We start from the raw sequence: 57,671 nt of genomic DNA on the forward strand, positions 1-57,671 counted from the left end.
AAAGTTTAAAGAGGGCATATCATCAATAGAATTGTCATCCTGAACGTCCCGATTAATCGGCACGGGTGGTTGAAACGGTGCGTGGATATTTAAGCAAGCCTTCGATAGGCCCAGGATGACAATTACTGTTGATTTTGATGGATCTTAACGCACTCAGTATTTTGAAACATTAAAGATAATCTGTAACATGACTAATTATTATAATTATCTTCCTTTAGTAAAAGACGATGAAAACTGGGGACTTTACGTGCTTAATGCCGGTTACATGCAAATTGGTGCCGAGTGTGGCTATCCCTTAAACGGGCATCCCGAAAATTATGATTTTAACTGGCAGAGTGGACGTGTTTTAAGCGAATATCAGCTGATTTACGTAACAGAAGGCGAGGGCATTTTTGAGTCGGAGAGCTTTGGTAGTTCTATGGTAAAACCTGGAACGGTGATTTTACTATTTCCCGGCGAAAGGCACAGATACAAGCCATCACGGCAAACCGGCTGGAATGAATATTGGATAGGTTTTAAAGGTTCGATCATGGATGATCTGGTAAAGCGAAATATCTTTAGTCCGGGGCAGCCATGTATTGAATTGGGGTTTAACGAACAGGCCTTCAGTCTTTTTAACTCCATCATCGAAAAAACACGTCAACAGCATATTAATTACCAACCCCAGATATCTGGTGCAACCATGCACCTGTTGGGTTGTATCCATTCTCTTCAAAAAGAACCCGTAGCACAATTAGAAGAAAAGCAGTTGCTTGTAGATAAGGCCAAACTATTGTTCCGGTCCAGATTGATGTCTGCATTTTCTCCAGAGCAGGCCGCTAAAGAACTGGCCATCGGTTATTCTTATTTCCGTAAACTCTTTAAATCTTATACAGGAGTTTCACCTGGTCAGTTCTATATCCAGCTGAAAATAGAAAAGGCAAAAGAAATGCTCAACGACCGTAATATCCCAATAAAGGAGATTGCTTATGGGCTGCATTTTGAATCTTATTTTTATTTTTCGAAGCTATTCAAAGATAAAACAGGTTCGAGCCCCACCGTTTTTAGGGCGCATGCCAGTGGTAATATCATATAGCTACAAATCATAAAATACAAAGGGAATATCAAATCGTATAAAAAGTATGTTTTTGATATGCCCTATTTTTGGTTAAACGTTTTAGTTAGTGTGTTCTGTGTGCTATCTAAAAAATCTAACCAATAATATGTTTAAAATCTATCCCTTAATGGCATTTCTTGTCTGTCTCATTTTCCTTGGGAAAATCCAAAATAAAATCCATGCTGCTGCAAATAAAATAAATAACTTTTTTAAACAGGGTTTACTCTCGGTCGGATCTTATAACGTTCCTCACAACGCATAGCAAACGGTTCATTTCAAGAATAGCTTAATCAAATTCATATATACCCAAACCAACAAAACATGGAAAATTATACTTCAAAGAGAAGCAATTACCTATGCTTTCGGGCTAAAACAGGTCTGCCGGTATTCAAGACTTCTGTCTTGATGGCAGCCTGTTTGCTCAGCGCTTTCTGTACACCAGTTTTAGCGTATCCTGCTGCCGAAATGCCCCACAAAGATGGCATTTCAATAAAAATACACCGTTTAGATGTATCAGGAAGGATCGTAGATGTTAAGGGGCAACCTATACCCGGTGCAACTGTAAGGGTAAAATCGGGAAAAGGAGCCACCATTACTGATGGAGATGGTAAATTTCGTTTAAATGGCGTTGCAGATACTGATATCCTGGTTATTACCTATCAAGGTTATACCACACGCGAAGTTCCGGCTTCCGGAAATTTAACGGCGATCCAGCTTGTAGAATCAGAAAACAGTTTGACGGAGGTCGTGGTTGTAGGATATGGAACCACACAGAAAAAAGACCTCACGGGTTCTGTATCTACGCTTTCATCAGCCCAGGTAAAAGATCTGCCGGTAAGCTCTATCGACCAAAAATTGGTTGGACAGATTGCCGGCGTACAGATCAGTGCGCCTACAGGGGCACCAGGCGGTGGTGTAAACATCAAGATCAGGGGAACAGGATCCATTACGGCAGGCAATAATCCTTTGTTTGTGGTAGACGGTTTTGCAATTTCCAATTCTGGCGGACAAGCCTATAACCCGCTAAACGTAATCAGTCCTGATGATATTGAATCAGTAACCGTATTAAAAGACGCCTCATCCACAGCTATATATGGCTCCAGAGGTTCCAATGGCGTTGTCGTAATTACGACCAAGAGAGGTAAAACCGGGCCGCCGGTAATCAGTGTGAACTCCTATATCGGCTCCCAGCAGGTTCCGCAAAAAGGCCGTCCGGATGTACTTAATGGTACCGAATACGCGCAGTTCAGAAAAGAGATGATCATTGACGATTTTGCCTCGCGTGGTTTAACGGCCACCGATAATGATATCCCGGTGCAGTTTAGAAATCCTTCACAATATGGAGAAGGAACCAACTGGTATGATGCGGTGCTTAGAACGGCTATGCAAAACAATGTAGATGCAAGCATCCGTGGGGGTTCAGAAAACACCCGTTATTCGGCTTCGATCGGGCGCCTGGAACAGGAAGGAACAATCCGTTACACCGATTATAAACGTTACTCTGTTAACTTCAATATCGAATCGGATGTGAGTAAAAAGATAAAATTGGGGCTCAGTATTGCACCAAGTGGAGGAGTACAAAACCGAAATGGTTTCGAATCCGGAATCCGTGATGTATTGACCAGAACCTTATGGCTGAGCCCAATTGTACCCATTACCAATGCAGCCGGAAACAGAACCGTATTTATTACCTCGCCAGGGGCAATCGGTGCCGGAAACCCATTGAATACATTGGAGTTTGCCGGAACAAAGGCAAAATATTTTAGAGGTCTGGCCACTGCTTTCGCCGAGTATAGGATTGTGGATGGTTTAAAGGCAAAGTATAGTTTCAATTATGATTATACCAATAACAGTTCATTTGCTTTTAGTCCATCTTTTGTAATCGGAGAAACTGGCAATCAGAACCCAAATCCATCCATTCCTTCATCCAGCACTGCTCAGAACACGACTTCGAACTGGTTGTCAGAAATTACGCTTTCTTATGATAAGACATTTGGTCAAGACCATAAAATTAGTGCAGTGGCGGGGTATACCGCACAGCAGGAAAGATATGAAGGTTACTCATTTGGTGCAACCAATTATCCAGATGACCTGATCCAGACGATCAATGCTTCTACCTTATTGAACGGTGCTGCTGCAGGTATTGAAAAATGGGGACTGATCTCTTACCTTGGAAGGGTAAATTATACTTTTAAAGATAAATACCTGTTCACCGCAACGGTGCGTTCAGATGGTTCATCCCGTTTTGGTTCCAATTTCCGTTATGGTACTTTTCCATCGGTTGCATTGGCCTGGCGTGCTTCTCAGGAAGGCTTTTTCAAAGATCTCCGTTGGTTAAGTGACCTTAAGGTAAGAGCAAGTTATGGCCGTACCGGTAATTTCAATATTCCAAATTACCAATATGCCGCAAATATCGGTTCTTCTAATTATTCGTTCGGTGGAGGTTTAGCCAGTGGCCGGGTATCCGGTTCTATCGCAAACGAAAACCTGACCTGGGAAACGGCCGACGAACTGGACTTAGGATTAGACCTGGCTGTATTTAACAGCAGATTAAATCTGACCTTCGATTTTTATAACCGCATTACCAGCGATTTATTATTAAATGCTGAGTTGCCTTCTGCTTCAGGTTTTTCTAACGCGACCATCAACCTGGGGAAAGTAAGGAACAGGGGATTTGAAATCGGGGTTACTTCGAAAAACCTGACAGGTGAATTTACCTGGAATACCAATGCCAATATCAGCATCAACCGCAATATTGTACTCGAGCTTAATCCCGGAAATAATAACGCACCCATTTATAGCGGAAGAAGTGGTGGAGGTTACTCAACGCACAAAACAGAAGTTGGCAAACCTATCGGACAGTTTTTTGGCTTCCAGTTTGATGGCATTTATCAAAATGCCGCAGAACTGGCCAGTCAGCCTAAACACGGCTCGTCTGTTGTAGGTTCGGTAAGGTATAAGGATATCGATGGAAATGGCATAATTGAGGAGGTTAAAGATTTTACCGTGTTGGGGAATTCTCAGCCCGATTTTACCTATGGACTAACCAATACTTTTGGATACAAAAACTTTGATCTTAATATTTTGATTGTTGGCAGCCAGGGTGGCCAGATCATGAAAACTGGAAATGAATTCCTCACCAATACCGATGGTGTATTTAATGTAGACCGTAAAGTGCTCGACAGGTGGAGATCTCCATCAAATCCAGGAAATGGATTCGCACCAACTACTGTGGGTGGCAGAACGCTTTATCGCGAGGTAAACTCACAGTGGATTGAGGATGCCAGTTTCTTGCGCATTCAGAACGTTTCTCTTGGTTATAACTTTAAACAAAAATTCATTACCGATTCGAAAGTGATTAAAGCATTGCGTTTGTATGCCAGTGTGCAAAACCTGGTTACTTTCACCAAATACAGTGGTGCAAACCCGGAAGCGGGTACCAACGATGGATTCTCTGCGCTTACTCCCGGACGCGATTTTACAGCTTATCCACTCCCAAGAATCATCACCGCCGGAATTAACATGACGTTTTAATCAAGAACAAAAAAACATGAAAAATCAATCATTATATATACCAATTGGCTTATTGGTTCTTGCTTCTTCCTTTTTCGGATGCAAGAAAGACTTTTTAAACCAGTCGCCAGAAGCCAACCTCACCAATAGTAATTTTTGGAAAACAGAATCTGACCTGAAACAGGGGGTTAACGGCGCTTACAGTAGCCTGCGTGGACTGGGGACATTTAGTTTCTGGCTTTTTGGAGAAATGCGCTCCGACAATACCACCTTTCAATACAATGCACCGCAGAGGGGCCAGGAGAACAGGGAACAGGTAGATGAATTTTTGGCCAATTCGGCAAATACACTGCTTCAGGATTTCTGGAGAGACAGTTATACTGCCATTTTCAGATCTAACGATGTACTGGACCATGTGGATGCCATACCCATGTCGGAGGCTGCGCGTGCACAGGCTACCGGTGAGGTTAAATTTTTAAGGGCCTTCCATTATTTTAATCTGGTTAGGCAGTTTGGTGGCGTGCCACTTCGCTTAGAGGCAATCAAATCTCCAGCCGATGCACCTTCAAAGGGCAGAGCAACAGTAGAAGCAGTATATGCCCAGATTATTGCCGATCTTAATGATGCGGCCAGCAAATTGCCGGAGGCCGCCAGCTATGCTGCAACCGAAAAGGGCAGGGTAACTAAAGGTTCTGCAAATGCACTTTTAGGAGAAGTATACATGACCCAGAAAAAATTTGGTGAAGCACTTACCGCACTTAGAAAAGTAACCGGTTATAGCCTGATGCCAACCTATGCGGGTATTTTTCAGGTAGCGAATAAAAATAATCAGGAATCTATTTTTGAAATTCAATATTATGCTACCGTTGGTACAAACCTTTCGAGCAACTTTATGTATCAGTTTGCGCCGTTTAATTCTGGTACGATCGTTACACAGGATCCGGGAACAAACCTCAGTTTCACCAGTGGTTGGAATACCCCAACCAGCGATCTGATTGCCTCATACGAAGCTGGCGATGTACGGAAAGATGTATCGCTTGCAGAAGGTTTTACAGGTACTTCAGGATTTGTTGCCGTACCATATATTAAAAAATACAATCAGGGTTTTGTGCAGCCCGGGCAAACCAATGTTAATTTCCCGGTTATCCGTTATGCAGATGTTATGCTGATGATTGCCGAATGTTTAAACGAACAAGGTTTTGTAGCCAATGGAGAAGCCTTTAATTTATTAAATGCCATCCGTACACGTGCGGGTATTCCCAATAAAACTTCGGGCAATGTTATACCAGCATTAAATGTAAACACACAGGCGGCTTTTCGTGAAGCAATTTACCAGGAACGCAAAGTTGAACTGGCCTTCGAGAACCACCGGTGGTTCGATCTGGTACGTACGGGTAAAGCGTTAGAGGTGATGAACCCACATGGTCAACGCGAAATCGCAAAGGCTCCTGCCCAATATCCATCAGGAGCATATGTACTTACCCAAAATAAAATTCTTTTGCCAATCCCGCAAAGGGAGGTGATTTTAGATAATTTATCACAAAATCCACAATAAATAAAATACGGTTAGTTAGTAAATGGTGAATTCCCGGGCTTCGGCCCGGGTTTTCTGTTAAAATTAATTTATCGTATCATTGACCGACCGTAAATTTGCCAAATCATGAAATCACTATACACAAAGCCCATCATGGGCATTCTTTTTTTTCTTACGCTAATTGCTGTCGCGCAATCTGGCCATGCCGCAAAATCTTATGGTTTAAGGTGCGAATACATGGAGCGGCCCATCGGTGTTGATAACCCTAATCCACGATTATCATGGATGATGTTTGATGAGCGGAAAGGTGCTGCACAACACGCGTACCGGATTACCATTGGAACAGATTCTCTGTCAGTAGGACTGAAAAATGGGATTTCCTGGGATTCTGGTAAATTGCCTGGCCCATCATCTCTGCTTACTTATAAAGGAAAGAAACTACAGCCCTTTACCAAATATTTTTGGCGGCTCGAAGTGTGGGATAAAGATGATAAGGCACTACCAGCAGTGATTTCTAGTTTTGAAACAGGATTGATGGGGATGGAAAACTGGAAAGGAACCTGGATCAGTGACCGGAATGATATCAATATTCTGCCGGCACCATATTTCCGTAAAGAATTTCAGAGTGCTAAACAGATCAGGTTTGCAAGGGCATATATTGCTGCGGCTGGCCTTTACGAACTATACCTAAATGGGGAGAAAGTTGGTAACCACCGTCTCGATCCGATGTATACCCGTTTCGATCGGCGGAACCTTTATGTCAGTTATGATGTAACCGAAAACTTAAAAGCGGGGCGAAATGCCGTTGGCGTGCTATTGGGCAACGGTTGGTACAACCACCAATCAATAGCGGTATGGAATTTTGATAAGGCACCGTGGAGGGCCCGCCCAACCTTTTGCCTCGATTTAAGAATTACCTATACCGATGGTTCGGTCGAAACCGTTAGTTCTGGCAGCGGTTGGAAAACGAGTTTCAGTCCAATTATTTCCAACAGTATTTACACTGGAGAACATTACGATGCCCGCCTGGAACAGAAAGGATGGAATACCATCGGTTTTGATGATTCCAAATGGCGCGGAATTACTTTGAGGGCTGCACCTTCAAAAAACATTGTTTCACAGGTGATGCACCCTATCCGCAATGTGGAAGAAATTGCTGCAAAAAGCATCCGTAAGTTTGACGACACCACTTATCTTTTTGATCTGGGAAGAAATATTGCCGGCGTGAGCAAAATCAAAGTTGCAGGTAAAAGAGGTACGGTGATCAGGTTAAAACATGCCGAGCGTCTGTATACAAACGGACATGCAGATTTATCCAATATTGATGTGTATCATCGGCCAAAAGATGCTTCAGATCCCTTTCAAACCGATATTTATATTTTAAAGGGTGAGGGAGAAGAAGAATTTATGCCGCTCTTTAATTACAAGGGTTTCCAATATGTTGAGGTGATCAGTAGTAACCCTATAAAACTTGATAAAAGCAGTGTTGTAGGCTATTTTATGCATAGCGATGTTCCTGCTGTCGGTGAAATTTCTTCATCAAACCCACTTATCAACAAACTTTGGTGGGCCACCAACAATTCTTACCTGTCTAACTTATATGGATTTCCAACGGATTGTCCGCAAAGAGAGAAAAACGGCTGGACGGGAGATGGGCATTTTGCCATTGAAACGGGGCTTTACAATTTCGATGGGATTACCGTTTATGAGAAATGGATGGGCGACCATCGCGATGAGCAGCAGCCTAACGGCGTATTGCCTGATATTATTCCTACAGGTGGTTGGGGTTATGGAACAGCGAACGGAACGGATTGGACCAGTACAATTGCCATTATCCCTTGGGAGATTTACCTTTTTTATGGCGATAGTAAACTGCTCTCTGATAATTATCAAAGCATCAAAAAATATGTTAACTATGTTGAAGGTACAAGTAAAGAAGGATTAACGAGTTTTGGCCGTGGCGACTGGGTGCCTGTTAAATCTACTTCAGATCTTGAATATACCTCTTCGATCTATTTTTATGTTGATGCCGATATTCTGGCAAAGGCTGCCAAACTTTTTGGAAATCAAGAGGATTATGTACACTATAACCTGCTTGCCCAAAAAATCAAAAAAGCCGTTAACGATAAATATTTTGATAATAAAAAAGGGATATATGGCAAAGGTGTACAAACAGAACTGAGCATGGCGTTACGCTGGGGCATCGTTTCTGAAGCTTCGAGACAACGAGTTGCGGATAACCTTGCGGCGCGTGTAAAGGCTGATGGTATGCATATCGATGTTGGGGTTTTGGGTGCCAAAACTGTTTTAGATGCCTTAAGTGATAACGGTCACAGTGATATTGCTTATAAACTTGCTGCACAGGATACCTACCCGGGCTGGGGCTGGTGGATCGTAAATGGTGCAACAACACTTCACGAAAACTGGGATATGGATGCAAAAAGAGATATTTCCGACAACCACATGATGTTTGGTGAAATAGGCGGCTGGTTTTTTAAAGGTTTAGGTGGGATAAGGGTTGATGAAGCTAAGCCCGGCTTTAGCAACATACTGTTAAAACCAAACTTCGTAACAGGACTTGATCATTTTGCTGCGAGTCATAACGGCCCATTCGGAAAGATCACTTCGAACTGGAAACGCCAAAAAGATGGTGTGCTTTATGAAGTAATTATTCCTGCAAACTCTACTGCAACAGTCTATTTCCCTGAATCAAAAGGAGCAAAGGTTTATCAGGGAAATAAAATCGTTGATCATAAAATTCAGTTGCCTGCAGGGAGTTATGCCTTTGAAATCAGATAATTAAAAGAGATTCGTCACAATATATCGCTCCAACGTGTCGTCATTGCGCGAAGGCTTTTTCAGGCCGGCGAAGCAATCTTTATAGCAGGATAACTTGTATATAAAATTGCTTTCGCGAGCATTCGGGATTCCTTCTCGCAATGACGAATCTCTTTACTTGAGTTTCTCATTGATAGCTTCCCCAGGCATCCGTTCAGTAGTCGAAGAATCTATTTATAGCAATCAATGCCACAAATGGGCATGAGTTTTCAAAAAGAACAAATAATTGGTAGGTGTAGTATGATACTTTTCGCTACAGCTTTTGGTGAAATTTGCTACCATCTTCCTGCGATTAAACATGATACTATAAACCGCTCTCCCTAATCCCGGTAGGAACTATATCTGGTTTCTACATCATGTAAAGCATTTATCTAATACGCTCAATCTTCGGGCTTAATTGTATTTTCTTAATAAATTCAATAACTTGCATTGCATGACCAATTATAACACCTATACTGACAGTGAATTGGTTCTTTTATTAAAAGAAGGAGACGACCTTGCTTTTAGGGAAATCTATCTCCGGTATGATAAGCTTTTATATCTATATGCCTTTAAAAAATTAAGGAACAGTGATGAGGCAAAAGATGTGGTTCAGGATGTTTTTGCCTGGGTACTTAATCACCGCAGTCAACTTGAATTAACGGTTGCCCTATCTGCATATCTCTACAAATCTGTTCTGCATAAAATCTTCGATATCTTTAAACATCAGGGGATTATAAAGAAATATGTTGAAAATAATGAGCACTTTGTTGATTTAAATCCCACAGAGGCCGACTATCTCATCCGTGAAAAGGATATTACAGCCTTGATCGATCGCGAAATTGCCGCTATGCCCCCTAAAATGAGGGAGATCTACATCCTAAAAAGAATGAATTTCCTGAGCACCAAAGAAATTGCAGTGCAACTATCTATCTCCGAACATACGGTATCTACACAGCTTAAACGTGCGCTTAAACACCTCCGCGTCAGACTGGGCTTAGTGGTATACATTTTATGGATTATGAAGATTTAATCTGTTTAAATTAAAATTATTAAACTGTATATCAGTTATTTGTGTTTTTTGTTTTGATTGATGTACCCAATCCATGTTTTTGAATCGCCTTTGTTTTTGTTGAGCAGCAGCAGCAAAAAAAGCGATGGAAAAAGATATCAAAGAAGTATTGGAAAAGATCAGTTCTGGCAGTTATAGTCAGGAGGAGGAAGACATTGCTAAACTGTGGCTTCACCAATTGCATCAGCATGACGAGGCAGGACTTTCAGAAGAAGAACTTGATGCGGTAAGTAAGCAGATGTGGTTATCGCTTGAGCCAAATAAAAAGCAACCTTGGCTGGGCGTACGAAAATCATGGATTTCTATTGCCGCTGCGGCATCGATCACGATTGTGGTAGGATTGGGTTTATATTTTTACAAATATCCATCTGCCAATACAAAAAAAGTACTTCAGGTCTTTTCACATGATCTTCCTGCCGGAAGCAATAAAGCTTACCTTACCCTGGGCAATGGCAAGAAAATTTTGCTTAGCGGTTCAGCTATTGGTACACTTGCCGTGGAAGCAGGCGTTAAAATTACTAAAACTGCCGATGGACAGGTGGTTTATACTGTTGCCGACCAAGGCAAACAGGAGGGAAGCGAATACAATCGTATCGAAACACCACGTGGAGGTCAATACGAATTACATCTACCTGATGGTACTAAAGTATGGCTCAACGCATCATCCTCATTAAAATACCCTTCCTCTTTTGCTGCATTAAAAGAGCGGAAAGTCGAATTAACGGGTGAGGGCTATTTCGAGGTTTCAAAAGATAAAACCCGTCCGTTTTTAGTCAGCAGCAGGGGGCAGGTAGTGGAGGTTTTAGGAACCCACTTTGATATCAGTGCTTATGAGGATGAAGCAACCGTAAAAACAACGCTGTTAGAAGGTTCAGTTCAATTGAATAAACAGGTTATGCTAAAACCTGGTGAACAATCGGTTCTGGCCGATGGGAAATTTAAGGTAAAAGATGTAAATGTTAATGATGCCATTGACTGGAAAAATGGTGAGTTTTCGTTTGTAAATGAACCTTTATCCGATATCATGAAAAAAATTGCCCGCTGGTATGATGTAGAAATCGTTTATACCCATGCGGTTGCAAAAATGCCGACATTTTCGGGCTCAGTTTCCCGGTCAGAAAATATCTCCAGTGTTTTAAGTATGCTGGAAGAAACCAGTACAGTACGCTTTTCGATAGAGGGAAAGCAAATCAAAGTAAATATCAAATAAATATACCATCCGGATCTAACCAATCTGGTAAATAACCAAATCGAAATCAACTAAAAACCAAACAACATGAAAAAGATTAAAGGCAAGGCAAGTTAATACCGCATTGGGTTTTTAAGAAAAAAACCATGAAAGTGTTTCAGCACTTCCATGGCAATATCTGAGTTAACCCCAAAAAACAAATTTGAGATCCGTTTACGTATTAACCCAATCTAACAAAAGTATGAAATTAAATGCTTTTAACCTAGGTGTGCTCTGCCGATGGCTGCCGCCTACACTCCTATTGATGATGAATTTCGTTGTCCAGCAAACCCAGGCAGTAGATAAGAAAAGATTAAAGAAGAGAGTTAATCTGATCATCGCCATGATTACCATCTGTTTAGTACAGGTGAGTGCGGCAGGTTTTGCCCAGAAAATCAGTTTTGTAAAACAAAATACCACACTCTCGCAGGTATTCCGCGAAATAAAAAAACAAACCGGTTTCAGGGTATTGTATTCCGACCAGAATGTAAACAGCGAACTGAAAATCAATGCTGATTTTAAAAATTCAGAACTCGATCAGGTAATGGAAACCTTATTAAAAGGGCAGGGTCTGACTTACAAAATCGAACGAAAAACCATACTGATTAAAATTAGCACAATTGCGCCCTGGATGCCAGGAAATCTGATTTTTAAAGATGTCGATATCAAAGGAAAGGTTACTGATAAAAATGGCGCACCGCTGCCCGGGGCTTCTGTAACCGTAAAAGGTACACGAAAAGTAGCCAGTGCAGATTTAAATGGCAATTTCGAGCTTAAGGGGCTTGATGAAGAAGCTGTTTTAACGGTATCTTTTATCGGTTATGGAACTAGAGAAGTTAAGGTAACCGCCGGGCAGGTGATGAATATCGTTTTGAATGAAGATATCAGTCAGCTGGATAATATAATTGTGGTAGGCTATGATAGCCGGAAAAAAAGCGAATTAACAAGTGCGGTTTCTGTCGTTTCTTCAGCGAAATTAAAAGATGTAACCGCCAATAATATCGGAACCATGCTTCAAGGCAAGGTAGCTGGTTTGCAGGTGGTAAATAGTTCTGGCGCACCAGGTGCCGAAGCCGAAATCCGGCTGCGTGGGGTATCATCGGTTAATGCCAACCAAAGTCCGCTTTTTGTGGTTGATGGTATTATTGGAGGCAATTACGACCCAAACGATGTAGAAAGTGTAACGGTATTAAAAGATGCCGGCGCCACGGCCTTATATGGTTCGCAGGCAAACTCAGGTGTGATTATCATCACCACCAAAAGGGCCAAACAAGGCGAAACTTCCTTCGAAGCAAAGGTGTCTGCAGGATTTAGAACTGCCGATTTTGGTAAAATGAAGGTGATGAACAGCAACGAGCTTTATGATTACCAAAAAGAATTTTACCGCGATTACATTGTAGGAGCGACTGATAACTCCTATAAGATTGACCTTGGGAAATTCTATGCGGAGCGCCCTTTATCATTACGCAACCAGGATTATAACTGGTCTAAGGAGTCATTTAAACCAGCACCGGTATATAATTTCTATTTATCGGCCAATGGTAAAACAGAAAAGAACGATTATTACGTGGGTGCATCCTATTATAAGGAGAAGGGTACTTTTATGAATACCAGTTTTGAGCGGGTTAACCTGCGCGGAAATTCAACGTATCACTTTTCGCCCAAATTTGATGTAACCAACAATATTAACCTCAGTGCATCGCAAGGTAAAAGCTACGACTATATGGATGTATATTATTCATTCCTGAATATGCCATGGGATAACCCTTACGATGCCGACGGCAATCCAATTTATGTTGATGGTAACTCTACCTTTAAATGGTGGTCGAGGGATAAAATAAACCCGATCAATACCGTGCAAAATTCAGATCATATTTATAAAGGTTTTAATGTGCACTACGATCTGGGAATCAATTACCGTATCACAAACTGGTTAACATTTGCCAGTACCAACCGGGTATCGGCTTCATTTGATAAAGGCACCAACTATGTGTCGCCCACTGCTGCGGGTACCTATCACGGTACGGGTTACATGGATGAATTAAACACACTCAACTATGGGATTATCAGCAATCAGCTGTTCAAATTCGATTTTAAATTCGGCGACCACAGCTTAAGCGGTTTTGCCGGTGGCGCATTTGAAGATAGAAAAAACGAATATTCGGGCGCATCTGGTAAAGGTTTACCGGAAGGATTGAAAGTATTGAACGTGGTATCGAACAATCAACTGGTAAACGGGGCCAACAACACTTATATCTTGCAATCGTTGTTGTCTCAGATAAATTATAGTTATAAAAATAAATATTTCGTATCCGGATCCTACAGGTATGATGGTTCATCAAATTTTGCACCCAGTAAACAGTATGGAGGTTTTCCATCGGTATCGGCGGCCTGGTCGGTGAGCAACGAAGATTTCCTTACCGGTAACAGCATCATCAACAACCTGAAAATACGTGGTAGCTACGGCATTACCGGCACCCAGGATATCGGTGCGTCACGCTATTTAGGCTTATTCTCGCTTACTACACAGTATAACTCGCTGGTTGGAGCGGTGCCTTATCAGTTGGCAAACCCTATATTAACCTGGGAAAGTAAACACCAGATTAATGCAGGTATCGATATTGGCCTATTTAAAAGGATAAACTTAACGCTGGATGTTTACCAGAACGACACAAAAGACCTTTTACTGCAGGTATCGCAACCGCTTTCCGTTGGTTTTGAAACCAAATGGGAAAACGCAGGTACGGTAACCAACAAAGGTATTGAGCTGGGTATTAACTCCACCAACATCATCACCAAAAATTTTGAATGGAACACCGATTTCACCATCAATTTTAACAATAACAAACTGTCGGGTTTCCCTTCAGATATTATTAAAACAGGTTCGTGGAGTATCTCGCAGATTTATCGCAATGGCGGTAACCTGTTCGAGTTTTATATGCCAAAATGGTTGGGCGTTGATGCGCAAACTGGTGCGCCTGTTTGGGAGAAAATCATCTACAATAACGAAGGTAAAGCAGTGGCCAGCGAAAAAACATCCGATTATGCCCAGGCGACCAATCAGGAAGTTGGTTCGGCCCTGCCGAAGTATCAGGGTGGTTTTAACAATAGTTTAAGGTACAAAAACTTTAACCTAAGGGTAAGTACTTATTTTAACTATGGCAACAAGGTATTTAGCAATAATTTAAGGTTTATGCTGAACGATGGTCACGAACCCTATTATAACCAGATAAAATTACCTGATGATGCCAAAGTTTGGACAGGCCCAGGCGATACTGAGGCCACTGAACCAAGTCCGCAAAATTCGGCCAATTCAACCGAAACCTCTACGCGTTATTTAAAAGACGGAAGCTATTTTACCATTAGGAATATTGCATTCTCGTATACCTTGCCGGCGGCATGGGCTAAAAAGATAAACATGAGGAATGTAACCGTGGGTTTAACTGCCGACAATGTGGTTACCTTCTCTAACTTTTTAGGCCAGGATCCACAAACCACGATTACCCCAAGCCGTTATTCTACCCCGGGTGTATCTGATTTCAAGTATCCCAACAACCGCCAGTATCTGTTCACGGTTAATTTCAATTTTTAAGCAGGTTTAGGCCTATTAAAATTATGTATATGAAAAAGAAAATATTTACCATCATCATCCTTTTAACGGTTGTGGCCAGCGGCTGTAAAAAGCTGAGTGTTTCTCCAAGTGATGCCATAAGCACCGAAACATTGATCAATACCAGTAGTGGCTTAACCAATGCTTTAAACGGAGCTTATGCTTTGTTTAAAGATCATATTGAGTTTAATGGTAACGTAGATGCCAACAACATGTACCTCCGCCAGTTTTATCAGCTGTCTGATTTTGCCAGCGATGATATTGTTTGCGGTCAGGTAACTACCGACCCCTTGTACTACAGTTTCAGTCTCGACCATTCGCCAGCCCAGGCCAACACCCGGTACTATTGGTATGTATCATACAAAATCATTACGGGTGTGAATACGGTGATCGATGCGGTCGAAAAATCGGGAAAAACAGATGCCGCCACCAATCAATTGCTGGGTGAGTGTTACTTTTTGCGTTCATTTTGCCATTTTAATCTCGTGAGGTTATTTGGTAAACCCTATTCGGTTGATCCCAATTCTCCTGGCATCATTCTCCGTAATAACATAGCTGATCCTTCTAAAAAAGCGAGATCAACTGTCAAAGAGGTTTACGATTCGGTAATTGCCGATGCCGAAAAGGCGGCTGGTTTAATGACCCGGCCACGGGGCGTTCAATATGCCTCTCAGGAAGCAGCCTGGTCGTTATTGGCCCGTGTTAACCTGTATAAGGAAGACAATGCAAAAGCGATTGAATATGCGAATAAAGTAATCAATTCAGGCAAATTTACCTTAGCCACCAAAAGCACTTATCCAACCTTGTTTGCCAATGCAACAACAGGTAGCGAAACTATTTTCTGCGTAGCTTTTACTACAGTTGATGACTATGGAAAATTTGGTTCCATCGCTTCAATGATCTATTCGGATGGTAATTCGGGCTGGGGAGAAGAATATGCATCTTCGTCACTACGGGCGGCCATGAGTGCACATCCTGAAGATGTTCGCTGGTCGTATATTGTTCCGGTAAAAGATGCAGGGGGCACTGTGCAAAAGAAAAATGGCATCGAAGTTTACTACATCAGTAAATTCTCATTCCAGGGTGGACTGCCAAATTTAAGCTCGCCAATTATGTTCAGGTTAGCAGAAATGTACCTGATACGTGCCGAGGCTGAAGCAAAAACAGGTGCTACCAGCGCCGCGCTTGATGATGTAGATATGATCCGCAAAAACCGTGGCTTAGAAGGTGCGCTCTACAATAAAGTTGTGCCTCCGGGCAGTACTGCTTTAGATGTGGTTTTAGCTGAAAAACGCATTGAAATGGCATTCGAGGGTCACCGAACTTATGATGTATTCCGTAACAAAAAAACCTTAAATAAGGCTTACTGGGGTTACCATCTTACCGGCTTAAAAGAGACAGATGTCGATTTGTCGAAAACGCCTTCAGGTTATCCTAATTTAACGGTTCCTTATACCAATGCACGGATCATTTACTATTTACCGGTAGATGAAGTATTAAGCAATCCGCTGGCGATACAAAATCCATAAATAATCATACTTAACCCACAAATAGATATGATAACCCTCATGTGCAGCCATAAACGAACCGGAATAATATTTTTTTGGCGGAACATGATCGTTTCATCAACATTAAACTAAAATTATAAACTGATGAAAAATTTAAAAGCTTACCTGTTCATGTTATCCCTTGCGATAATAGGTTCGGTATTTAGTGGCTGTAAAAAAGATAAAACAGAGATCAAAACCGACCTTTTTTACGAAGTAGCAGTTGATGGTGCTACGGCAGTTTTTACAGTAAAAACACAGGGTGTAACCAATTATAAATGGGATTTTGGCGATGGCAAAACATCAACAGAAGCAAGCCCGACACATACCTATGCAGGCAAGGGCAAATATGTGCCAACGCTTACCGCAATGGTAAACGGGCAGAATGTAGAATCATCAACCGTATTGCGTATTGCTAAAACATCGCCGGTAAAAATCAACGATAATTCGCTTAGCGATTGGAGCGCTGTTACCAAAGACGTAGTTACACTAGGTACTCAAAAAGGGGTGTTCAACGCCGTTAAGTTTGATTACGATGGTAACTACATATACGCCTACATAGAAATGAACCGGAAAAAATCAGATTCAGATATTTTCGACTTCTATATAGATAGTGATAACAGTGCGGCAACCGGTCTGCTAACAGGCACTTTCACCGATGGCGGTTATGATATTCTACTCGAAGGACAGTTGCTTACCAGTGGTGTTGATATTTTTTACCACAACAGTGCGGATCAAAATGCTTTCTCATTTGCGCCACAATCTATAGCCGATGCCATTACGGTAGGTACGGTACAGGAAGCTGCCGGAGTGGTGAAGTTTGAGGTGCGTATAGCACGTGGTAAGCTCAAAGGACTAACCGGCTCGGGCGCCCGTTTTGCGATACAGGTGATGAAAAACGACTACTCGGTGTTATATGGGAGTGCGCCAGACACAGGCACCTCGAGTTTCTTCTTAGATATGAGCGAATAGCTTTAATAAATGTTAAGTTTTAAGCTGTAAATACAAAAAACCTCAACATTATGGTAAAGATTTTAACTGCTGGTCATCCGGCTGATGGACGCTTAGTGTCTTTAGATGTGATGCGTGGTATGATTATGATACTACTTTGTGCCGAAAGCTGCATGCTTTACGAATCCATAAAACATATCAATCATTCGGCATTAACAGGCGGTCTGATTACCCAGTTTTTTCATCATCCCTGGCATGGTCTGCGCTTTTGGGATCTTGTTCAACCGGCCTTTATGTTTATGGCTGGTACTGCAATGTACATTTCCTATAGTCGTAAACTAGAAAAAGGGCAAAGCTGGGCCAGTAATTTTAAACACGTAGGCATCAGGAGCCTAAAGCTTTTTATCTGTGGCGTGGCCCTTCATTGTTTTTATGCGGGCAAACCTGTCTGGGAACTTTGGAATGTGCTCACGCAGCTGGCCTTCACTACCATTGTAGCTTATTTAATCATCAATAGATCATATGCCTGGCAGTTTGTTTTTGCCATTGGCCTGCTCGTACTTACAGAAGTGCTGTACCGCACGATACTGATGCCCGGTTTTGATCAACCCTTTGTAGAAGGGAAAAATTTTGGTGCCTATGTAGATACCTTGTTAATGGGTAAAATAAATAGTGATGGTTGGGTAACCATTAATTGTATTCCCACAGCCGTCCATACCATTTTTGGTGTGCTGGCAGGCAAACTACTGATCTCCGGTAAAACAACTGTTTTCAAAATTAAGGCTCTGGCAATTGCAGGTATTATCGGCCTGGTGCTTGGTTTCGGACTGGATCTTTCAGGCGTTACGCCCATCATTAAGCGCATCAGCACAAGTGCGTTCGCGTTTGCATCGGTAGGGTGGGTATTGTTGATTCTGGCTGCCGTTTACTGGTTGGTTGATGTAAAACAGAATATCAGGTACGCCTGGGTTTTTACCGTTGTGGGTACCAACGCCATCTTTATCTACCTGTTTTTTGAAACGGTAGGTGTACAGTGGGTAAATGCCAAAGTGGCCATTTTTACTGGTGATATGCTGCACCTGTTTATCCATCTACCATTAAACCTGGCAGCAGTAGTATCGGCCACAGCGACCCTAATTGCAGAGTGGGGCTTATGTTACTGGCTGTATAAACGAAACATCTTTTTTAAACTATAAACAAACCGAAAAAAATATGATCATGATAAAAAAATATATAAACTATGCACTATGCGCTGGTATAGTTGCCGTAGGTCTATTTGTTGCTTGTGACAAAAAAGACGCTGAACTGGTTAAAGTTGAAAAGATAAATGTTACCTACATCGAAAGCAACGAAGATTTTCCGAATCCAGAGCGCGGCTTTTACCGTTATTCAGAAGTTCATTCGAGCAATTATACCGTACTCACCACTGCCGAATTGAAAGCTTACCGTTCGCCACAATCTATCGAAGGAGCGAATTATCAGGTATCGTCTACTTTGGTATTTAGGTACTATATTTTGGATGACGTGGTGAATGCAAATATATCCGCTTCGTTCCTGACCAATATTAAAAAAGATTTTGAAGCCGCACGTGCAGCAGGGGTAAAACTGATCCCGCGTTTTGTGTATACGGCTACTGCGAAACCGGGTAACTGTCCTGAAGGTTTTATTTGCCCGCTTTATGGCGATGCACCAAAGGCCGTTATTCTTAATCATATTGCGCAGCTCAAACCCATTCTGCGCGAGAATGCAGATGTTATTGCCTGTGTGCAGCTCGGTTTTATAGGCACCTGGGGGGAACAATACTATAGCGATTTTTTCGGCGATGCCTCTAACAACGGCAACCAGGGCAATAAACTTACCGACAATAACTGGAGGGATAGAATAGAAGTAATTAAAGCCATGCTGGATGCGATGCCTGCCGACAGAATGATCCAGCTGCGTTACCCACAGTTAAAGCAACGGTATGTTTATGGCATTAATGCGCCGCTTAATTCTGCTCCTTTAACAGAAGGTGCCGCATTTACCGGAAGTGATATTGCCCGTTTAGGATACCACAACGATTGTTTTATGGCCAGTGCTAACGATTTTGGTACCTATGAGGATTATGGGAACAGCACTACGCCGCGCACCTCAGATGGAACTGTGCTAAATACGCTGAAAGATTACTTTAAGGCCGATAGCAAATTTGTAGTGGTTGGTGGCGAAACCTGCTCAGATGATTACAGTCCGACAAATGATTGTGAACCAGCCGGAAAAATTCAGGCTGAATTTGCAGCATTACATTACAGCTTTATCAACGCGCATTACAATACGGCAGTTAATAATGATTGGCAGGACGGTGGCTGTATGGACAATATCAAACGTAACCTGGGCTATCGTTTTGTATTGCAGAGCGCTTTACTGCCCGATAATGTGGTAAGGGGTACTGATTTAAATATCGTGCTGAATATCAAAAATGCTGGTTATGCATCACCTTATAATAAACGTCCGGTAAAACTGTTACTGCGCAATACCCAAACCAATGCCTTAAAATCCTTTGATCTGGCTACCGATATCAGGAAATGGTATAGTGGAACTAATCAGGTAATAGAGGCCATTAAGATCCCTTCCGATTTTCCTGCAGGCGATTATGAACTCTTGTTAAACTTGCCCGATGCTTATGCAAGCATTGCCACAAAACCCGAATTCAGTATCCGCTTGGCCAATAAGGATGTATGGGAAGCAGCAACAGGTTACAATAAGTTAAATCACAATATAAAAGTTCAATAATAACATTTTCAGATATGATCAGGTTCTTTACTACCTATTTGTTTTTAGTTGTGCTGTTATGCGTAATGGAGAAAACACTCGCGCAAACTGTTCTGACCATTAAAAGTGGCGAAAAGTGGTATGGCGGTGCCGTAAATGAAGCGCATTTAATGCCTTTCAAAGAGGGATGTAGCCTGGATATGTATGGCGATACAAAAGGCAATCAGGCCGCACCTTTATTGGTTTCTACCAAAGGTAGGTTTGTTTGGAGTGAGGAGCCTTTTAAGTTTGCTTTTAATAAAAATAAACTTATCATCAGCCACACAAACGGTGCGATGGTAGTCGATTCGGCAGGTAAAAACCTTAAGGATGCGTTTACCAATGCGTCAAAACGTTTCTTCCCTTCAAAAAATAAATTGCCAGATACCTTATTGTTCAGCAGGCCGCAATACAATACCTGGATAGAACTGGTATACAATCAGAACCAAAAGGATATTTTAAGTTATGCCAGGGCAATAATCGATAACGGTTTTCCACCCGGGGTGATCATGATTGATGATAATTGGGCCGATTATTACGGACGTTTTGATTTCAGATCAGACAGGTTTACAGATGCCGCAGGCATGGTAGACTCCTTACACCAATTGGGTTTTAAGGTGATGTTATGGGTAAGCCCATTTGTATCACCAGATACCGAAGTTTTTAGAGCATTGCTTGCCAAAAGATTGTTGCTCTTCGATAACGGAGGAGACCCAAACAACACATGGGCAAAAGCAGAAAAACCCGCAATCATTCCCTGGTGGAACGGCTATAGTGCTGTGCTCGATTTTACCAATCCCAATGCCATGACCTGGTTTCATAGCCGCCTGGATCATATGGTAAATACCTATCATCTTGATGGTTTTAAATTCGATGCGGGTGATGCAGATTTTTATCCTGCCAATGCTTTATCATTTAAAAAAGTAACACCAAATGAGCACAGCAGGCTTTGGGGTGAAATGGGTTTATATTATCCGCTTAACGAATACCGGGCAATGTGGAAAATGGGAGGTGAGCCACTTGTGCAACGCCTGCGCGATAAAAAACACAGCTGGGAAGATCTGCAAAAGCTCATTCCACACCTCAGCACCGCTAGTTTGCTGGGTTATCAGTTTACCTGCCCCGACATGATTGGTGGAGGAGAATATGGCTCTTTTATCGGTAAAGATAAACTGGATGAACAGTTGGTGGTACGGTCTGCGCAATGCTCTGCCCTCATGCCAATGATGCAGTTTTCAGTAGCACCCTGGCGGGTATTATCAAAAGATAACCTGGCTGCTGTTAAAAAGGCAGTCGATATCCGTGCAAAATATGTTCCCTACATCATGCAGCTGGTAAAACAGTCTGCCGCTAGCGGCGAACCTGTTGTGAGGAGTATGGAATATGAGTTTCCCGATCAGGGTTTTAGCGAGGCAAACGGGCAGTTTATGCTCGGTAGCAGATACCTCGTGGCTCCGGTGTTAACCAATGGGAATACAAAAAAAGTGTATCTGCCGAAAGGGGCATGGGAAGACGATCAGGGCAAAAAAATAAAAGGCCCTGCAACAATAACAATCCAGGTGGCACCCGACAGGTTGCCCGTATTTAAAAAACAAAACCTAAAATAATATACTATGAAAAATCTATTCTTACTGGGAATGTTTGTACTTATGATAAGTGCTTGCGCCAAAAAAAATGAAATTGATGAACTAAAATCTGGAACTGCAAAGCCCCGTGCATTAGTACTAACCAGCTATTACGTAAATGGAGCAACCGGAAATGATTCAAATCCGGGTACTTCTGCTTCTACAGCCCTAAAGACTATCCAGGCTGCATTATGGAAAACAACTGATGGTGTTGGGGCTACCATATATGTGGCAGAAGGTACCTACAATGAACGGATTTATTGGTCGAATTCAGGTGCTTCCAGTGCTGAGCCCATTACATTAACAAACTATAACGGAGGCCTGGTAACCCTGGATGGAGTTAATGCAAGCAATTCGGCACAAAACGAGATGATTGCCATTGCCAGTAAAAGCCATATCCGCATCAATCACATTAATATCGCCAATAATATCAGAAGTAATGCAAAGGGCATTTACATGGTGGGTTCGGGTACGGATGTTCAATTTACATATTGTAAAATCTACAATATCGGCTGGACAAGCAATGCAAGTGCTGTGCCAGCAAGTACCGATAATGCCAGTCCGATGATTGTGGTTGGATCCACAACAACATCGTATAACGAAATTTATATCGGTAATAATGAAATTTATAACTGCAATACCGGTTATAGCGAGGGCATGACCGTGACAGGGAATGTGGAGAATTTTTTAATCGAAAGTAATACGGTACATGATATTAAAAACATTGGTATCGACATGTCGGGTCATTACTCCTGGACAGGCGCACCGGCAAATGTTAATTTTGCACGCAATGGCAACGTGAAAAATAATAAGGTTTATGGTTGCGTTTCACCTGTGGCCACTTCGGCAGGCATTTACGTGGATGGCGGGAAATGGATCAACATTGAAGGAAATACCTGTTACCAGAACTCAACAGGGATCAGTGCCGGTTGCGAAAACAACAACAATAATACCGAAGGCATTAATATCAGAAGTAATTTCATTTATAACAATATTGAGGCGGGCATAATCCTCGGAGCAAATGCCCCAAATAGTAAGGTAATCAATTCTACGATCACGAATAATACCTTGTTTAAAAACTTCTCGAAAACGGGCTGGGGAGGAGAAATTCATCTTCAAAATACAGATCAGCTTTCCATAAAGAACAATATCATCCAGTCTGCCAGCAATATCGTAATTGTTGCCTCATCTGGTTATACGGCTACAAACCTCGTGTTCGATTATAATAAGTATTTCTCTGTTTCAGGGTCTTCTGCTACAGTTACCTTCGATTGGGGCGCAATTAACGGAACAACCTATGGTTCTTTTGCCGCTTTTAAAACAGGAACTGGTTTGGATGCCAGTTCTACCTATGGTACACCTTCCTTTGTTTCTGCTGCTTTACCAAATCCGAACCTTCATTTAAACAGTGCTTCTTTATGCATTAATGCTGGTTTGCCTTCATTTGTGGCGCAGCCCGCAGAGTTGGATATCGATAAAGATGCACGGGTTAGAAACGGTCGTGTTGATATCGGTGCCGACGAGACTCCTTAATAAAAATTATCTGTTGATCTTAATCCTTTTATTGTGAAAAGAATAAATAACCTATTTGAAATTACTTTCAAATTTAAAAGCCAGGCCGACATTACCTCTATAAAACCCTATGGTTCCGGGCATATTAATGATACTTACCGCATGAAAAACCTGGCGACTGAGGAGTACGATTATCTGCTCCAAAAGATCAATCACCATGTGTTTAAGGATGTACCCAAACTTACAGAAAACATGTGCAGGGTAATTGCGCATCTCAAAAATAAGGTAAGCCAGACAGGAGCGGGTGATCCGCAAAAGGAGGTAATGACGCTCATTGCCACCAAAGCTGGTCCCTATTTTTATCAGGATACAAATGGGGAATATTGGCGGATGAGCCGTTTTTTAAAAAATACCAAAACTTACGATGTGGTAGAAACAGCACAGCAGGCGTACGAGGGTGGAAAAGCTTTCGGAAAATTTCAGTCCATGCTCTGCGACCTTTCTCCAGATCTCCTGCATGAGGTTATTCCCGACTTTCATAACGTGAAAAAAAGACTGGAGCAGTTGGATGATGCCATCGCTCACGATCCGCTCCATCGGCTTAGTTTGGTGCCGGCAGAGTTGGAAACCATAAAAGCCCATGCCAAATCCATGTTGTTTTTTCAGGAGGATGCACAGGTACTCACATTGCCAAAACGGGTGATCCATTACGACACCAAGTTTAATAATGTACTGCTGGATGTAGAAGATAAAGCCCAATGTGTGATCGATCTGGATACTGTAATGCCAGGTTATGTTGCCTACGACTTTGGTGACGCCATCCGAACCATTATTAATAAAGGTACAGAAGACGAAAGAGAATTATCTAATATTAAACTAAACCTCCCGCTGTTTAATGCCTATACTCAAGGTTACTTAGAGGAGGCGATGCAATTTTTAAATGAATGGGAGTTGAGATCGTTGATTAAGGGTGTTTTTTTATTGCCTTACATGCAGGCCGTGCGGTTTTTAACAGATTACATCAACGGTGATACCTATTATAAGATCGAATCCCCTCATCATAATCTCCAACGCACCAGGGCCCAGCTACAGTTGCTAAAGGAGCTGTTCGGCCATGCCGAACTTTTGGAACAGAACATATTAAAAGAGGCTGAAAAATACCAGTTAATTAAAAATTAAAAATCATGGATAGAAGACATTTTTGTGCCAATGGAATTGTAGGATTGGCCGGGCTTACTTTAATGCCGTCGGGATTATTGTTTGCAAACGCTAAAGATAAAGTTCGCTTAGGTTATATCGGTGTGGGTTTAAGGGGGAGGAACCATATTTCAGAGGGATTACTTCGTGCTGACGTGGAGATTGTTGCTATATGCGATACCCAGGAAAGCTCTTTAAAATATTGCCGCGCGCAATTTGTAAAAGCAGGCAAGAAACTCCCTGCAGAATATACTGGAGGCTTGGATGCCTATAAAAAATTATTGGAACGTAAAGATATTGATGCCGTAATCATTGCTACACCATGGGAGTTTCATAAAGCGCAGTCTATTGATGCCATGAGGGCAGGGAAATATGTTGGCTGTGAAGTGATTGCGGGCATAACCGTAGAAGACCATTGGGAGATTTTGAAGGTCTATGAGGAGACAAAAGTACCGTACATGACCCTCGAAAATGTTTGCTACCGAAGAGATGTACTTGCTGTATTGAATATGGTCAGAAATAATGTATTCGGTGAACTGGTGCATTTAGAAGGCGGTTACCAGCACGATCTTCGGGGCGTTTTGTTTAACGATGGCAAAAGATTTGATGGAAAAGGAGGCGAATTTGGTCCCAATACAGTTGGAGAAGCGCAATGGCGTACACAATGGAATGCTGACCGAAACGGAGATATTTATCCCACACATGGTGTTGGTCCGATTATGAATTATATCGACATCAACAGGGGGAATCAATTTACCAATCTGGTATCATTTGCATCGAAAGCAAAGGGATTACATCAATACATTGAGAAAGTCTCGCCTGGAAATAAAAATCTTGCTGTAAACTTCAAAAACGGCGATCTGGTAACCACTATGTTGAACTGTGCAAATGGAGAAACAGTAGCCTTAACACATGATACCCATTTACCGAGACCATATTCTTTAGGTTTCAGGGTACAGGGCACCGAAGGTTTGTGGATGGATGTGGCCGATGCCATTTATATAGAAGGCAAATCAGGCACCTATGATGAGTGGGACAAGGCCAAAACCTGGCTGGATAAATATGATCACCCATTATGGAAAAAATATGAGCATCAGGCGGATGGGGCAGGTCATGGTGGAATGGACTGGTTTGTATTCAATGCCTTTGTGGAGTCTGTGAAGCAGAAAAAACAGACGCCAATAGATGTTTACGACTCACTAACAATGAGTGTGATTACGCCCCTTTCGGAAAAATCGCTAAAAGACGGCAATATGGCACAGCAGTTTCCTGATTTTACCAAAGGGAAATGGAAAACATCAAAAAATACATTCGCGTTGGGCGATAGCGGGTTTTAAGGATTGGGAATTATTTCTTTAATCAAATTCAGAGAGACTGTATCATAAATATAGATTTGTCATCCTGGGCTTGTCGATGGACCAATTTAAATGTCTTGCCAGGCATTTCTACTAATGTCCAGATTAATTGGTAGGCTCAAGGTGAAGAATTCAAATGAAATTATGATACAGTCTCAATTGATAAATGCTATAATAAGGTTTCTGCTCAAAACACTTTTACATTGCTACTTTTGGAGATCAGTTTTTTATAGGGACCTCAATTAATTATACTGGACATCAGAAAAATATCCTATATTAAATCGATTTATCTGGCGTATTCTCAAGCTTTAATTGTAGATCGGGTCAGCTAATACATGTTTAATATTAACCAAATATTTGATGCATAAAGCTTTTCTGATCATTTTGATCGCATTCACCTGTGGTATAGGTAAACTCTCCGCACAAAAAACAAATATTGATGCCAAAAAAATAGTTTCAACGCTGGATACGTTCCGGAAACGTTTTGAGCCTGAAAAGGTATATATCCACACGGATAAAAATTACTATTTTGTTGGCGATACGATCTGGCTGAAGGCATACGTTATTGAGCAATCCTCTTTTGGCTATAGCAAAAAAAGTGGACTACTTTATCTTGAGCTAAATGACGATAGTCTGGACAATGTTAAAAGGATCAGTATACCCATCCGTTTTGGAATTGGGTGGGCGCAGATACCGATTTCTGTAAAACAGTTTCATGAGGGTAGATACAACCTACGAGCTTATACCAACTGGATGAAAAACGCAAAAGTGGAAAGTTTTTTCAATCAGACCATTTATATCGCAAAACCCACGAGAGAAACATGGCGGGTGCGAACAGCAGTTACAAGAGGAGAAAGAGGGGCCGGGGATCAGGTTAGGTTAAGTTTGAAGACCGCTCAACAAAAACCCGTCTCTTTGCAAAACATCCAGATCAGGATCACTGATCAAAACGAACTGATCAAACGAATGGATCTGCAAACTGATGCTGAAGGAGAAGTTATTGTCAGTTTTGACCCAAAAGATGAACGGTTTAAAAAAGCCCTTGGTCTGCAGATTTTAAATACACAGAAAGGTACTGCAGCCCAGATCTTAAATATTCCGCTGAATCTGGAAAGAAAAAACATAATTGATCTCCAGTTCCTGCCAGAAGGAGGGCATCTGGTTACCGGATTAAACTCGAAACTAGCCTTTAAGGCAATTGGAGAAAACGGACTTGGCGTAGATATAAAAGGTTCGGTGTTTGATAACGGTGGCAAGGAGGTGGCTACTTTTTCTAGTAGCCATAAAGGGATGGGCTTAATGGATTTTCTCCCGGTGGCCGGGGAGAAATACGTGGCAAAAATATTTGGATCAGAAAATGTTTATGCCCTGCCGAAAATATGGGAAACGGGATCCCTGCTTTCTGTCGGGAATCCAGAAACCGGAGACTCTATAAGTTTAAATATCCGCTTTTCGGAAAAGTTTAGCTTAAATAAAAGTGAAGGAATTTTTCTCATCTGCCAGTCGAGAGGTTTTGCCTGTTATGCCAAAAAGCTGTACCCTGAAAACCAGCGAATCAACATAGCCAAAAATATTTTTCCATCTGGGATTGCACATTTTACATTGCTTCGGGACACGGTGCCCATAAACGAGCGGATTATTTTTATAGATCAAGGCGATAATCTCCAAATGTCGGTTGGAGTGCGTGATCAAAAAGAGGTAAAGGATAGTACCAGTTTGCATATCACAGTAACGGATGTGAAAGGTAAACCCGTAAGTGGCAGTTTTTCTTTGGGGATAACCGATGATAATAATTTTGTTGCCGATAGCCTTGGGAACAATGGTATCGTTGCCAATCTGCTGCTAACAAGCGAAATTAAAGGTTATGTTGAAGGCCCTGCTTATTACCTGAATCATTATAAAACAAAAAGCTGGGCTGATCTAGACAATCTTCTGCTTAGTCAGGGTTGGATAGGACCAGACTGGTCAACTGTATTTTCACCTCCGGTGCCAAAATTCAAAGCAGAAGAACAGATAGAAATTAGTGGAACCGTAGTAAATGCATTCGGAAAACCGATGAAGGCATCACAGATTATCATTTCCTCTCAAAAACCGGCATTTATTAACGAAATAAAAACAGACCGGAACGGTAAGTTTCTCTTCCGTAACCTTCCCTTGTTAGATACGGCATCTTTTTTTATTATGGCTAATACACCAAAAGGAAAAAAGCTAAATTTCGGAGAGCTGACTCTGGATAAGTTTTTGCCCGCAGAGATCTATCCGTCGAAAATGCCATCGGTTATGCCCTGGTATGCCAGTACCGATAGTGTAGTACAACGTGCCGTACAATCCGATCTGAAACGCCAGGCTCCGTTTGCTCCAGAGAGCGGAATCAAACTGGATGAAGTCGTGATCAAAGGTAAAAAGACAATCGCAGGTTCCTTCAATTCAAGGGGGGCAGATATGGTGTTAAACAAAAATGATATAAAAGCTTCTGGGACTTCAAATCTTTATGATCTGTTGAGAAGTCAGTTTCCCGGGCTTAAAGTTGTGATGTTCGGAGGTTTTCCAACACTTATGTATGGAAAATATGCTATGCACATCATCATAAATGGAACGGGGCTGCCTTTGGTGGTAAGCTTTAAACCCAGTGTGCAGGAGGTGGTTGAAGGCCTAAAAGATTATCCAATTTCCTCTTTTGTTGGTGTTGAGCTTCAGTACAGTAGAAAATATAATCGAATTGGAGCGTCGAGCCTTTCTCTGGATAATTTTGGCAAGCCATCCGTATCGAGTATGGAAAGGGCTCAAATTAGGAAAGGTGATGACGGCTTTATTGCCGATGGGCCTGATGCCAGTTATACGGGCTGGAGGGTAGGTAATCTTCAGAACCGGGATTTCGACATCGGACTGATTTTTCTGACCACCACAGCGAAATCATTTAACTATCAGCAATCCAACAGCGCTTCTTACAGGCCGGTCTATGTAGTATATTCCAAACAGTTTTATCAACCAAAATTTGATGTTAGTAGCAATGGTGCAGATCAGGCAAGTGTTTCGACAATTTTTTGGAAGCCTGATATTGTTACAGATGAGATGGGGAAAGCTACGGTGAATTTTTTGATGGGCAACCAGAAGGGGGAATTTTCGATCATATTGCAAGGTGCAGATTTAAACGGAAATATTGGCTTCATTTCTGATAAGTTGCTTCTTAAATAATAATTGAGATTAAAAAACTATAAAATAGCATTAATGAAATCCTGAAAGGACTTTTTAATCCCAACTCAATACACTTTTACATTGCTGCTTTTAGAGATCAGCTTTTTATAGGGATCGCCCATAAAGGCCTCTAGGTAATCAAAACCATCTGGTCCGAAACCTGATCCATGTGCCCTGTTGTGAATAAGCAGAATTTGTGCATTGGGCATATATCTTTTTATGAGTGTATTGTAAAAAGGCCTGCACCATGGATCTGCGTCCCCTCCAGAGATTAGGGCTGGAATAGTAGAATAAACCGGATTTTTTGCTTCTGGTGTTTCTATTTTAACCTTCCAGCAGTCGCAGATCTTTTCATTTACATTATTAAACGGATAACCAGAAAGCCATGGCAGAATTTTATCCTGTTCGGCAATAAGTTTTGGATCCGAATAGGCAATTTGCTCAGAACAGTAGACGGAATATCGCATGCCCAGGGCGCGGTCGGGATCACCCGAAAATATACCGTCGAGTAGCTCGCTTACATAACTGCTGTGCTTTCCCCTGATGATTTCATCCATCACAAAGGGCACGGATTTTAAACGGCTATTGTCAATTCTGCCAATGATTACATCAAGAAGTTCTGCTTTACCATACCTGATATTTATCGAATCCCCTTTCCCTTTGGGCAGATATCTTAACGTAAAATGTTGACCTGATATTTTGGTGAAATAATCATGGAAGCGATTCCGCAGATCCTTATACTTTTCCTCTTTTGATGAATCGGCCTCCACATTGCTAAAAACCTGATCAAGTGCTTCATCCATATTAATTAAACCGTGTTCCTCATAATTGACAAATCCTGGCAATGGGGAGTTTAAAATAAGGGCTTTAATGCCTTCAGGATGATTTCTGGCTACGGTAAGCATCAGTCCGCCACTGTAAGAAATCCCAACCAGGCTAAGCGACTGGATCTTTAGTGCAATTTTGAGGTCAGTGATATCGGCTGCGCTTTCAATAGTGTTGTAAGCAGATAAATCAATTCCCTGTGCGATGAATTTTTGTCTGGCTGATTTTACCGCAAGCAACACCAAACTATCTTTCGAAAGGTTTTCAAGGTAAGAGCGTTTAATGGCCTCATCAATTTCGGTTGTAAAAAGCGATGGAATGGCCTTTTTTGTTCCTCTTTGATCAAATGCAATAAAACCTCCGTATTTCAAAAAACCTGAATTTGCTGTAATCTGGGTTATTCCTGATGTAGTGCTATAACCTGGACCACCAGTGCTGTAAAGGGAAATATTTCTTACCGAATCCATTCCTGCTTTGCGCACAAATAAAAAAGGTATTTTGATCTGTGTTTTACCAGGGTATTTTCTGTTTTCAGGCACTACAAGAAAGCCACAACGCGCTACAACCCCTTTTTCGATCTTAATGTTACAGGCGCAAGGTTCGATTTTTGGGGTATAGGATTGTGCAAAACAGGCTGTTACGGAGATTACAAAAATTAAGATCAGTATTGACGTAAACTTCATGGTTTGTGTTTTGTACAAATCTAATATTGCGATTTGGAGGAAAAAAGGTAAAAAACGGACAAAATAACTAGTATTGAGCCATCCGCCTTCCGGTAAACTTGATGGCATCTCTGTAGAAATGGCTCATATCATAATAACCATAAGTGTAAGGAGAGAAAAATTCAGGTGTTTTTAAAAAATCTGTGACTGCCGTTCTGGCGCGTAAAATGTTGAAATAGTGCTTAGGACCGGTTCCCACTACATGATTGAAATATCTGTTCATTGACTTTTCGCTCATGTGTATTTTATCTGCGAGCTGCCCTAAAGAGAGTTTCATTTCTGTATCCAAAAAAGTATCGATCGATTTTTGTACCACGTGTAGATAATGGCTCTTCACATTTTGTAATTTCCGCTCATGAAGATAATCCTCCCAAAGCGATATCCTCGATTCGAAATCTGCTGCATTTTTGATCTTCTTGATGATTTGTGCAGGGATTAAATCTTGTAAGGGGATCACATCGTCGGCGATTTTAGTTTGGCTTATCCCGAAAATAGCTTCGAATCCACCAGGTAAAAATTTGACGGTAAATATATTGTCTGTTGGAGCATTACACCGCTCAATGGTTTTACTGCGCAGTACCAGTACATCGGTACGCTCATCTATAGCATGCGGTTTAGTGCCATTATAAAGCTGATATGGACTACCAAGGTTCAACCAGATGGTAGGGGTGAAACTCGGGAAAAGTTTTACGGTAAAGTTTCTTTCCTGAATAAGAAGCCCGGCAGCTTGCAAATCTGTTTCCGAAAAAAACTCGATATAAGGAGAAAGGCTTTCGGCCGGAGGATAAAAGCGGTAGAGTTTTCTGATGTTATCGAATATTTCTGTCATATGGAGATCTATCTATATGATGCGATTTTATGCTGAATGTTGCAGGATGACCGCATTATTTTGCAAGTTAATTTCAAGGCATTCAAGTTTTGAAAAATTAACTGTTGGAACGGGGTTGGCTCGGACTTGCCTCGGGCTTGAGACGAAGTTGTGACAATCGTGCCTGAAAAAAACCCGGAGCAAGTCAGTATAAATTACCTCCTAATCGTGATATTCATTTATTTTGCTGTTTAGCGTCTGATTAAGAGTGTTTTATGAATAATTTATTGGAATGGTATAGTAGGATGCAACTATAGTATCTAGAAATTCGTCTATGGGATAATCAGATTTTTGTTTCTTCCCGTTCCTTTGCCCGATTAACGCAAATGAAATAAACAGTTGATCATGCCTAAATCGGAACATCATTAAACAACATAAATGAAAAAAACATTGGTGATATTTTTTATTTTGGGTTTGTCTCTTAAAGGATTTGCGCAAAAAGAATTAACAGCTCAGGATAGTATAAAAGTATTTTATGACGGGCTTTTTTCAGCCTTGAAAAATGGATACTTACACAGGAAAGCTGTTGATTGGAAGGTTGTTGAATATGAAACTAAACAGAATTTAGCGCAATACAATAGCTTTAAAACATCGTTAAACGAGATAAAAATACTTTTCGATAAAATAGGCGCAACACATTGCATTGTTTACGATCAGGGAAAAAAATATTCTGCTACAGGAAAAGCCATTTCAAAAGCGGAATATACGGAGCAGTGGAGAAAAAAATATGCTGCCAAACCAACTTTTGAAGCCAAGGTACTTGACGGGAAATACGGCTATATTTTAATGCCAGGCATGGTGTTTTTTGATACCAGTTCGGAAAATGTGCACAAAATAGCCCAGGCCATGTATGATCAGATAGCTGATATCAAGGCGAAAAATAAAATTGAGGGATGGATTTTGGATTTGCGCTTGAATACAGGTGGCAATTCCTGGCCGATGTTACTCGCTTTGTACGATTTATTGGGTGATCATGATATAGGAGGATCACTTAACCTCAATAAAAAGCTGGTGAGCACCATAAAATTGGAAAATGGGAATTATTTGGATAACGGTAAAAAAGTGTCCTTTATTAATCCCGTTGGCGAATTGTTAGATAAAAAGAAACTAGCCGTTATCACCGGAATCTTTACCGGAAGTTCGGGCGAAGTAACGGCAATGGCCTTTAAAGGCAGGCCAAATACCATTTTTGTTGGAGAAAGTACATTGGGATTTACTACGGGTAATATTTTTTGGCCCTTAGCTTTTGGTACGACAATGGCTTTGACCAATTCATACGATAGCGATAGAAACGGCAACTATTACGAGCGCATCATCCCCGATATTGCCGTGTCAAAGCAGGATAATTTTGATGATTTATTTTTGGATCGGAATATTCAGGAATCTATAAAATTTCTAATGCAGAAGGAGTAAAACTAATTTTTGCTAAGTGAAACGCAATCATTTTCAACTATTAAGCTTGTAAATAAATTCCTCAATTTCGGCCTGTCGGGCATTTGCAAAACCGCTATCAGTACCTGTTTTTACAAAGCCACATTTTTCCAGAACTTTTTGTGATCCAAAATTATCAAATGCCACACGCCCGAAAATTGGTCTGCTCAACTCAATTAAAAGAAATTCATGAAGCGCCTTAGTGGCAATTCCTTGGCCCCAGAATTTTTTATCTATCCAATAGGTAATTTCCGTATCGCCATGCATGATAAACTTCGCCACATGGCCAACAATGATATTGTTCACCAGAATAGTCTGGTTATTTACAGTTGGATCGCTCAATAACCTGGTATATTTACTCAAATATGCAGGCTTGTCTGTCGGATCTTTGGGCATAAAGGCGGCAAGATAGCCTGCTTCCTGGTCAGTTTGAAATTCGAAGAGGGTTTCGAGATCTGAAACTGTTGTCTGCCTAAGTTTTAAATCGATTGTTTTCTCCATTGTGATTGATCTTAAGAAATGCTTTGTCCTAAATAAAAAGGTGTTTTGAAATTAGCAATAAATTAAATAAGGATTCAATTATTTTTTTTTATGCTAAGTGACAATGGGTGTTGGATTGGCCAATTGATAAAAATCTGTATCATTAAAATAGAGCTGTCATCCTGAGGGATAATTTATTTTATAAAAATCAATATGATTGACGTATAAATTATTTTTTTTGCCCAGCTGCTCCGTCCTGCCTCGGCTCGCCGCCGCCGAAGGGCTCTTTCTTTTTGGCATCAAAAAGAAACAAAAAATGCCGGCTGAAAATTTTTCTTTGGAAGCCAGTAGAGTGGCTTGGTCTGTGGGCCCCGAAAAATTTGTTAGGCCGGGTCTTAGTTGAACGTGGATGAGGTGCTTTGGCCTAGCTGGGAGGAAATGAAAATTACTTTAAGTTGTTCATTAATAAACAATTACAAAATAACGTTTATGGTAGCTTGTCGAAGGGCCTGTTTAAATATCTTTTAAGGCGTTTCGACAAGCTCAACATGACAATTTAGAAGCAAGTACACTTATCGCATTATTATTAAATCTGTCTAATCCAAATTCAGCGGTGAAGTTAATACAACCTCACGTGTTTGCAATAAGGGAACAATCTTTCCAACTACGATCATTTGAAAATGCTGCGCGTTGCGGTGTGCATCCAGAGCACTTTCATTTTTATATCCTTCGAAAAGGATCAAAGTATTTACATCTGTACGGCTCTGGTGTATCTCGTAAAAAAGATTTCCTTCTTCGGCAATACTCTGTTTCCTTACTTCTGTTAATAAGTCTAATACGGTTTCTAGCTGTCCGTCTTTGATCTGCCAGGTGGCAAATACATGAATGGCTTCGTTTTTCATCTTCTAAGCTTTAATGGTGTTTAAAATAGCGACAATTTTTTCTCCTACACCTTTTGCTGAAGCTGGATTCTGACCTGTTACCAAACGGCCGTCGGCGATACTGTTGGCCGACCACGGGGTTGAGGCATGAAAGATTGCCCCCTGAGCGGTAAGTGCGGTCTGCAGATCAAAAGGTACATCTGGTCTTGCATAATGCTCCTCCTCTTCGGTCGTAAAAGAAGTGATGTTTTTGCCATTTAACAAAAACGAATCGTCACTCAGTTTTACATTAAGCAACGACACCGGGCCATGACATACAGCGCCTACTACGGCGTTACGCTCATAGGTTTCGGCAATAACCTTTTTAAGTAATGGCGCCTCTGGCATATCCACCATTGGGGCCAGACCACCCGGAACAAAAATGGCATCGTAAATACTGACATCTACAGTGGAAAGTTTTGCAGCCTGTTGCATATCTTCCCAACCTTTTCCGGTTAAAAAATGAAGGTTGTCTGCATCTGAAGCTAGGTTGAGCGCATCAAGATAAGGGGTGTCGCCTGATAGGCTAGCAAAGTCGATCTGGTAACCTGCCTGATCAAATTCAGCGTAAGGGTGGGCAACTTCTGGAAGAAAGGTTCCTGTTCTTCTATTTTTCGGACCTATTGCATTGGCATTGGAAACGATGATTAAAATTTTCTTTTTCATGACTTTATGTTTTAAAATGTTTGTTGTTTTGACATTTCAAATCTCCTCAATTGCATCGTGCTGTACGAGGAGGCAAGTCACAAAAAAAGTGTGATCGCAATCACACTTTCGGTTTTTTAACTGTTTTTATTTGCCGAGTAAAGCCTGCTTAACGTTTCGCGGCTTACGCCAAGGTATTCGGCTATGTATTTTTTTGGGATCTGTTGGATTAGGTGGGGATAAAGCTGTGCAAACTCTTCATAACGTTGCTGCGGGTTGCCCGAGAGTAGGGAAATGATGCGCCGCTGCTGGGCAATATAGCCATTGGTGAGTTTGGCCCTGAAGAAGTGTTCCATTTTATGCATTTCGGTTGCTAGGGTTTCCCTGCCCTGTAAGGTGAGGCACAGTATTTCGGCATCCGTCATACAAGTGATGTGCAGCGTGGCTTTTCTTTCCTTAAAATAGGCCTGATAATCGGCCATCCACCAGTTCTCACCTGCAAACTGAACAATATGCTCTTTTCCATCGCTGTCTAGATAAAACATTCTGAAAATGCCGGATAAAATTAAGTATTCAAAATTTGCCTGGTCGCCATCCTGTATCAGGTATTGGTGTTTTTTTACTCTTTTGGTGGTGAAAAAAGTTTGTATATAGGCGAATTCCTCATCACTTACTGCGATTATTTCCTCAAGATGTTTCCTTAGTTTTTCCATTTGCGCTTTCACAGGATGAAAGTAGAAAAAATAAAGCCCCGTTCAAAACCGGCATGACTGACTTTTAATGTTTAAATCTTATCTGATTAAAAGGCCGATAGCATCATCAAACCAACAACTCAAACAAACTCACAGGATTTCCTTGATAATGAGCAGGCAACTGATCCGTATGCTTTAAATCATATAAACCCAGAAATGTAAAACCCATTTTGGTATAATGTTTAATCAGACTTTCATTTTGGCCAACAGTATCCAGACGCACATAGGTTTTACCATTTTCTTCGGCATATTCCTTAGCCCAGGCTACAATGTTGGCCACCATATTTTGTCCCTTAAATTCAGGATTGGTGGCGATACGGTGGATATAAACGGCAGGATCGGCATTTCGCTCTTCCCATATCTGTGGATCATCGAACGTTGTTGCCCATACACAGGCGGTTTTCCCATCCATGGTGATTTTCCATTGCCTGTTCTCCGCAATTTCATTTTCAATCAATGAAGTTTCAAACTTTGGCCAATGTAGGATGTACTTTGTTTTCTGAAAAGCTGTTGCACTTTCGTAAAGACGGAAAATCTCCGAAATATCTGCTGTACTGCTATTACTGATCTGCATATGATTAATTTTTATATGGTTTCTATTTTATTTGGCAAACTTTTTTGAGCCGGCAACGCAAAGGATAATGCCTATGGTTACGGCGATCATATTTAAACTTACTTCCTCATGCAAAAGTGTAGCGGCAAGTGCCAGTCCGAAAAAGGGTTGCAGGAGTTGCAATTGTCCTACTGTAGCAATTCCGCCCTGAGCCAATCCCTTATACCAGAAAATAAAGCCGATAAACATACTGAACAAGGAGATATAAGCCAGACCAAGCCATGCGCCCGAACTAATTGTGGAAAGCGAAACCGGTTCAAAAACAAACACCAGCGGAAACATGAATGGAAGCGATATCGCCAATGCCCAGGAGATGACCTGCCAGCCGCCGAGGGTTTTCGATAAGCGCGCACCCTCTGCATAACCTAATCCGCAGAGTACTATGGCTGCCAGCATAAGCAAGTCGCCAAAGGGCGAGGCATTAATGCCCTGGTACACAGCATAACCGATTACCAGCAAACTGCCCAATACAGAAAAGAGCCAGAAAATAGGCTTAGGTTTTTCACCGCCTCGTAAAACGGCAAAAACAGCAGTTACCAGGGGCAATAAGCCTAAAAATACCAGCGAATGTGCAGAACTCATGTGTGCCAGAGCCAGCGAACTTAATAAAGGAAAACCAATTACTGCGCCAAAGGCTACAATAATGAGCGACCACAAACTGCTTTTGGCAGGGCGTTTCTCTTTAAGTGCCAACAATACAACAAGTGCCAATAAACCCGCTATCGTTGCACGCGCAACCGTTACAAAAATGGGGTTCATATCCATCACAGCGATTTTGGTGGCGGGCATCGAGCCACTAAAAATCAGTACCCCGATAAAACCGTTCAGCCATCCGCTCGAAATTTTCCTGGTAGCCAGACTACCTGTTGTTGTGGTTATCATATCTAAAATTTGCTTAAGCAAAAGTGCCGAAGAGAAATAAGTAAATACAGTATCAGTTTTGTATATTTGGATGGATACAGTTAGTTTATGGAAAAACTTTTTAGGTACAATGAAATTGCTGAAGGCATAGCGCTTCAGATCAGGAATGGCATTTTGAAGGTTGGCGATAAGTTGCCCTCGGTGAGGATGCTTTGTAAAGAGCACGCCATTGGAATGAACACTGCCAAGAGGGTTTTTTTAGAACTCGAAGCACAATCGCTAATCGATCCAAAACCGCAATCGGGTTTTTTTGTCAGTAACCGATCGCAGCAGCGTCTTCCCTTACCGGCGGCAAGTAAACCGACTTTAATACCCGGTTATAGCGAGCCCGAAGAGCTGATTACCAAAGTGTATTCGAGTTTGGGTAATAATCATATTACTAATTTTTCGATCGGTATTCCATCGGGTAACCTCTTGCCTTTGGCCAAACTCCAAAAAGAAATTCTTCAGGCGAGCAGAACACTGCAGGGTGGCACGGCTTACGAACCACTTCAGGGCAATGTACAACTGCGTAGAATGGTTGCAGTACGTTCGCTGGGCTGGAGCGGGAATTTGAGTGAAGATGATCTAATTACCACCAGCGGTGGCATGGGGGCACTTTCTTTTTGTATGATGGCTTTGGCAAAACCTGGTGATACCGTTGCTATCGAAAGCCCTTGTTATCCCGGGATTTTCCAGCTGGCCCTTAGTTTAGGACTCAAGGTGCTCGAACTGCCTACACATCCTGTTACCGGTATTGACATTGACGCGCTGAAGAAACTGGTTTCCAAAATCAATATCTGCGTATTAATTCCAAACTTTAATACGCCTTTAGGTAGCTGCATGCCTGATGAACATAAAAAGGAAGTGGTGAAATTACTCGCTAAACATAACATTCCGTTAATTGAAGATGATGTATATGGCGATCTGTATTTTGGTACACAGCGGCCAAAATGTTGCAAAGCTTTCGATACCGAAGGAAATGTATTGTGGTGCAGTGCCATTTCGAAAACGCTGGCTCCAGGTTATCGGGTAGGTTGGGTGGCGCCAGGTAAGTACAAGGATAAAATACTGAAATTGAAACTGGTACACGCCATTGCCACACCGTCGCTCGTGCACGAAGTGGTGGGCAATTTTTTTAAAAGCGGACGTTACGATGTGCATATTCACCAAATGCGCCGTACCCTGAAAGACAATTACCAGCGTTTTAGCCATGCCATTGCCACTTATTTCCCAGAGGGGACTAAGATCAGCCGGCCACAGGGTGGACTCGCCATCTGGGTAGAACTGCAAAAGGGAGCTGATACTGTAAAACTATATGATCTGGCGATGAAGCAGAAAATCAGCATTTCGCCAGGGCGGATGTTTACCCTGCAGGATCAGTTCGAAAACTGCCTGCGTATTTGTATGGGCATGCCCTGGACAGATGAAATCGATTTTAAACTTAAGCAGGTGGGGAATTTGGCAAAAATGCTTTAATACGGTCTTAGAGAAATTTGTCATTCTGAGAGCAACGAAGAATCTCTTTTTTCATTGTTTCAGCTATTGAAAACACTTTCAGTATATATAATACTTTTTTATTAAAAGATCCTTCACTGCGTTCAGAATGACAGAAAAGGGAGGGGATACTTCAATCGAAAAACCCCGTGTATCCGTGGCGAAAATTAGCTTTGGTAAAAGAATAAGGTCTTAGTAATACGGGAAGATCAGTAAAATACTATCTCAAAAGAAATTGTCATTCTGAGAGCAACGAAGAATCTTTATTTTCCTTGTTTCAGCTATTGAAAACACTTTCAGTATATATAAAGACTTTGATTATTAAAAGATCCTTCACTGCGTTCAGAATGACAGAGAGGGAGGGATGCTTCAATCGAAAAACTCCGTGTATCCGTGGCGAAAATTAAGTTTTGGTAAAAGATGGTCTTAGCGAGAAGCTAAGACTAGTTAATTTGTTCTCATTTTACTTTGATTGGTCGCTCCCCACGGCAGGAAGGTTTCAAAGTAAATTTCTTAAATGACTGTTTTGCCACTTTTATTAATGAATCCTTAACATGTAGTTAATCAAATCATAAAGCGGGGGCTATAGTTTTGCTGAAAACAAAAGCATCCATTTTTATGGAATATCCCTTACTTTCAGATCAACAGTTATTAGTGGAATGTTCCCGCGACAATCTGAAGGCTTTTAATGTTTTATTTGATCGTTATTTTACAAAACTCTACAGATATGCACTCGGTTATGTAAACGACGAATGTTTCGCAGAAGAAGCGATGATGGACCTGATGATGTGGGTTTGGGAGAAAAGACACACGCTTGAAATTCAGGGGGAATTTAAACACTACATTTTTAGGGCTGCAAAAAATGCTACTATCAAGGTCATCAGAAAAAGGGCCATTCAAACCGCTCCGATAGAAAGTATTGAAAACCATATTTCCTTTACCAGTGCTACTGCCGACCATGGCATTCTAACCAGCGAGATGGAGCAAAGTTATCGACAAGAACTTGATCTGTTAAGTCCACAGCGTAAAATTGTATTTCAATTAAGTAGGGAAGAAGAACTGAGTCATGCTGAAATTGCCGATAACCTCGATATTTCCATCAACACCGTAAAAAATCACATTAAATTTTCGCTGAATCATTTCCGTAAAGGTTTTTTAAGGTATAAGGATGCAGCTTTAGCGATTGCCTTTTTACTATTCGTACGTTAGTAATCCTATCTTTTATAAAATATTATTAAAATTATTTTACTGTAAATCAGTGTGATGTGTTTTTGTTTGAAAATACATTAGCCCCTCAATAGCTTTTTTGTCCCTTGTTAGATAGGCGCTCAATTTGTGCCGTAACAAACAAACATGCCGAAACAGGTTGACCAAGCATTGATAGAAAAATTCCTCCGTGGTGGGTGTTCTGCAAAGGAAGAAGAACTGGTCCGTTCGTTCCTGAAGAATCCGGAATCTGAAACGGTATTAAACGAAATCCTGTCAAACAACCAGACAAAAGATTTCGCTTTGTTTGAGGACGAAAATGTAGCGCATATCAAACAGGCACATTGGCTGCGCACGATAAACCTTCGGATTGCAGCAGAAAATGAAAAAGAGTTGCCTGTTAAAAAACGGTTAAACTTTAAATATGCTGCCATTTGGACAGCCCTGATCATCTCTACGCTGAGTGTTTATCTGCTCTTCCATTTCAGCAAATCACAGCAACAGGCTTTGGCCTATATCGAGCGCATTAATCCTAACGGTCAGCGCTCTAAAATTACTTTATCCGATAGTAGTGTGGTATATCTGGGAGCAGGCAGCAGATTAAAATACCCTGAACGGTTTTCGGCCAATAAAAGAGAAATCTCCCTTTATGGTGAAGCTTTTTTCGAAGTGACTAAAAATCCCAAAAAACCATTTATCATCCATACCGGAACCGTAAGAACTCAGGTTTTGGGTACTTCCTTTAAAATTAAAGCTTTTAAAAACAAGCCGCTTAGTGTAGAGGTAGCCACCGGAAAGGTTCGGGTAGATGAGTTAAAAGGAGACAAGATACAATCGCTGGCCATCCTGATCCCCGGACAAAAGGTAGTTTATTTCGAAGGGAAGGCCAATACGGCGGATGTCGCCGTAACGGATGTTACCGGTTTTATGCGCGCACAGCTGGCTTTTCGCAATTCATCTTTATTGGAAATCTGTGAAACATTAGAACGCTGGTACAACGTGAAAATCAGTTTCAAAACCCAACACAAATCGCGTGACCGGATGACATTGACCATTGACGCTACAGTACCTGTAAACAAGCTGCTGAATGTACTCGCTGCTGCGGGGAAATTCAATTACAACATTAAAAACAACGAAATCATTATCCGTTAACATTCAAAAAATATAGAAAGGAAAACAATGGATTGAAATTAACAAACTTCCCCAACCTTAAGGAGGGGAAGTAGTCTTTTTATCACATGATAACCGCTTGCTTTTCGACGACAGAGCGGTTAAAATGAAGAAAAAATCAACAATTATTCCGGCTTATCACCGGGCAAACCATTAATATACAAATTTATGCAAAAAGGATTACATCCTACAATTAAGTTTATGATGAGGTGTTCATTTATACTTTTAATCGCACAATTTACCTTTATCGGCGTGCTTTTGGCCGGGAGTGTTCATAGCCAGAACCTCGATCAGGTAATCAGTATTAGTTTAGACCATTCGAGTGTAAAAACGAGTCTGCTGGGTATTCAGGAGAAAAGTGGTATTAAATTCGTGCTTCCAGAAAAAATACTCAGTGGCCTTAAAACGGAAGTTACCTTAACTGAGCAAACCAAAACCGTAAAATATCTGATTGAAAGGGTACTTAGCGGAACCAATCTCGAATATAAAATAGTAGAAGGTTATGTGGTAATTGCCCAGAAACCTGTTCCACAGCAGCCCGGCAATATTGCAGGTCGCATTACCGACGAAAAAGGTGGTCCGCTACCTGGCGCTACAGTTAAAGTAATCGAAACCGGACAGACCGTTCAAAGTGATCCGGACGGAAACTACAGCATTTCGCTAAAACCGGGAAACTACAGCATTGAAGTTTCTTATATTTCGTTTCTTTCTCAAAAAATAACTGGTATTAGCGTTAAGGATGGAAGAACAACTCCTTTAAGTTTTTCGATGAAACCTAGCGATAACCAGCTTTCGGAAGTGGTGGTGAGTTATGGAAAACAACGGATGAAGGATGTTACCGGCTCTATCGCAACCATCGATGCTACTCAGCTTCAGGATATGCCTGTAGGCCAGTTTGCACAACAGTTGCAGGGAAAAGTAGCCGGGGTGCAGATTGCGCAAACCAGCGGACAGCCAGGTAGGGGCATGGGTTTTATTATCCGCGGTGCGGCTTCCTTTTACTCAAGCAACCAGCCTTTATTTGTAATTGATGGTACACCGATTACCGGAAGTATCAACAATATCAATCCTGCGGAGATAGAAAGTTTTAGCTTTTTAAAGGATGCTTCTGCAACCGCACTATATGGATCGAGAGCGGCCAACGGTGTGGTTTTGATTACCACCAAACATGCAAAACCGGGCGATTCGAAGGTAGATTTCTCTACATATTATGGTATCCAGAAAATACCAACCGCCAGATTGCCTAAAATGATGACGGCAAGGGAATTTGCCACCTTTATGAAAGAACGTGGTGAAGACGGGATAAAATACGAACCAGGTTATACCATTGCGGCTGATTATCATGCCGCATACGATAATCCAGAACAATACGGCGATGGAACCAACTGGTTCGACCTGCTTACCCGTACCGCACCCATTCAAAGTTACGATTTAACCGTTCAATCGGCACGCGAGCATTCTTCATCAACGGTTATCGCAGGTTATCAGGAACAGCAGGGTGTGGTGATCAATAACGGAACCAAATTGTTTTCAGTGAGGTTTAACCAGGATTTTACCTCCGCCAATAACAAACTTAAACTGGGTTTTAACCTGGCACCAAGTTACAGGATGGACCACAACAACAGGTTAACCAGTGATGGGGTAGGAGGTTATTTCGAAAGGTTTTTTGAGGCCAGTCCATTGGCATCACCTTACAACCCCGACGGCACTTTTGCCAGAAGCGTGGCCTCTCCGGGCATGGTGGCTTACATCAATCCATTGGCTACTTATATGCTTACCAATGATGATTATACAACCACCCGTATTTTAGGTAACGCTTATCTGAACTACGAATTTTTGCCCGGACTGAGTGTTAAAACGAATCTAGGTGTTGATAAAGGTGCCGAAATGCGTAAATATTTTCAGGGCGGGTTGGTAACGGGTACACAGGGACAAACTACCGGAACCAGTTCATCGGTTGATAACGGTTCGTGGACAGCGGAAGGAAACCTGGCCTATACCAAAACCTTTGGTAAAGACCATAGTATTGATGCCCTGATCGGTTATTCGGCACAAGAGTTTAATACCTATAGCAATAACTTAACCGGGCTGGGCTTTGCGAGCGATGATATTGAATATTTGAATGCTGCAACCAGCATAACAGGTGGCAGTGGCGCAGGTTCTTATTCGTTGCTATCGGCAATCGCCCGGATTAACTATGCCTATAAAGGCAGATACCTTTTATCGGCTGCGGTTAGGCGGGATGGATCTTCGAAATTTGGTATTAACAAACAATGGGGCAGTTTTCCTTCCTTATCTGCCGGATGGATCGTGAGTGATGAAGCTTTTATGAAAAACCTAAAAGACATCAGTTTCTTGAAATTACGTGCAAGTTATGGCATCACCGGAAATAACTTCTTCGCTGGTAATTACGATTCGCAAGCCACAATAGGTACCTACTATTACAATTTTAACAACACCATTACGCAGGGGCAGACCATTAACCGTTTGCCTAACCAGGAGCTCAGATGGGAGCGTAACAAACAGTTGGATCTTGGTTTCGAAATAGGGGTGTTGAATAACAGGATTACTTTTACTTACGATTATTACAGGAAGCTTACCGATGGATTGATCCAACAGCGTGCCATACCAACATCTTCGGGTTTTTCGCAGATCATATACAATGTAGGTGAACTTAAAATGTGGGGGCATGAATTTTCGATCAGTTCGAAAAACTTAACCGGCAGTTTTAAATGGAATACCAACCTAAGCCTTTCCTTCGACCGCAATCTGATCACCAATCTGGTTGATCCGGGTTATATCAGAAGAAACGTAACGGTAAGTTCTGATTATTTCCGCCAGCAGGAGGGCCACCATTTGGGTGAGTTTTATGGTTTTGTTTTCGATGGTTTGTACAAGGATGCAGCAGATTTGGCAAATTCTGCCAAATATTTAAGTACACCGGCAAAACCTAACGGAAGTTCGGATATCGGTACCATTAAGGTGAAGGATATTAACGGCGATGGTGTAATTGACGACGTGAACGACCGTACTTTTATCGGCGATCCAACCCCAACATTTACAGGCGGTATGGTGAACAATTTCAAATACAAAAACTTCGACCTGACCATCGATATGACTTTTTCTGTGGGAGGTAAAATCTTAAACGCAGCGAAATGGGCTTATCAAACCAATATGGACGGTTCGAGGGTATTGTTGGCAGCAGCGGCAGATAGATGGCGCGCTCCTGAAAACCCGGGATCGGGCATTTATCCCAGAACCAAATCGGGTACAACCGGTATCGGCCGTTCGGTAAACTCACAATGGATAGAAAACGGATCTTATCTGGCCGCAAAAAATATCTCACTGGGTTATACCATTCCCGTAAAAAACCTGATGCTTAAAAACCTTCGGGTATTTGCTTCGGTTCAACAGGCCTTTGTCATCACCGGTTATTCGGGTATGAACCCTGAAATCAATGTAGGCGGATCAGATCCAACTTTGGGTGTTGGTATCGACGAAAATGCCTATCCAATTCCAAGAACATTTTCTTTAGGCATCTCTACTACATTCAGATAACCATTAAAGCGCAACAAAATGAAAAAGATATATATAGCCATTGCATTATTAATCATTGGCCTAAGTTCGTGTAAAAAGGATTTCATCGAACTCAATCCTGAAGATTCGTATACCGATGGGGTATTTTACAAAACCGAGCAACAGTTCCGTTCTGCTGTGGTAGCAGCTTATGCACCCTTAAGGGATGTGCTCATCAATGATTATTTCACTTCCGAAATGCATTCTGATAATACCGTTTATCAACCTATTCCGGGCAATAGGGGAACGGCTTATGTAGAACGCGAGAATATTTCAGATTTCACCAACACCTCTACCAATGCCTACGTTTCTGCAACCTGGCAACATAGCTATACGGGTATTTCGCGTTGCAATATCATTATCGAAAGATTAAAAGGTTCAGATCTTAGTGAGGAAGTAAAAGCAAATTTAGATGGTCAGGCCAAATTTTTAAGGGCACTGAATTATTTCAAACTGGTGCGTTTGTATGGCGGTGTGCCATTATCTGTAGCCGAAGTTAAAACAGCTGAAGATGCCTTTAAACCACGTTCTACAGAAGCAGAGGTTTACGCGCAGATTGTGGCCGATGCCAAAGATGCCATGAACGAACTTGCTGCACCTGCAAAATTCCCACAAACAGGTGAGGCCACAAAAGGTTCGGCAGCCATGTTGTTGGCCAATGTATATGCCGTTCAGAAAAAATGGGCTGATGCCGAAATTGTATTGAATAGCTTGCTTACGATGGGTTATGATCTGAATGCCAATTACGGTGATGCCTTTCTGCCTGCCAACAAAAATGGAAAAGAATCGATCTTTGAGATCCAGTTTTTAGGGGGCTCCATTACAGGTTCTACCCCTAATGTGCTTTCTTTCCACTTTATACCGCGTAGTAAAGACACCAGGATACTTACTGGAATCGCCATTGACAATACCAGTACAGGTGGTTGGAATACCCCAAGCAGCGATCTGATTGCTGATTTCGAACCCAACGATAAACGCCTTGATGCGTCTATTGGTATTGCTGAAGGTACCTACGATGCCAGCAGTTATTTTGTGTATTCGGCAGCCAAAAGCATCCTCAATTATGTGCCGGCCACAGGGAAAATCGGTGTGCCTTACATCAAAAAGTATTTGCATTCGCCATTGGTCGCCACCACAGGTTCGAGTGATGATTTTCCAATCTACCGTTTCTCTGATGCCCTGTTGTTATTGGCCGAAGCGTTAAACGAGCAGGGGAACCCTGCGCTTGCACTGGCGCCATTAAATAGGGTGAGAAAAAGAGCTGGTCTAACCGATATTGTTACGACTGATCAAACTGAACTTAGAACCATTATCTTACACGAACGCCGTGTGGAACTGGCTTTCGAAAACAGCCGTTGGACGGATTTATTGAGAACAGGAAAGGCCCTTAATGTAATTAATGCTTTTGGCGTTAAAATCAGGCAGCAGCTTCCCTTTCTTTCTTCGGATGCGTATGTAATCGATAACCACCACCTGGTATTCCCGATTCCGCAGAACGAAGTAGGTTTAAACCCTAAAGTGATCCAGAACCCAGGTTATTTTTAAGGCCTAAAAATAAAATGGTTTTTAACCACAGATGAAAAGGATACACACAGATCTAAATCCGTGTTTATCCCCGCCTGAACAGTAGGGCAGGTGTGTGCATCTGTGGTTAAATAATTACCCATGCGTACAATAGTTTGATGAGCCTTCTCCACGGACCCATATAAAATTTAATCCATAATGACTTTGAACAAAAATCTTTTAAAGAAAAGCTTTTGTGTTTTTCTTAGTACACAATTGTTGCTCAGTACCAGCGCTACGCTGATCCCTGTTAAGGAAGAAAAGCTGGCCGACGATGAATTTGCCATCGTGGTACTGCCCGATACCCAATATTATACGGCAGAGAAAAATGGCGGTAAAAAGGAAATGTTTACGGCGCAAACCGATTGGATTGTGAAAAATGCCGCTAAGGAAAACATTAAATATGTAATCCACCTCGGCGATATTTCCGATAACGGCGAAATGTTTCCTGAGCAGTGGGTAAATGCATCAAACTCCATGTATAAACTGGAAAAAGCCCAGGATGGTTATCCGCAGGGCATTCCTTATGGCATGGCGGTGGGCAATCACGATCAAACCAAAAGCCAATATCCTTTGAGCGGCAAAACCGATCAGTACAATAAATATTTCGGACTGGCGCATTTTAAGGATAAAACATGGTACGGTGGTCACTATAAAAATGATAACGACAGCCATTATGATCTTTTCGATGCAGGAGGTTACAAGTTTATCACCATCTTTTTAGAATACGATTCGTATGATGAAGATATCGAGGGCATGAACAAATGGGCCGGTTCGGTTTTAGAAAAATTCAACGATCGGAAAGCCATTTTGGTGAGCCATTCCATCATTCACTTTAATAAAAAAACGGGTACCAATGAAAAGGGCTTTCCTAAATTCTCAAAACAGGGTCAGCGGGTTTTCGATCGTTTAAAAAGTTATCCGAATGTATTCATGACCTTATCCGGCCATGTAGGCGATAATGGCGAAGGTTACCGTCAGGATGGTTATGCCGGTAATGTGATCAAATCTTTACTATCTGATTACCAGAGCCGCCCTGATGGCGGGCATGGCCTGATGCGTTTAATGAAATTTTCAAAATCAAAAGACCTGATCAGTGTCCGTACTTTTTCTCCGGTTACGGGCGAAGAAGAAACAGATGCCGATAGCAAATTTACCCTTCCATGGTTTCACCATACTACGGTGGCCAGGTATCAGGATTATAACAATGATGGCATTAGCGAAATTTCATTCTTTTCTAACGGCGTATGGAAAGTGGCTGGCCAGCCCGATGTAACTTTTGGTAAAGCTGGCGACATTGCCGCTCCTGCTGATTATAACGGAGATGGTAAATCAGAATTTGCGGTTTTCCGGCCATCAGAAGGTAAATTCTATATCCAGGGCGGAAAGGAAGTTACACTCGGGCAAGCAGGTGATATCCCGGTTTGCGGCGATTGGGACGGCGATGGTTTTGCAGATGTTGCAGTTTACCGTCCATCAGCACTCACCTGGTATTTCGATGGTCTGGACAGTATCAAATTCGGACATAAAAATGGCGTACCTGTTCCGGCCGATTATGATGGCGATGGGATATTGGATGTTGGCTTTTTTCGAAAAGACAATTCAATGTGGCAGACCAGCCTCGGTAATATTCCTTTACAGGTTAAACATAGTCCGGGCGATATCCCTGTTCCGGCCGACTATGATGGTGATGGAAAAGCGGATATGGCCCTATTCCGTCCTTCAACAGGAGAATGGTTGATCGGGTTTAAAACACCTGTAGTTTTCGGAAAACCTGGTGATATCCCGCTTCCGGGAAACTATAAACCTGGCGGCAAAACCGCTATTGCAGTACTCCGGTCAGGTAAAATTTACCTTCAGGATAATTCTGTGATCAATGCCAGTAAAGGAGCTGCGACTGATGTAGTGAATATCCTTCCAGGGGCAAGATTACTCATCAATCAGCCTAAATAAAAGAAAGCCTATTCATCACGAACCATAAAATAATTAATTCTCAAAAAATCACTATGAAAAAAAAACAGTTATCGACCGGTAGATTTAAAAATCCAGGTCGCCTAAAGCCTATGGTATTGGGCTTATTCCTTTCAGGATCAGTTTTTACCGGTTGCAAGGATGCACAACTGGCCGAAATCGACAAAACCTTTAGCACCAAACACGAATTACTTGCCGATGCCAATGCAAGTTTATTGGCCGGTCAGACCGAGATCAAAGTATTATCGTTTAACGTAAGGCATAACGATGCTGGCGATCCACAAAGCATTACACAAAGGCAAAACAACATCCGACAGATTATTGTAGATAATAATCCTGATGTATTCGGTTTGCAGGAGTTTTCTGATAACAGTTTCGAAACCTGGTTTAGAGGGCAAATGGCAACTTTAGGTTATGGCGAATATTATGATACCGCTATTACGGGTACGCCAAAAGCCATTTTCTTTAAAAACAGCCGTTTTACCCTAAACAGTAGTGGTACGCTTGATATTGGTCCAACCAATACTTCAACCTGGGTGGTATTGACCGATAAAACAGATTCGCAGCAGTATTTTGTTAGCAATAGCCACTGGCAGTTCGATTCGCAGGCCGTGCGTATCGATAATGCAAATGCATGGGTTGCTGGAGTTAACCAGAAAAACACCCAAAACCTTCCAATAATAGTTTTCGGAGATTTTAATGCTGTTCCGGGAACTACAGAAATCGGGATCTTAAAAAACGGTTTGGATGTGGTAGATGCCTTAGGCGATAGCGATGGAGAACCTACTTTTCACGGTTGGACTGCTACCGGAACGAACAAACTGGATTGGATGATGAGCGACCGTAACATGGCTTATACCAGTTCTAAAATCATCAAAACCAGCTATGGTGGTTTCTGGCCATCAGATCATTGGCCGGTAATGGCAAGTTACCTGCCTTCGATATTTGGAGATGCACATGTTGATGCCAATGGCCTGAGTGCCGCAGCTACTACAAACTTTTATTTTGCAGATGTAAATGGTGATGGGAAAAAAGATAAAATCTATTGGAGATCGAATTTCGATGATGGCAAACCACAGGTTTTTCTTTCTAACGGAAACGGTACTTTCATTTCGCCAGCGGTTAAGCACAATGCAGGTGCATCTACATTAGCGACCACACGTTACCACTATGCCGATGTAAACGGCGATGGAAAAGCAGATGAAATCCTTTGGGATCCTACTACGAATTCTGGTCGCACACGCGTATTTTTGGCCACTACAAATGGTAACTTTAGTGCAACGGCTATCGAAAACCCTGAAGGTACCAGTGCAGGCAGCACAACAGTATATCATTTTGCTGATGTAAACGGAGATGGAAAAGCTGATAAAATTTATTGGAACGCTACTTTTGATTCGGGCCGTACCCGCGTTTACCTGGCTACATCGAATGGAAACTTTAGCGGAACGGTAGTAGCTGGTAGCGAGGGGGCGAGTGCTACAGGTGGTACCACTTTTTATTATCAGGATGTAAACGGTGACGGTAAAACAGATAAAATACTTTGGCACCCGAGTTTAAATTCAGGCAAGCCGATGGTTTATCTGTCTGATGGCGATGGTACCTTTACTGCTTCCGCAACATTTAGCGATAGTGGTGCAACAAGCGTTTCGGATAGCACTAAGTTTTATTTTGCCGACGTAAATGGCGATGGCAGAGCGGATAAAATTTATTGGAACCTGACCAATTATCTGGGTAAAATTAAAGTGTATTATTCTACTACATCAGGATTTGATGGTCCGGTTTATTCGCTCCGCGGAACATCGCAAAGTGAAAATACGGTATTTTATTTTGCTGATATTAATGGCGATGGAAAAGCTGACCAGGTTCGATGGAACTATGGTGAAAACAGCGGAGAACTCCGTAATTATTTCGCTAAGTAATGATTTAAGTCCTTCAGATTAATTTCTGAAGGCATTTTTCTTTCTATTTGCTTATTCTCCCGCCATAATTTACGCGCTTTATTTTATCTTTGCCGCTTATTTAATTTTCCCAATCGTGATCAATGTAAATAACATCTCCGTTTCATTTGGCGGAACTACCCTTTTTAGCGACGTAACCTTTTCCATAAACGAGAACGATAAAATCGCGCTGATGGGAAAAAATGGTGCAGGTAAATCAACCATGTTAAAAATCATAGCTGATGTAGCCAAACCTACTTCTGGTAATGTAACTGGTCCGAAAGATGCTGTAATAGCCTATTTACCTCAGCATTTATTAACTCAGGATAAACTCACCGTTTTTGAAGAAACGATGAAAGCTTTCGCAGAAGTAAACCAGATGCAAAAGGAACTCGATGAGTTGAATGAGCAGCTAACCATCCGTACGGATTACGAAAGTGATGATTACATGAAACTCATCGAACGGGTGTCGGAGCTGAGTGAAACATTTTATTCGATCGAAGAAATCAATTACGACGCTGAAGTAGAGAAAGTATTAAAAGGATTGGGTTTTGAGCGTAAAGATTTTACCCGCCAAACTTCTGAGTTTTCAGGTGGATGGCGTATGCGCATCGAATTGGCTAAGATTTTATTAAAGAAACCAGATCTTATCTTACTGGATGAGCCAACCAACCATATGGATATCGAAAGTATTCAGTGGCTGGAAGATTTCCTGATCAATTCGGCAAAGGCCGTGATGGTGATTTCTCACGACCGTACCTTTGTAGATAACATTACCAACCGTACCATTGAGGTTACCATGGGGAGAATATATGATTATAAAGCTAAGTATACCCACTATCTTCAACTTCGTGCCGATCGCCGTATACACCAATTAAAGGCTTACGAAGAGCAGCAACGTTTTATTGCCGATAACCAGGAATTTATCGACAGGTTTAGGGGTACCTATTCTAAAACCCTGCAGGTACAATCGCGTGTAAAAATGCTCGAGAAACTGGAGGTGATCGAAATTGATGAAGTAGATACTTCTGCATTACGTTTAAAATTCCCACCTTCACCACGTTCTGGTCAGTATCCGGTAATGGTAGAAGAATTAACCAAAACCTACGGTGATCATGTTGTTTTTGAAAAAGCATCAATGGTGATCGAAAGGGGGGAAAAGGTTGCTTTTGTTGGTAAAAATGGCGAAGGTAAGTCGACAATGATCAAAGCCATTATGGGTGAGATTGATTTTGAAGGCGGTTTAAAAGTTGGGCACAATGCCAAGATTGGATACTTTGCCCAAAATCAGGCTGCTTTGCTTGATGAGAGTTTAACCGTATTCGAAACCATCGACCAGATTCCGTTAACGGATGGTACCCTAAAAATTAAAGACCTTTTGGGTGCTTTCATGTTTAGTGGAGATGATACCACCAAAAAGGTTAAAGTGCTTTCGGGCGGTGAGAAAACGCGTTTGGCCATGATTAAATTGCTTTTAGAACCTGTAAACGTGTTAATCCTCGATGAGCCAACTAACCATTTGGATATGAAAACGAAAGATATTATTAAAGATGCCCTCAAAGATTTTGATGGGACTTTAATTTTGGTATCCCATGATCGGGATTTCCTGGATGGGCTTGCAGATAAGGTATTTGAATTTGGCAATAAACGTGTTCGCGAGCACTTTGAGGATATTAAAGGCTTCCTGGCATATAAGAAAATGAACAGCTTGAAGGAAATCGAGCAAAGTTAAATGTAATGCTCCGCAATTAATTGCATGCTTCTGCTGAAATTGCCTTCAAAGTTTAAGATTATTATTTTTTACTTTATTCCAGGTTTGGGATAACATCAAAAAGTCCAATTGCCGATGGTTTAATCATCAGCAATTGGGCTTTCTGTTTTAAACAGAATTATTTAATGTTTATCCACTTGTTTAGCGTATTATCTGGTGCTTCAAGTAAGAGTTTATAAAAAGCAGAGGGATAATCTTTAAGATCTGCAAGATAATGTTGCTGAGCAACATCAACCTCAGCCAATAAATGATAGTCATCTTTTCCGCCAGTTTTAAAATTATTGGTTGTGGTTAGCCAGATTTTTATTTTACCTTTCTTTTGTAACGCTTTCCAGCTAATGTCGAGGTGGTTTTGTACATAGTTTGTTTTCAGTCCTGATATGGATATGGGGCCGATAAATGGTGTGCCATCAATTTCCTGAATTACATTTTTGGGTAGTTTTACGTTGAGGTATCGGGCAATTGAAGGCATAATATCCACTACACCGAGATCGAAGTATTGGGCATAAGTATTTAAGTCTTTATAATTGCTTACCATCCATGTTGAACGTTGTCGATCCGATTGTCCTCCATGTCCACGGCCGGTTTTTTCATCGCGGCCGTGATCCGTTGTGATTACGATCAACCAATCTTCTTTAAACTTTTGCTGACGGTAAGTAATGGCTTCCCAGATCTGACCCATCTGTTTATCGAGCATTTCGATAGCTTTGTAAAATTCGGGACTATCGCCATAGCGGTGTCCCATATCGTCGGTATACTCCAGGTATACCCAGGAAAGATCAGGGGCTTTATCATGAACGGTTGTTGCAGCCTGTTTAACCACTTCCTCGTCGATAAGGTGCATGTAAGCCGAATTCTTATCATGTTTAAAGCGGGCTGTATCTAACTCGAAACCATCTGCTACAAAATCGGGCATAAAATTCCCGGTTTCAGAAAGGCCATCGCCAAGCAACTTGGTCCGGTTGTCTGTCCAACTGGAGAAAATGGCTGTTTTTTTCTCAGGATATTGATTTTTAAATAATCTGAAAATATGTTGGTAGTTGTAATTGGGCGCCTTAATATCATTATCTGGCACATTATGTTTATTTACCCAGGTTCCGGTTAGCAGGCTATTGTAACCAACGGCAGATATGGTTGGCGTTTCATTATAAGTTCCTTTGTCGCCACCTACATGCATGCGCGAATAAGAGCCTGCTGAAATGATCTTTTTAAAATTAGGTAGCTCCAAACGTTCTATTACATCTGCAGGGATACCATCGGCAATTACATAAATCACTTTACGTGGCCTGTTTTGAGCAAGTGCCGGGATGGATAAGGAAACGCAGCAGGCGAAAATAATTGTTCTTAATAACATTGTTATATAATTAGAAGGTGTGCGGGAAATATTCATTTTCAACTGTTCCGTCTTCATACATTTTAAGAATGGCGTATCCTGGCGGAGTTTCTAAATAATAACCTGGGCCGGCTGATTCCGCGTCGCCCTTGCCCCACCAAAAGCCACTCATGGCTCCATTGCAACAGTATCTAACGCCATTGTAGACGGTTTGATCCGAAAGATGGTTATGGCCACTCAGGCAGATTTTTACCTTGTCGCGGTGTTTGTAGAAAAGATCTTTCAGTTTTTTACAATCAGAATGTCCACCACCAACCAATACCTGGGTTGTGCCCAGTATTGGATAATGCGACATAAGCAGGGTAGGCGTACCAGTAGGCAGGTTTTTTAATTCCTGCTCAAGCCAGTTATATTGCTCATCATCAAGTGAGATCTTGCTGTTATTTCCATCCAGAATAATAAAATGCCAGTTCTTTTTGGTGAAACTATAATACCGGTTCGGAATTTTCAGCCGTTTCACAACATAGTTTTTTCCATACATTTCATCGTCTTTTGTAGGCGCTTTCCACCAGGTATCGTGGTTGCCAATACAACTGTATATTTCGTATTTATCGATTGTTTTTGTGCATTCATCCCAAATGGCCCATTGTTCGGTTACCTGGTTGCGCACTACATTATCGTAGGATGCATCGTTGATCGAATCACCGCCGTTTAAGAAAAAATCAACATTGTGTTTACTGGTAATCTGTTTTAAACAGGCTTTAAAACGTTTAGGAGCATTTTCTCCTGCCCGTATGTGTACATCGGTAATATGCGGAACGGTAAGCATCAGTTTTTTGCCTTTTGGTTTTTCCAGAAGTGTTTCTGAAGCCAGGGCAGGTAATGCACCAGAAAATGCAGCTCCTGCTGAGAGTCCTATGGCCTTTAGTAAAGACCGTCTTTTCATTTCTGCCATAGTTACCAACCAAAAATTTGTTTTAGTTTAGGATTCAGGACCACCTGTTGCTGTGGGATAGGGCGGTAATAGAATTTTGGTTCCTCGAAGTTTCTTGTCACACTTTCAGTTACGATATTGCCTCCAGAATTGCCATTTTTTAAATAAACGGTAGCATCAGTTCCAATTGTTCCTGCACGATAATAATTAAGTTTTATCCCGAGTGAATTTTTTTCTTTCTGATCTTCACCAGGAATAGTTGCTGTTCTGTCGATCAAAATGATGTCATCAACGCCATCACCGGTAAGATCGTACTTGCCTAGTCCGGCAAAGTACATGCCTTCCGGACTTTTTGTAAGCAGTTTGCCCACTTTCCAGCGCATTATGTCGTCAAACCGCATGTTTTCGAAAGCATATTCTACTCTGCGTTCCCTTCTGATTTCCAGTATAACACCTGCATTAGTTGTAACATTTGGATATTGAAGTAGTAATGCCGGATCAGGATTGGCGTTAGCTGTTGCCAGATTAAGGTCAGGCAAGCCGACTCTTTTACGAATCAGGTTTACCGATTGGTCGAGCTGAACCTGCGTTAACGTTCCCAATTCGGCAAGGGCTTCGGCGTAGGTTAACAGCACTTCTGCATAACGGTATACCGGAAAATCTACGCCGTTTAAAATCGCATTATCTGTACTGTTTACATAGCCTTTTAGCTGGTGATAACCTGTGAAATTTTTATTTAAACGCTGAATATATGGTGTAGGATCTGGTACCCTTACCCACCCTGGGTATACCATTGTTTGCGCCATCCGCGGATCGCGGTTTTTAAACTCTTCTACAAAACCCAGTTGTGCATAATTTGCGATATTAGTAAACCTGCTTCCATCTTTCATTAAGTAGGTTTGCAACAAGTCTTTAGCTGGTGCCTGCTCATAATCACCAAAAACTGTCGAATTCACATTTTGGCTTTTGCTTTTATTCATGTCGAAAATGTTTACTAAAATAACCTCACCATTGCCTGTTAAATCCTGACTAGAGAATAATGTTCCATAATCCTGCTCAGGTTTTCCGGTGTTGTAAATGGTAAACTTTTTAGCCGAGATAATTTCTCCTGAAATTCTTGCTGCGGTTTCTAAAAAGCTATTGGCTGAAGCAGTTAGATTAAGTTCATTGTGGTATTTACGATAAGTGCCCTCATAAAGTGCTGCGCGTGCATATAAGGTAGCTACTGCCCATTTTCCCGGAGTACCCACCGGAACACTTTCCCTTACATTTTTATAGGCAAAATCCAGGTCAGCCATTATGCTATCGGCAATCAAAGTGCGTGGATCACGCGGTTTGTACAGTTCTTCATCGGTTGGTTCGAGTGTGCCCGAATACCATGGAACATCAGAGAAACGTTTTATCTTGTCGAGATAAAATTCGGCACGATAATACCTGGCCAAACCTGCATAGTGGTTTTTAACAGCTGCCGAAACCTGAGCTTTTCCATAGTTTTCAAGAAAATAATTGATGTTTCGCAATCTTCCCCAGCTCCAGCCAGTAGTTATGTTCTGTGCATTTGCACTGCCGGCCATGATGTTTTTTACCTCAACTGCGGCCGTGGTGGCTACATTATCAGTACTCTGATCATTAAGATAAGTATTGCGGTCTGGTTGAGAGATGAGTCCGTTAACATAAAGTGAAAGATCACTCTCAGTGTTGAAGAACAGGTTAGGGGAGATGGAAGTTTGTGGGAAACGGTCCAATCCATCTTTTTTACAAGCCGCGAGCATAGCCACAGCTGCAATAGATACAATATATATATACTTTTTCATTTTCAAATGATTTGAATGTGATGGAACCTGAGGTTAAAAATCTAGATTTAAGCCAAATGCATATCTGCGCTGATAAGGATATGCCCAGGCACTTGGACCCTGGTTAACCGCTTCCGGATCAATGAATTTCTTGATGGAAGAAAACTCGTACAGGTTCTCTCCGGTAACAAACACACGCAGTCGGGTTACATTGAATTTTTTGGTCCATTTGCTTGGCAAGGTATAGCCCAATGAAACGTTTTTGATCCTCAGGTATGCGCCATTAAGCAAGTATTTAGTTTGTGGGATATCCAGCCCCGAGCCATAATTGGCATCGGCAAGCCATGATTGTAGCACCGGGTATTGCGAATCGGTATTGGCATCGGCCAGTCCGGCAGCAATGTACGAAGCCGAGTGTTTAGCCCTTTGCTCCGGCGAATCTGCTGCGCCACGGTAAAAATCAAGGTTCCAGGGATAAACGTTAGCATAGGGTTGTTGGTAAGGTCCCCAGAAAAGATAGTGGTGGGGATAAAAATCTCTTTTTAGTACACCTTGCAGGAATATCGAAAGGTCAAACCCAGCCCAATCCATATTCAGGTTGGCACCAATGGTATAACGATCGGAACTGTTTCCAATGATTTTTAAATCCTTCGGGTCATTAGCGCTCAAACCCCGCTCTATTTTCTTATTTCCATCTAAATCTACATATTTAGGCCATCCTTCGATAATAGAAAGTGCACCCCACGGAATAAGAGCAGATTCATCTAAAGCGGCAATTTCTGCCTTGCTGCGGAAAACGCCATCATTTTGCAATCCCCATATTTCTCCGAGGGTTTGTCCTTCTCGGTAATTTGAAAATAGGTTTTGATCATTTTTAAACCTGGTGATTTTTGCTTTAGAATCGGCCAGGAATATTTTGGCATCAAAGCCGAAAGGTTTCGAGCCAAGATCAAATCTGTCTCTATATGTTACAGAAAGTTCCCATCCTTTAGTGCGAAGATCGGCCGAGTTCTGACGCGGAACGGCAGTGCCCAGCACACCCGGCAATTCCTGTCCGGCAGTAAGCATACCTTTGGTATCGCGGATGTAATAATCAAAAGTGAAAGATAATTTGTCATTCAGTAATCCGATATCAGTACCCATATTTAAGGTTGATACCCTCTCCCAAGTATAGGTTTGAGGATCTACGTTTAATCCCGGGGCTCCGGTAATGATCTGGTTTTGTCCGGCACCACCAATTAAGTAGCCAGAAGTACCAGTGGCCAGCGATTGGATATAACCAAAGTTGGCTGTATTATCGTTTCCAAGCGCACCCTGGTTTCCAAGATCTCCATATGAGGTACGGAGTTTAAAAGAAGATAATGTTGGTGAAAGTGATTTAAAAAAATCTTCATTACTCACTATCCAGGCAAAGGATGCAGATGGAAAAAAGCCCCAACGTCTATTGATTGGGAAGCGTGATGAACCATCGTACCTTCCGGTAGCTTCCAGAATGTACCTGTTTTTATAAGTATAATTTAATCTCGAGAATGCACTATTGGTAGCGTAAGCAGAATAACCTGCACTGGCCGTTGCCGTACCGCTGGTAAGCGACAGATAAGGTAGCGAAGAAGAAATCAGCATATCTTTGCTTGCATTTACAGTAGAATAACTGTAATCTTCGCTATTAAAACCTACCATGGCACTGAAAAAATGGTCGCCGATAGTTTTTTTATAGGTGGTGTA

At 41.7% G+C, this 57,671-nt stretch carries 37 protein-coding genes (1 of these 37 running past the window's edge); 25 read left to right on the forward strand and 12 right to left on the reverse strand.

Going from position 1 to position 57,671, the window contains the following annotated elements:
• Positions 1 to 187: 187 nt before the first annotated feature.
• From R2S57_RS13895 to R2S57_RS13970, 16 genes are all read left to right on the forward strand, one after another.
• Complete coding sequence (locus R2S57_RS13895) at positions 188 to 1,075, forward strand: AraC family transcriptional regulator (RefSeq protein ID WP_316845554.1); 888 nt, start codon at positions 188 to 190, stop codon at positions 1,073 to 1,075.
• 342 nt (positions 1,076 to 1,417) lie between these two features.
• Positions 1,418 to 4,630 carry a TonB-dependent receptor gene (locus R2S57_RS13900; RefSeq protein ID WP_316845555.1) on the forward strand — a complete coding sequence of 1,071 codons (3,213 nt, stop codon included), beginning with the start codon at positions 1,418 to 1,420 and terminating at the stop codon, positions 4,628 to 4,630.
• Positions 4,631 to 4,646: 16 nt separating this feature from the next.
• Positions 4,647 to 6,164: a RagB/SusD family nutrient uptake outer membrane protein gene (locus R2S57_RS13905; RefSeq protein ID WP_316845556.1), complete on the forward strand. Its 1,518-nt coding sequence runs from the start codon at positions 4,647 to 4,649 to the stop codon at positions 6,162 to 6,164.
• A gap of 105 nt (positions 6,165 to 6,269) precedes the next feature.
• Positions 6,270 to 8,942, forward strand: coding sequence for an alpha-L-rhamnosidase (locus R2S57_RS13910; protein ID WP_316845557.1), 2,673 nt, complete (start codon positions 6,270 to 6,272; stop codon positions 8,940 to 8,942).
• 472 nt (positions 8,943 to 9,414) lie between these two features.
• Complete coding sequence (locus R2S57_RS13915) at positions 9,415 to 9,993, forward strand: RNA polymerase sigma factor (protein ID WP_316845558.1); 579 nt, start codon at positions 9,415 to 9,417, stop codon at positions 9,991 to 9,993.
• A gap of 124 nt (positions 9,994 to 10,117) precedes the next feature.
• Positions 10,118 to 11,242: a FecR family protein gene (locus R2S57_RS13920; RefSeq protein WP_316845559.1), complete on the forward strand. Its 1,125-nt coding sequence runs from the start codon at positions 10,118 to 10,120 to the stop codon at positions 11,240 to 11,242.
• A gap of 220 nt (positions 11,243 to 11,462) precedes the next feature.
• The gene (locus tag R2S57_RS13925) at positions 11,463 to 14,852 is read left to right on the forward strand and encodes a TonB-dependent receptor (RefSeq protein ID WP_316845560.1); all 3,390 of its coding nucleotides are present in this window, start codon (positions 11,463 to 11,465) and stop codon (positions 14,850 to 14,852) included.
• Positions 14,853 to 14,881: 29 nt separating this feature from the next.
• Positions 14,882 to 16,399 carry a RagB/SusD family nutrient uptake outer membrane protein gene (locus R2S57_RS13930; RefSeq protein ID WP_316845561.1) on the forward strand — a complete coding sequence of 506 codons (1,518 nt, stop codon included), beginning with the start codon at positions 14,882 to 14,884 and terminating at the stop codon, positions 16,397 to 16,399.
• A gap of 123 nt (positions 16,400 to 16,522) precedes the next feature.
• On the forward strand, positions 16,523 to 17,389 hold the full coding sequence (locus R2S57_RS13935; RefSeq protein ID WP_316845562.1) for a PKD domain-containing protein: 867 nt from the start codon (positions 16,523 to 16,525) through the stop codon (positions 17,387 to 17,389).
• Positions 17,390 to 17,439: 50 nt separating this feature from the next.
• Positions 17,440 to 18,564 (forward strand): DUF5009 domain-containing protein, encoded by a 1,125-nt coding sequence (locus tag R2S57_RS13940; RefSeq protein ID WP_316845563.1) that lies wholly within the window; start codon positions 17,440 to 17,442, stop codon positions 18,562 to 18,564.
• A 22-nt stretch (positions 18,565 to 18,586) separates the two neighbouring features.
• Complete coding sequence (locus R2S57_RS13945) at positions 18,587 to 20,137, forward strand: DUF4832 domain-containing protein (RefSeq protein ID WP_316845564.1); 1,551 nt, start codon at positions 18,587 to 18,589, stop codon at positions 20,135 to 20,137.
• A 14-nt stretch (positions 20,138 to 20,151) separates the two neighbouring features.
• Positions 20,152 to 21,762, forward strand: coding sequence for a glycoside hydrolase family 31 protein (locus R2S57_RS13950; RefSeq protein ID WP_316845565.1), 1,611 nt, complete (start codon positions 20,152 to 20,154; stop codon positions 21,760 to 21,762).
• Positions 21,763 to 21,768: 6 nt separating this feature from the next.
• Positions 21,769 to 23,313: a right-handed parallel beta-helix repeat-containing protein gene (locus R2S57_RS13955; RefSeq protein ID WP_316845566.1), complete on the forward strand. Its 1,545-nt coding sequence runs from the start codon at positions 21,769 to 21,771 to the stop codon at positions 23,311 to 23,313.
• 33 nt (positions 23,314 to 23,346) lie between these two features.
• On the forward strand, positions 23,347 to 24,471 hold the full coding sequence (locus R2S57_RS13960; RefSeq protein WP_316845567.1) for an aminoglycoside phosphotransferase family protein: 1,125 nt from the start codon (positions 23,347 to 23,349) through the stop codon (positions 24,469 to 24,471).
• 5 nt (positions 24,472 to 24,476) lie between these two features.
• On the forward strand, positions 24,477 to 25,826 hold the full coding sequence (locus R2S57_RS13965) for a Gfo/Idh/MocA family protein (RefSeq protein WP_316845568.1): 1,350 nt from the start codon (positions 24,477 to 24,479) through the stop codon (positions 25,824 to 25,826).
• Positions 25,827 to 26,204: 378 nt separating this feature from the next.
• The gene (locus R2S57_RS13970) at positions 26,205 to 29,039 is read left to right on the forward strand and encodes a carboxypeptidase-like regulatory domain-containing protein (RefSeq protein WP_316845569.1); all 2,835 of its coding nucleotides are present in this window, start codon (positions 26,205 to 26,207) and stop codon (positions 29,037 to 29,039) included.
• 65 nt (positions 29,040 to 29,104) lie between these two features.
• Here R2S57_RS13970 and R2S57_RS13975 read toward each other — a convergent pair whose 3' ends face one another.
• Positions 29,105 to 30,547 (reverse strand): alpha/beta fold hydrolase, encoded by a 1,443-nt coding sequence (locus R2S57_RS13975; RefSeq protein ID WP_316845570.1) that lies wholly within the window; start codon positions 30,545 to 30,547, stop codon positions 29,105 to 29,107.
• A 67-nt stretch (positions 30,548 to 30,614) separates the two neighbouring features.
• Positions 30,615 to 31,415 (reverse strand): helix-turn-helix domain-containing protein, encoded by an 801-nt coding sequence (locus tag R2S57_RS13980; RefSeq protein ID WP_316845571.1) that lies wholly within the window; start codon positions 31,413 to 31,415, stop codon positions 30,615 to 30,617.
• A gap of 417 nt (positions 31,416 to 31,832) precedes the next feature.
• Here R2S57_RS13980 and R2S57_RS13985 point away from each other — a divergent pair, with 417 nt between their 5' ends.
• Entirely contained in the window at positions 31,833 to 32,867 is a 1,035-nt protein-coding gene (locus tag R2S57_RS13985; protein WP_316845572.1) for a S41 family peptidase, read from the forward strand.
• 33 nt (positions 32,868 to 32,900) lie between these two features.
• On the opposite strand, the gene R2S57_RS13990 is transcribed toward R2S57_RS13985, so the two are convergent.
• The 6 genes from R2S57_RS13990 to R2S57_RS14015 form a co-directional block, all read right to left on the reverse strand.
• A complete protein-coding gene (locus R2S57_RS13990; RefSeq protein WP_316845573.1) occupies positions 32,901 to 33,386 on the reverse strand; it encodes a GNAT family N-acetyltransferase in 486 nt (161 codons plus the stop codon).
• 575 nt (positions 33,387 to 33,961) lie between these two features.
• Positions 33,962 to 34,267, reverse strand: a complete 306-nt coding sequence (locus R2S57_RS13995; RefSeq protein ID WP_316845574.1) for a putative quinol monooxygenase — start codon at positions 34,265 to 34,267, stop codon at positions 33,962 to 33,964.
• 3 nt (positions 34,268 to 34,270) lie between these two features.
• Positions 34,271 to 34,951 carry a type 1 glutamine amidotransferase domain-containing protein gene (locus R2S57_RS14000; protein ID WP_316845575.1) on the reverse strand — a complete coding sequence of 227 codons (681 nt, stop codon included), beginning with the start codon at positions 34,949 to 34,951 and terminating at the stop codon, positions 34,271 to 34,273.
• Positions 34,952 to 35,067: 116 nt separating this feature from the next.
• A complete protein-coding gene (locus tag R2S57_RS14005) occupies positions 35,068 to 35,643 on the reverse strand; it encodes a Crp/Fnr family transcriptional regulator (RefSeq protein ID WP_316845576.1) in 576 nt (191 codons plus the stop codon).
• A gap of 106 nt (positions 35,644 to 35,749) precedes the next feature.
• Positions 35,750 to 36,256, reverse strand: coding sequence for a GNAT family N-acetyltransferase (locus tag R2S57_RS14010; RefSeq protein ID WP_316845577.1), 507 nt, complete (start codon positions 36,254 to 36,256; stop codon positions 35,750 to 35,752).
• A gap of 27 nt (positions 36,257 to 36,283) precedes the next feature.
• Positions 36,284 to 37,177, reverse strand: coding sequence for a DMT family transporter (locus tag R2S57_RS14015; protein WP_316845578.1), 894 nt, complete (start codon positions 37,175 to 37,177; stop codon positions 36,284 to 36,286).
• Positions 37,178 to 37,264: 87 nt separating this feature from the next.
• Between R2S57_RS14015 and R2S57_RS14020 the strand changes: the two genes are divergently transcribed.
• The 8 genes from R2S57_RS14020 to R2S57_RS14055 all read left to right on the forward strand — a co-directional run bounded on the left by R2S57_RS14020 (position 37,265) and on the right by R2S57_RS14055 (position 51,847).
• Complete coding sequence (locus R2S57_RS14020; RefSeq protein WP_316845579.1) at positions 37,265 to 38,674, forward strand: PLP-dependent aminotransferase family protein; 1,410 nt, start codon at positions 37,265 to 37,267, stop codon at positions 38,672 to 38,674.
• A 636-nt stretch (positions 38,675 to 39,310) separates the two neighbouring features.
• Complete coding sequence (locus R2S57_RS14025) at positions 39,311 to 39,901, forward strand: RNA polymerase sigma-70 factor (RefSeq protein ID WP_316845580.1); 591 nt, start codon at positions 39,311 to 39,313, stop codon at positions 39,899 to 39,901.
• 144 nt (positions 39,902 to 40,045) lie between these two features.
• The gene (locus tag R2S57_RS14030) at positions 40,046 to 41,050 is read left to right on the forward strand and encodes a FecR family protein (protein ID WP_316845581.1); all 1,005 of its coding nucleotides are present in this window, start codon (positions 40,046 to 40,048) and stop codon (positions 41,048 to 41,050) included.
• Between the two features lie 186 nt (positions 41,051 to 41,236).
• Entirely contained in the window at positions 41,237 to 44,626 is a 3,390-nt protein-coding gene (locus R2S57_RS14035; protein ID WP_316845582.1) for a TonB-dependent receptor, read from the forward strand.
• An 18-nt stretch (positions 44,627 to 44,644) separates the two neighbouring features.
• On the forward strand, positions 44,645 to 46,189 hold the full coding sequence (locus tag R2S57_RS14040) for a RagB/SusD family nutrient uptake outer membrane protein (RefSeq protein WP_316845583.1): 1,545 nt from the start codon (positions 44,645 to 44,647) through the stop codon (positions 46,187 to 46,189).
• A gap of 177 nt (positions 46,190 to 46,366) precedes the next feature.
• Positions 46,367 to 48,160, forward strand: coding sequence for a metallophosphoesterase (locus R2S57_RS14045; RefSeq protein WP_316845584.1), 1,794 nt, complete (start codon positions 46,367 to 46,369; stop codon positions 48,158 to 48,160).
• Between the two features lie 53 nt (positions 48,161 to 48,213).
• Entirely contained in the window at positions 48,214 to 50,097 is a 1,884-nt protein-coding gene (locus tag R2S57_RS14050; protein WP_316845585.1) for an FG-GAP-like repeat-containing protein, read from the forward strand.
• A gap of 115 nt (positions 50,098 to 50,212) precedes the next feature.
• Complete coding sequence (locus tag R2S57_RS14055) at positions 50,213 to 51,847, forward strand: ABC-F family ATP-binding cassette domain-containing protein (RefSeq protein ID WP_316845586.1); 1,635 nt, start codon at positions 50,213 to 50,215, stop codon at positions 51,845 to 51,847.
• 157 nt (positions 51,848 to 52,004) lie between these two features.
• On the opposite strand, the gene R2S57_RS14060 is transcribed toward R2S57_RS14055, so the two are convergent.
• The 4 genes in view from R2S57_RS14060 to R2S57_RS14075 are tightly spaced (at most 33 nt apart) and all read right to left on the reverse strand, a layout consistent with a single transcriptional unit that may run on beyond the window.
• Positions 52,005 to 53,240: an alkaline phosphatase family protein gene (locus R2S57_RS14060; RefSeq protein WP_316845587.1), complete on the reverse strand. Its 1,236-nt coding sequence runs from the start codon at positions 53,238 to 53,240 to the stop codon at positions 52,005 to 52,007.
• A 10-nt stretch (positions 53,241 to 53,250) separates the two neighbouring features.
• A complete protein-coding gene (locus tag R2S57_RS14065) occupies positions 53,251 to 54,165 on the reverse strand; it encodes a metallophosphoesterase family protein (protein ID WP_316845588.1) in 915 nt (304 codons plus the stop codon).
• An 11-nt stretch (positions 54,166 to 54,176) separates the two neighbouring features.
• Complete coding sequence (locus tag R2S57_RS14070) at positions 54,177 to 55,967, reverse strand: RagB/SusD family nutrient uptake outer membrane protein (protein ID WP_316845589.1); 1,791 nt, start codon at positions 55,965 to 55,967, stop codon at positions 54,177 to 54,179.
• A gap of 33 nt (positions 55,968 to 56,000) precedes the next feature.
• A protein-coding gene (locus tag R2S57_RS14075) for a TonB-dependent receptor (protein WP_316845590.1) crosses the window boundary here: on the reverse strand, positions 56,001 to 57,671 show its 3' portion. 1,557 nt of this gene lie beyond the right edge of the window; the window shows 1,671 of its 3,228 coding nt (coding positions 1,558–3,228); its start codon lies beyond the right edge, outside the window; it ends in the stop codon at positions 56,001 to 56,003.

It is taken from the genome of Pedobacter psychrodurus, from assembly GCF_032678585.1.
Classification (GTDB): Bacteria; Bacteroidota; Bacteroidia; order Sphingobacteriales; family Sphingobacteriaceae; genus Pedobacter; species Pedobacter psychrodurus_A.

Bases quoted from the DNA above. Each gene is read 5' to 3' on its own strand.
- R2S57_RS13900 (WP_316845555.1), top strand. From the start codon at position 1,418: ATGGAAAATTATACTTCAAAGAGAAGCAATTACCTATGCTTTCGGGCT.
- R2S57_RS14020 (WP_316845579.1), top strand. From the start codon at position 37,265: ATGGAAAAACTTTTTAGGTACAATGAAATTGCTGAAGGCATAGCGCTT.
- R2S57_RS14010 (WP_316845577.1), bottom strand. From the start codon at position 36,256: ATGCAGATCAGTAATAGCAGTACAGCAGATATTTCGGAGATTTTCCGT.
- R2S57_RS14035 (WP_316845582.1), top strand. From the start codon at position 41,237: ATGCAAAAAGGATTACATCCTACAATTAAGTTTATGATGAGGTGTTCA.
- R2S57_RS14040 (WP_316845583.1), top strand. From the start codon at position 44,645: ATGAAAAAGATATATATAGCCATTGCATTATTAATCATTGGCCTAAGT.
- R2S57_RS14000 (WP_316845575.1), bottom strand. From the start codon at position 34,951: ATGAAAAAGAAAATTTTAATCATCGTTTCCAATGCCAATGCAATAGGT.
- R2S57_RS13915 (WP_316845558.1), top strand. From the start codon at position 9,415: ATGACCAATTATAACACCTATACTGACAGTGAATTGGTTCTTTTATTA.
- R2S57_RS14045 (WP_316845584.1), top strand. From the start codon at position 46,367: ATGACTTTGAACAAAAATCTTTTAAAGAAAAGCTTTTGTGTTTTTCTT.
- R2S57_RS14005 (WP_316845576.1), bottom strand. From the start codon at position 35,643: ATGGAAAAACTAAGGAAACATCTTGAGGAAATAATCGCAGTAAGTGAT.
- R2S57_RS13910 (WP_316845557.1), top strand. From the start codon at position 6,270: ATGAAATCACTATACACAAAGCCCATCATGGGCATTCTTTTTTTTCTT.
- R2S57_RS13940 (WP_316845563.1), top strand. From the start codon at position 17,440: ATGGTAAAGATTTTAACTGCTGGTCATCCGGCTGATGGACGCTTAGTG.
- R2S57_RS13925 (WP_316845560.1), top strand. From the start codon at position 11,463: ATGAAATTAAATGCTTTTAACCTAGGTGTGCTCTGCCGATGGCTGCCG.
- R2S57_RS14015 (WP_316845578.1), bottom strand. From the start codon at position 37,177: ATGATAACCACAACAACAGGTAGTCTGGCTACCAGGAAAATTTCGAGC.
- R2S57_RS13895 (WP_316845554.1), top strand. From the start codon at position 188: ATGACTAATTATTATAATTATCTTCCTTTAGTAAAAGACGATGAAAAC.
- R2S57_RS13970 (WP_316845569.1), top strand. From the start codon at position 26,205: ATGCATAAAGCTTTTCTGATCATTTTGATCGCATTCACCTGTGGTATA.
- R2S57_RS13930 (WP_316845561.1), top strand. From the start codon at position 14,882: ATGAAAAAGAAAATATTTACCATCATCATCCTTTTAACGGTTGTGGCC.
- R2S57_RS13955 (WP_316845566.1), top strand. From the start codon at position 21,769: ATGAAAAATCTATTCTTACTGGGAATGTTTGTACTTATGATAAGTGCT.
- R2S57_RS13975 (WP_316845570.1), bottom strand. From the start codon at position 30,547: ATGAAGTTTACGTCAATACTGATCTTAATTTTTGTAATCTCCGTAACA.
- R2S57_RS13935 (WP_316845562.1), top strand. From the start codon at position 16,523: ATGAAAAATTTAAAAGCTTACCTGTTCATGTTATCCCTTGCGATAATA.
- R2S57_RS14065 (WP_316845588.1), bottom strand. From the start codon at position 54,165: ATGAAAAGACGGTCTTTACTAAAGGCCATAGGACTCTCAGCAGGAGCT.
- R2S57_RS14030 (WP_316845581.1), top strand. From the start codon at position 40,046: ATGCCGAAACAGGTTGACCAAGCATTGATAGAAAAATTCCTCCGTGGT.
- R2S57_RS13920 (WP_316845559.1), top strand. From the start codon at position 10,118: ATGGAAAAAGATATCAAAGAAGTATTGGAAAAGATCAGTTCTGGCAGT.
- R2S57_RS13990 (WP_316845573.1), bottom strand. From the start codon at position 33,386: ATGGAGAAAACAATCGATTTAAAACTTAGGCAGACAACAGTTTCAGAT.
- R2S57_RS14060 (WP_316845587.1), bottom strand. From the start codon at position 53,240: ATGTTATTAAGAACAATTATTTTCGCCTGCTGCGTTTCCTTATCCATC.
- R2S57_RS13985 (WP_316845572.1), top strand. From the start codon at position 31,833: ATGAAAAAAACATTGGTGATATTTTTTATTTTGGGTTTGTCTCTTAAA.
- R2S57_RS13945 (WP_316845564.1), top strand. From the start codon at position 18,587: ATGATAAAAAAATATATAAACTATGCACTATGCGCTGGTATAGTTGCC.
- R2S57_RS14050 (WP_316845585.1), top strand. From the start codon at position 48,214: ATGAAAAAAAAACAGTTATCGACCGGTAGATTTAAAAATCCAGGTCGC.
- R2S57_RS13965 (WP_316845568.1), top strand. From the start codon at position 24,477: ATGGATAGAAGACATTTTTGTGCCAATGGAATTGTAGGATTGGCCGGG.
- R2S57_RS14070 (WP_316845589.1), bottom strand. From the start codon at position 55,967: ATGAAAAAGTATATATATATTGTATCTATTGCAGCTGTGGCTATGCTC.
- R2S57_RS13950 (WP_316845565.1), top strand. From the start codon at position 20,152: ATGATCAGGTTCTTTACTACCTATTTGTTTTTAGTTGTGCTGTTATGC.
- R2S57_RS13905 (WP_316845556.1), top strand. From the start codon at position 4,647: ATGAAAAATCAATCATTATATATACCAATTGGCTTATTGGTTCTTGCT.
- R2S57_RS14025 (WP_316845580.1), top strand. From the start codon at position 39,311: ATGGAATATCCCTTACTTTCAGATCAACAGTTATTAGTGGAATGTTCC.
- R2S57_RS13995 (WP_316845574.1), bottom strand. From the start codon at position 34,267: ATGAAAAACGAAGCCATTCATGTATTTGCCACCTGGCAGATCAAAGAC.
- R2S57_RS13980 (WP_316845571.1), bottom strand. From the start codon at position 31,415: ATGACAGAAATATTCGATAACATCAGAAAACTCTACCGCTTTTATCCT.